38 protein-coding genes and 1 pseudogene are annotated in these 52,029 nt (G+C 69.7%); 17 read left to right on the top strand and 22 right to left on the bottom strand.

All coding sequences use genetic code 11. The features are described from left to right. From QHF85_RS42400 to QHF85_RS42390, 3 genes and pseudogenes are all read right to left on the bottom strand, one after another. A pseudogene (locus QHF85_RS42400) lies at nucleotides 1–216 on the bottom strand (hypothetical protein); the annotation flags it as partial. A gap of 38 nt (nucleotides 217–254) precedes the next feature. Further along, nucleotides 255–1,004, bottom strand: a complete 750-nt coding sequence (locus QHF85_RS42395) for a hypothetical protein (protein WP_281333164.1) — start codon at nucleotides 1,002–1,004, stop codon at nucleotides 255–257. Between the two features lie 96 nt (nucleotides 1,005–1,100). After that, nucleotides 1,101–2,564, bottom strand: a complete 1,464-nt coding sequence (locus tag QHF85_RS42390; protein WP_281333163.1) for an aspartate aminotransferase family protein — start codon at nucleotides 2,562–2,564, stop codon at nucleotides 1,101–1,103. Between the two features lie 88 nt (nucleotides 2,565–2,652). Here QHF85_RS42390 and QHF85_RS42385 point away from each other — a divergent pair, with 88 nt between their 5' ends. Further along, nucleotides 2,653–3,282 (top strand): phenylalanine--tRNA ligase beta subunit-related protein, encoded by a 630-nt coding sequence (locus tag QHF85_RS42385; protein WP_281333162.1) that lies wholly within the window; start codon nucleotides 2,653–2,655, stop codon nucleotides 3,280–3,282. Here QHF85_RS42385 and QHF85_RS42380 read toward each other — a convergent pair whose 3' ends face one another. Further along, on the bottom strand, nucleotides 3,283–4,530 hold the full coding sequence (locus QHF85_RS42380) for a hypothetical protein (RefSeq protein ID WP_281333161.1): 1,248 nt from the start codon (nucleotides 4,528–4,530) through the stop codon (nucleotides 3,283–3,285). 906 nt (nucleotides 4,531–5,436) lie between these two features. Between QHF85_RS42380 and QHF85_RS42375 the strand changes: the two genes are divergently transcribed. After that, nucleotides 5,437–6,093, top strand: coding sequence for a hypothetical protein (locus QHF85_RS42375; RefSeq protein WP_281333160.1), 657 nt, complete (start codon nucleotides 5,437–5,439; stop codon nucleotides 6,091–6,093). Between the two features lie 9 nt (nucleotides 6,094–6,102). Here the strand turns inward: QHF85_RS42375 and QHF85_RS42370 are convergent, their stop codons facing one another. From QHF85_RS42370 to QHF85_RS42360, 3 genes are read right to left on the bottom strand one after another with little or no spacing between them, the layout of a single operon-like run. Next, nucleotides 6,103–7,338: a PEGA domain-containing protein gene (locus QHF85_RS42370; RefSeq protein WP_281333159.1), complete on the bottom strand. Its 1,236-nt coding sequence runs from the start codon at nucleotides 7,336–7,338 to the stop codon at nucleotides 6,103–6,105. Further along, on the bottom strand, nucleotides 7,335–10,112 hold the full coding sequence (locus QHF85_RS42365) for a VCBS repeat-containing protein (protein WP_281333158.1): 2,778 nt from the start codon (nucleotides 10,110–10,112) through the stop codon (nucleotides 7,335–7,337). Before QHF85_RS42365 ends, QHF85_RS42370 begins: the two co-directional genes overlap by 4 nt. After that, nucleotides 10,093–11,784, bottom strand: coding sequence for a serine/threonine-protein kinase (locus QHF85_RS42360; RefSeq protein ID WP_281333157.1), 1,692 nt, complete (start codon nucleotides 11,782–11,784; stop codon nucleotides 10,093–10,095). Before QHF85_RS42360 ends, QHF85_RS42365 begins: the two co-directional genes overlap by 20 nt. Before the next feature lie 106 nt (nucleotides 11,785–11,890). Between QHF85_RS42360 and QHF85_RS42355 the strand changes: the two genes are divergently transcribed. The 4 genes from QHF85_RS42355 to QHF85_RS42340 all read left to right on the top strand — a co-directional run bounded on the left by QHF85_RS42355 (nucleotide 11,891) and on the right by QHF85_RS42340 (nucleotide 16,826). Continuing rightward, nucleotides 11,891–13,111 (top strand): methyltransferase, encoded by a 1,221-nt coding sequence (locus QHF85_RS42355; RefSeq protein ID WP_281333156.1) that lies wholly within the window; start codon nucleotides 11,891–11,893, stop codon nucleotides 13,109–13,111. 97 nt (nucleotides 13,112–13,208) lie between these two features. Next, on the top strand, nucleotides 13,209–13,811 hold the full coding sequence (locus QHF85_RS42350; protein WP_281333155.1) for a CoA pyrophosphatase: 603 nt from the start codon (nucleotides 13,209–13,211) through the stop codon (nucleotides 13,809–13,811). Nucleotides 13,812–13,885: 74 nt separating this feature from the next. Further along, nucleotides 13,886–15,331 (top strand): hypothetical protein, encoded by a 1,446-nt coding sequence (locus QHF85_RS42345; RefSeq protein ID WP_281333154.1) that lies wholly within the window; start codon nucleotides 13,886–13,888, stop codon nucleotides 15,329–15,331. Nucleotides 15,332–15,362: 31 nt separating this feature from the next. After that, nucleotides 15,363–16,826, top strand: coding sequence for a hypothetical protein (locus QHF85_RS42340; RefSeq protein ID WP_281333153.1), 1,464 nt, complete (start codon nucleotides 15,363–15,365; stop codon nucleotides 16,824–16,826). 19 nt (nucleotides 16,827–16,845) lie between these two features. On the opposite strand, the gene QHF85_RS42335 is transcribed toward QHF85_RS42340, so the two are convergent. Beyond that, complete coding sequence (locus tag QHF85_RS42335) at nucleotides 16,846–17,628, bottom strand: SDR family NAD(P)-dependent oxidoreductase (RefSeq protein WP_281333152.1); 783 nt, start codon at nucleotides 17,626–17,628, stop codon at nucleotides 16,846–16,848. A 141-nt stretch (nucleotides 17,629–17,769) separates the two neighbouring features. Here QHF85_RS42335 and QHF85_RS42330 point away from each other — a divergent pair, with 141 nt between their 5' ends. Then, the gene (locus tag QHF85_RS42330) at nucleotides 17,770–19,413 is read left to right on the top strand and encodes an AMP-binding protein (protein ID WP_281333151.1); all 1,644 of its coding nucleotides are present in this window, start codon (nucleotides 17,770–17,772) and stop codon (nucleotides 19,411–19,413) included. 10 nt (nucleotides 19,414–19,423) lie between these two features. On the opposite strand, the gene QHF85_RS42325 is transcribed toward QHF85_RS42330, so the two are convergent. The 3 genes from QHF85_RS42325 to QHF85_RS42315 all read right to left on the bottom strand — a co-directional run bounded on the left by QHF85_RS42325 (nucleotide 19,424) and on the right by QHF85_RS42315 (nucleotide 22,655). Beyond that, on the bottom strand, nucleotides 19,424–21,319 hold the full coding sequence (locus tag QHF85_RS42325) for a serine/threonine-protein kinase (protein ID WP_281333150.1): 1,896 nt from the start codon (nucleotides 21,317–21,319) through the stop codon (nucleotides 19,424–19,426). A 79-nt stretch (nucleotides 21,320–21,398) separates the two neighbouring features. Further along, nucleotides 21,399–22,082 (bottom strand): thioredoxin family protein, encoded by a 684-nt coding sequence (locus tag QHF85_RS42320; protein ID WP_281333149.1) that lies wholly within the window; start codon nucleotides 22,080–22,082, stop codon nucleotides 21,399–21,401. A 114-nt stretch (nucleotides 22,083–22,196) separates the two neighbouring features. Beyond that, nucleotides 22,197–22,655, bottom strand: coding sequence for a hypothetical protein (locus QHF85_RS42315; RefSeq protein ID WP_281333148.1), 459 nt, complete (start codon nucleotides 22,653–22,655; stop codon nucleotides 22,197–22,199). A 250-nt stretch (nucleotides 22,656–22,905) separates the two neighbouring features. On the opposite strand from QHF85_RS42315, the gene QHF85_RS42310 reads away from it, so the two are divergent. Next, nucleotides 22,906–23,472, top strand: a complete 567-nt coding sequence (locus QHF85_RS42310; protein ID WP_281333147.1) for a hypothetical protein — start codon at nucleotides 22,906–22,908, stop codon at nucleotides 23,470–23,472. On the opposite strand, the gene QHF85_RS42305 is transcribed toward QHF85_RS42310, so the two are convergent. From QHF85_RS42305 to QHF85_RS42295, 3 genes are read right to left on the bottom strand one after another with little or no spacing between them, the layout of a single operon-like run. Next, on the bottom strand, nucleotides 23,473–25,134 hold the full coding sequence (locus QHF85_RS42305; protein ID WP_281333146.1) for a sensor histidine kinase: 1,662 nt from the start codon (nucleotides 25,132–25,134) through the stop codon (nucleotides 23,473–23,475). Between the two features lie 20 nt (nucleotides 25,135–25,154). Then, entirely contained in the window at nucleotides 25,155–26,330 is a 1,176-nt protein-coding gene (locus tag QHF85_RS42300; protein ID WP_281333145.1) for a zinc-dependent alcohol dehydrogenase, read from the bottom strand. Between the two features lie 35 nt (nucleotides 26,331–26,365). Continuing rightward, nucleotides 26,366–27,145, bottom strand: a complete 780-nt coding sequence (locus tag QHF85_RS42295) for a YgaP-like transmembrane domain (protein ID WP_281333144.1) — start codon at nucleotides 27,143–27,145, stop codon at nucleotides 26,366–26,368. 182 nt (nucleotides 27,146–27,327) lie between these two features. Here QHF85_RS42295 and QHF85_RS42290 point away from each other — a divergent pair, with 182 nt between their 5' ends. The 4 genes from QHF85_RS42290 (at nucleotide 27,328) to QHF85_RS42275 (ending at nucleotide 34,220) form a co-directional block, all read left to right on the top strand. Continuing rightward, on the top strand, nucleotides 27,328–27,951 hold the full coding sequence (locus tag QHF85_RS42290) for a hypothetical protein (protein ID WP_281333143.1): 624 nt from the start codon (nucleotides 27,328–27,330) through the stop codon (nucleotides 27,949–27,951). Between the two features lie 208 nt (nucleotides 27,952–28,159). After that, nucleotides 28,160–29,143 carry a lysylphosphatidylglycerol synthase domain-containing protein gene (locus QHF85_RS42285; RefSeq protein ID WP_281333142.1) on the top strand — a complete coding sequence of 328 codons (984 nt, stop codon included), beginning with the start codon at nucleotides 28,160–28,162 and terminating at the stop codon, nucleotides 29,141–29,143. 145 nt (nucleotides 29,144–29,288) lie between these two features. Further along, nucleotides 29,289–30,200: a hypothetical protein gene (locus QHF85_RS42280; protein WP_281333141.1), complete on the top strand. Its 912-nt coding sequence runs from the start codon at nucleotides 29,289–29,291 to the stop codon at nucleotides 30,198–30,200. 177 nt (nucleotides 30,201–30,377) lie between these two features. After that, on the top strand, nucleotides 30,378–34,220 hold the full coding sequence (locus QHF85_RS42275) for a serine/threonine-protein kinase (RefSeq protein WP_281333140.1): 3,843 nt from the start codon (nucleotides 30,378–30,380) through the stop codon (nucleotides 34,218–34,220). Here QHF85_RS42275 and QHF85_RS42270 read toward each other — a convergent pair whose 3' ends face one another. Further along, complete coding sequence (locus tag QHF85_RS42270) at nucleotides 34,221–34,919, bottom strand: TetR/AcrR family transcriptional regulator (protein WP_281333139.1); 699 nt, start codon at nucleotides 34,917–34,919, stop codon at nucleotides 34,221–34,223. Nucleotides 34,920–35,066: 147 nt separating this feature from the next. Here QHF85_RS42270 and QHF85_RS42265 point away from each other — a divergent pair, with 147 nt between their 5' ends. Beyond that, entirely contained in the window at nucleotides 35,067–36,548 is a 1,482-nt protein-coding gene (locus tag QHF85_RS42265) for an NAD(P)/FAD-dependent oxidoreductase (protein WP_281333138.1), read from the top strand. Nucleotides 36,549–36,617: 69 nt separating this feature from the next. After that, nucleotides 36,618–37,421 (top strand): SDR family NAD(P)-dependent oxidoreductase, encoded by an 804-nt coding sequence (locus QHF85_RS42260; protein WP_281333137.1) that lies wholly within the window; start codon nucleotides 36,618–36,620, stop codon nucleotides 37,419–37,421. 144 nt (nucleotides 37,422–37,565) lie between these two features. Here QHF85_RS42260 and QHF85_RS42255 read toward each other — a convergent pair whose 3' ends face one another. The 6 genes from QHF85_RS42255 to QHF85_RS42230 form a co-directional block, all read right to left on the bottom strand. Further along, nucleotides 37,566–38,870 (bottom strand): sigma-70 family RNA polymerase sigma factor, encoded by a 1,305-nt coding sequence (locus tag QHF85_RS42255; RefSeq protein WP_281333136.1) that lies wholly within the window; start codon nucleotides 38,868–38,870, stop codon nucleotides 37,566–37,568. Nucleotides 38,871–39,037: 167 nt separating this feature from the next. Then, on the bottom strand, nucleotides 39,038–39,622 hold the full coding sequence (locus tag QHF85_RS42250) for a hypothetical protein (protein ID WP_281333135.1): 585 nt from the start codon (nucleotides 39,620–39,622) through the stop codon (nucleotides 39,038–39,040). A gap of 81 nt (nucleotides 39,623–39,703) precedes the next feature. After that, entirely contained in the window at nucleotides 39,704–40,519 is an 816-nt protein-coding gene (locus tag QHF85_RS42245) for a LamG domain-containing protein (protein ID WP_281333134.1), read from the bottom strand. 231 nt (nucleotides 40,520–40,750) lie between these two features. Continuing rightward, nucleotides 40,751–42,037, bottom strand: coding sequence for an AarF/ABC1/UbiB kinase family protein (locus tag QHF85_RS42240; RefSeq protein ID WP_281333133.1), 1,287 nt, complete (start codon nucleotides 42,035–42,037; stop codon nucleotides 40,751–40,753). 34 nt (nucleotides 42,038–42,071) lie between these two features. After that, nucleotides 42,072–42,668 (bottom strand): TIGR00730 family Rossman fold protein, encoded by a 597-nt coding sequence (locus QHF85_RS42235; protein ID WP_281333132.1) that lies wholly within the window; start codon nucleotides 42,666–42,668, stop codon nucleotides 42,072–42,074. A gap of 82 nt (nucleotides 42,669–42,750) precedes the next feature. Continuing rightward, nucleotides 42,751–44,097, bottom strand: coding sequence for a pectin acetylesterase-family hydrolase (locus tag QHF85_RS42230; protein ID WP_281333131.1), 1,347 nt, complete (start codon nucleotides 44,095–44,097; stop codon nucleotides 42,751–42,753). A 175-nt stretch (nucleotides 44,098–44,272) separates the two neighbouring features. Here QHF85_RS42230 and QHF85_RS42225 point away from each other — a divergent pair, with 175 nt between their 5' ends. From QHF85_RS42225 to QHF85_RS42215, 3 genes are all read left to right on the top strand, one after another. After that, nucleotides 44,273–45,979 carry a hypothetical protein gene (locus QHF85_RS42225; protein WP_281333130.1) on the top strand — a complete coding sequence of 569 codons (1,707 nt, stop codon included), beginning with the start codon at nucleotides 44,273–44,275 and terminating at the stop codon, nucleotides 45,977–45,979. Further along, complete coding sequence (locus tag QHF85_RS42220; RefSeq protein ID WP_281333129.1) at nucleotides 45,976–48,084, top strand: SWIM zinc finger family protein; 2,109 nt, start codon at nucleotides 45,976–45,978, stop codon at nucleotides 48,082–48,084. Before QHF85_RS42225 ends, QHF85_RS42220 begins: the two co-directional genes overlap by 4 nt. 355 nt (nucleotides 48,085–48,439) lie before the next feature. After that, nucleotides 48,440–50,158 carry a reverse transcriptase domain-containing protein gene (locus tag QHF85_RS42215; protein WP_281333128.1) on the top strand — a complete coding sequence of 573 codons (1,719 nt, stop codon included), beginning with the start codon at nucleotides 48,440–48,442 and terminating at the stop codon, nucleotides 50,156–50,158. A gap of 406 nt (nucleotides 50,159–50,564) precedes the next feature. Here the strand turns inward: QHF85_RS42215 and QHF85_RS42210 are convergent. Beyond that, nucleotides 50,565–52,029 (bottom strand): L,D-transpeptidase (locus QHF85_RS42210; protein WP_281333127.1); only part of this gene is annotated, 1,465 nt, incomplete at its 5' end.

Genomic DNA, 52,029 nt, shown 5'->3' with positions numbered 1-52,029 from the left:
GCCGCCTGCGCCGCCCGCTCCGCCCGCGCCGCCTGCGCCGCCTGCGCCGCCCACGCCCCCGGCGCCGCCCATGCCGCCGCCGGCGCTCGACGAGCTCGTCGGAGTCCCGTCGGGAGCGCCGGTCAGGCCGTCGAACGACGAGGTCAGGTAACAAGCGGGGGCGAGGAGGACGCCGGACGCGGCGAGCACGAAGGCGAGCAAATTCTTCGAGGCCATGTCCGAGGATACCCCGGATCCCGGTCCGACATCCACGCCTAGGGCTTGCGAGGAAGCGCGTTCGCCTCGAGCCACGTGAACGCCTCGCCGAACACGCGCTCGGCGTCGCCCATCTGCCCGTGCTTGGCGCCCGGCATTTCGAGGTACGTGGCAGGAATGCCGGCTGACTGTAGCTCCGTCGCGGCCTGCTTCATGCGCGTCGTCACGTCATATTCGCCGCTCACCATGACCGCGCCGCGCACGTGCCGGAGCCGCGCCGCCGAGGGCTCCGTGGGCGCGCCGATCAAGACGAGCCGCGAATACCGCTGAGGCCATTGCTCGGCGAGCCGCTCGCCGAGATACGCGCCCTGCGAGTGGCCCACCAGCACGAGGTCGTCCGCCACGCCGCCGCTCACCTCGAACGCGGCCCGGATGCGAGCGTCGAGTTTGTCGAGGTCAAACGAATGCCTGCGCAGGACGCCGGCGTCGTCGCAGGGCGTGTCGCCCCGGATCGCGAGGATGCCGCCGTGCTCGTTCGCCGCGAACTGGAAGGCCTGCACGTCCCCGACGCCAGCCGAGCACATCCCGTGCAGGAAGAGCATCTTCGGATTCGCGCCGTCCGGGCCGGGCACGGCGAATCCGGGCAGATCGTCGGGGATGTTCAGCGTGTAGACCTCGACCGGGAGCGCGAGGCGCCTCTGCGTGGCGAGGGGGCGAATCGCGGCGTGGGCCTGTTCGTCCCGGCCGCACCCCGAGGCGGCGGCGGCGAGCCACGCGAGGAGCCCGAGACGGCGGAGCGTCGGCTGCATGCTCGCTCCGTGGGGAAAGCGCCCCCTCGCCGCAATCGGGGAACCACGGGTTTCACGGGCGGATCGCTTTTCGGTGTTTCCAGCCGCGACGGGGGATCAGCGTCCGTCCACGCGGGTCTGGAAGAGGCCGTTCATGTATTCGACGAGCAGCCGCTCGCGCAGCGGGGGCGGCAGGTGGTCGAGGACCTCGCTCACCGCGGCCATACGATCGGGCAAATTCGCGCCGGCCACGCCCGTCGCCGCCATGGCCTCGCGCAGGATGCCGCCGAGCACCGCGGGATCGAGCTTCGTGAGGTCGAGCGACGCGAGCGCGCCGCGCAGCGCCGAGAGATCCCCGCCGGGCGGCGGGAGCGTCCGGGCGATCGCCACGCATTCGCGGAGGTCGCGGAGCAGCTCGTCGGCGAGCCCGAGCGCCTTCGGGTTGAGTGAGAGGTGAATGTTTGCTTTCGACGAACCAAAGCCGAGCTGCGGCTGGACGAACCAGCCGCGGGCCTTCATCTCGTCGATGACGTGAAAGACGCTGACCTCGTCGGAGGTGAACGCGACGAGGTTCATCTCGGGCCGCGCGAGGAGGCGGAGGCCCGGGATCTCCTCGATCCCGTCCGCGATCTTGCGCGTCGCGGCCAGCATGCTCCGCGCGATTTCGAGGTAGCCCGCGTCGCCGAAGTGGTGGAGCACGGCCCAGCAGGCCGCGAGCGGCCCGGCCGATTTCGTGCTCTGCACGGTCGAGTTGACCACGGTGTAGCCCGTCCAGCCCGCGCAGGCATAGAACTGGTGGCGCCGGAGATCCTTCGTCTTGTGGAGGATCACGGACGCGCCCTTCGCGGCGAAGGCGTACTTGTGAAAGTCCATGGAGATGCTGGTGACGCCCGGCACCTGGAAATCGAAATCGGGGACGGGCGCGCCGAGTCGCCGGAAGTACGGCAGGAGAAACCCGCCGATGCACGCGTCGACATGCAAAAGGAGGTTCTTTTCGAGCGCGAGCGCGCCGAGCTCGCGGATCGGATCCACGACGCCGTGCGCGTAGGAGACGGCCGATCCGACGAGCAGGACCGTGCTCGGGCCGATGGCCTCGCGCATGGCCGCGACGTCGGCCTTGAACGTCGCGCGATCGACGGGCACCGTGACGAGCTTCACGTCGAGGTAATGGGCGGCCTTGTGAAACGCGGCGTGCGCCGTCTCGGGGACGAGGATCTCGGGCTCGCGAATGCCGCGCGCCTCGCGGGCGTGATCACGCGCCGTCTTCACCGCGAGCAGGATGCTCTCGGTGCCGCCGCTCGTGAACGAGCCCGCGACCTCGTCGTCGCCGCCGAGGTGCGCGGCGGCCATGGAGACGACGTCGTTTTCGAGCACGAGCGTGCTCGGAAAGACCGTGGGATCGAGCGCGTTTTCGCCGAGGTACATGGTGTACGCGCGGTGAATGACCGCCTCGGCCTCGGGCCCGGCGTCGTAGACGTACGCGAAGGTGCGGCCGTCGCGCCAGGGCATGTCGTGGGCGCGGAATGCGGAGAGGTGTTCGAACAGCTCGTCCCTTCCGAGACCCTTCGCGGGAATCCTCATCGTGCCTCCTCGGTCGTTTTCAGCGCCATGAGGCACGCGGCGGCCCCCTCGTGTCAAGCGGGCCGCGCCGGGCTAGGATGCGCCTCCCATGCTGACGATCGATCCGCACCCGCTGCTCGAGGCCGCCGCTTTCACGACCACGTTTCCCGCGCCGCTCGGCGAGATCGCGGTGCCCGCGAGCGTCCGCGCGCTGCTCACGCCGGGCGCGACGGCGCCGCTCTCGGCCGACGAGGCGGTCCGTTCAGCCGTTCGTGATCTCCTGCGGCACGGCGGGTACAAGCCGACGGGCCGGGGAAAACCATCGTCCGAGTACCTCGTCCGCGCGGTGACCGAGGGCGCGCTCGGATCGATCAACGCGGCCGTCGACACGTGCAACGCCGTCTCGCTGCACAGCGGCCTGCCCATCAGCGTGATCGACCTCGACCGCGCGACGCCGCCGCTCCGCCTCGGGATCGCGAAGCCGGGCGAGAAATACGTCTTCAATGCCTCGGGGCAGGAGATCGATCTCGCCGGGCTGCTTTGCCTGTTCGACGCGGAGGGGCCGTCGGCGAACGGGGTGAAGGACGCGCAGCGCACGAAGACACACGCGGGGACGCGGCGCACGTTCAGCGTCCTCTGGGGTACGCGCGCGCTCCCGGGCCGCGCGCGGGAGGCCGCGCAATGGTATCGACGATTGCTGGAGGAGGCGGGGGCGACCGTGGACGTCGTGGCGGAGTGATCAGCGAGGCGTCTCGCTGGCCGGGATCCAGAATCCGCCGCTTTCGTCGGGCAAGGCGAACACCGATTTCGGCAGCACGTTCGTCCAGCCGGCGATCGTCTCCAGCACGAGGAGCTCGGCCCCTGCTTCGATCACGCCGATCGGCCGCTCTTTTTCGTCGCGCCGGGAGCGGATCGGGATGTCCTTCGAGGCGCGGGCGACGCGGGGCGGCGGATCCATGACGAGCTGGGCGCCCGCGACGCTCGTCTCGGGGGGAATGTATTGATCCCACCTCTCGCCCTTGGGTAAGGCGGTGAGATCGGAGGCGCGCATCCACCCGTCGATCGCGAGATCGGCGCGGAGCTTTCCGTGGACGAACCCTCCGCTCGTCTCGGTGCTCCAGAAGAGCTTGACGTCGGCGACGTTCATGCGGAGGGTGTAGACGACGTTGCCGGCGGGGCCGTCGAGGATGTCGATGTTTTGATCCTTGGCGAGGTAGCCGCGCCCATTGCCGGGCACCTCCACGGGCACGGGCGTGCCGCGCTGCAAGGCGAGCGCGTCGCAAGGCGCGCTGACGGTGGCGTTCTGGCCATTCGTGCCGAAAATGGGCATCTCGACCGTGACGAACCCGAGCTTCGCCCCGGTGATCTTGAGCTTCTGCGCGGTCGCGATCCACACGTTGCCCGAGACGATGGGGATGTCGCGGCCGCTCCAGACCGGAAGGGCGTTCGTCGCGACGTACCCTTCGAGGCGGAAGGAAGGCTCATTCGCGCGCGTGACGATCTTCGAGCGCTGAATGGCCGGATCCGGCGGGACCTCGCTCATCGACATCGGGACGTAGCCGCCCTGGAAGCTCGCAATGACCCGGCCGCCCTGGGGCGCGTCGTAAAGCAAGGTGCCCTTCGCGAGCGGGGACGTGCCTTTGATGACGCAGCTCGGCCCCGTGACGCCAATCGTCGCGGGAGGCGGCGGAGGCGGGGGCGGCGGAGGCGGAGGCGGGGGCGGCGGCGGGGGCGGGGGCGGCGGCGGAGGCGGCGGAGGCGGCGGCGGCTTGTTCGCCGTCGGCTTCGTCGTGGGCTCCGACGTGGCCTTCGTGGTGCCCTCGGGCCGCGCATCCTCGAAGGTGCCATCGGTCGGCTGCCATTGCCCCGTCCGCGGCTCGGTCGGGGTGCAAGCGACGGAGAGGCCGAGCGTGACGCAGGCCGCGGCGAGGACGGCGGCGGCGACCGACGAGCGCGCGAGACCCGGGCGGCGAGGGCAGGGAACCATGGGGCGTACCTATAACACGTTCCGGGCGGAGCTTGCGTATCTCCAGCCGCTCCGCGCCGGGGCGTCCGTCCGCGGCAGGCGTTGGCGCCTCGCTGGGGCTTTGCCCCAGGCCCCACCGGGGCTGTCCGCCCCTGGACGCGGGGCCTGCGCAAGCGCTGGACTCGTGGTCGATGAACTGCGCAATGCGCAGTTCATCGAACGGGCCGAGGCAAGACCACGAACGACCCTGTCAACCAAGACAGCAGCGCTGACGTTTCAATCAGCAACGCGGTACCACCGGCCTGTGGGAAGAACTGCGCATTGCGCAGTTCTTCGCCCTGCGGTCCAGCGCTTGCCGTACCAAGAGGGGGCGGACAGCTTGAAAAACTTTCCCTGCATCGACTGCGCTTCGCGCAGTTCTTCCCCCCTGAGATCCAGGGCTTGCCCTGCAAAGAGGGGGCGGACAGCTTGAAAAACTTTCCCCGCATCGACTGCGCTTCGCGCAGTTCTTCCCCCCTGAGATCCAGGGCTTGCCCTGCAAAGAGGGGGCGGACAGCTTAAAAAACTTTCCCTGCATCGACTGCGCTTCGCGCAGTTCTTCCCCCTGAGATCCAGGGCTTGCCCTGCAAAGAGGGGGCGGACAGCTTAAAAAACTTTCCCCGCATCGACTGCGCTTCGCGCAGTCGATGCCCAGAGGTCCAGGGCTGGCCCTGGTTCGGGTCGAGGGGCGAATAGCCCCCGCGGGGTCCGGGGCAGCGCCCCGGCGCGGCGGCTCATTCGCCTTCCTCCCGCCCCCACCTGAAGGACGGGCGCAGCCCGGGACGATCCGGCTCGCGTCCGTCGGAGAACAGCCACGCGGACCGCCACGTGCTTGACGCCTCGGGCTGGCCGCCTTTAGTTTGGCCAATGAGGTTCCTCCTGCGATCATTGGGTCTCCTCCTGGGTTTCGCCTCGCTCACGTCGGCCACGGCCGCCTCGGCGCGTCCATTCCGGGTGAACGACATCCCGAACGGCAGCAAATACGGCTGCTTGAACTGCCACGGCGACACGAAGGCCAGCTACAATACGGATTTCGGCAGCGACGCGCGCCTGCATCTCGTGGGGGCGGTGCCGGTGCAGCAGCAAAATGTGGACTGGGGGCCGCTCTGCCCCCTCGATTCGGATCAGGACGGCTGGACGAACGGGCAAGAGCTCGGCGACCCCAATTGCACCTGGACGAAGGGCGACGCGGATCCGAAGGGGTTCGTGTACAACCCGGGAAACTTCGATCTCCATCCGCCGCCCGTCTGCGGGAGCGGCAAGCTCGAAGCCGGCGAGGCGTGCGACGGCAAGCTCTTCCTCGTGAGTGATTGCGAGGAGGCGGGGGCGGGCGAAGGTACGCTCGCGTGCACGAAGGATTGCAAGCTCGATTATTCGAAATGCAGCGAGCCGCCCGGCTCCATGCCCGACTTCGGCGGGGACGGGACCGCGGCCCAGCCCGCGAATTGCGCCGCGGCGCCGGGATCGACCGGGAGCCTCGACGGAATGGGCGCGGTGATCGGGCTGGTCGTCGCGGCGGCGGTGATGCGGCGGAGACGGCGGTAGGCGGGCGAATCAGAATCGCGCGCCGAACGAGAGGCCGAGGGCGCCGGGGCCGACGGTGGGCACGACGGCGATCTCGCGCAGGCGCGAGGGGGCCGGGCCTTTGGGCTTCTTGTCGTCCTTCTTGCGCGGGGGGGCGAGCCGGGGTTCGTCGAAGTAATACAACAAGAAGGCGAGGGCCCCCATGCCCGCGGCCACGTTGAGAGATACGGTCGCGACGTTGCGAAACGTCGTTTGCGCGTCCCGATAATCGAGGTAGTCTCCGAGCTCGTCCTTGGTGATCCAGCCATTGCGGCGCCGGTCGTTGATTTTGACCGCCTCTTCGCCGGCCCTCGCGGCGAGGAAGGCCATGACGCCGCCGCCGACGATGCTGGTCGCGGCCCCGCCGATGAGGACGAACGAGGTGATTCGCTGCCGCGTGCGGTCCAGCGTGGCCTTCACGTCCTCCGACTTGCCGCGCCCGAGGTCGAGCTCCGTGGTGAACGTGTTGAAGCCGTTCAGGCTCACGCTGAGGGTCCGGACGCCCGCCTCGATCTGGAGCGGCGCCTGGAGAGGCAAGGCGCCCTTGGGCAAACCGTCCACCGTGACCGAGGCGCCCGCCGGGCCCGTGATCGAGATGAGGGCCGGCATTTCACGCAAGGGCACGTCGAGCGCCGTCATCTGGCCTTGCTTGGCAGGGACCTCGCGCTCCTCGGGGAAATACCCGGGCGCCTGCACCAGGACCTTGTGTTTGCCCGGCGTGACGTCGATGGCCTCGAGCGGCCGCGGCGGGCCGCCGTCGATCGAGATTGTCGCCTCCTCGACCTGCGTCGTGATGGAGATCTGGGTCGAGGGCGCCTCTTCGGGCGCGGGCGTGCTCTGCACCTCGGCGGGGAGGCGCGAGAGGATCGCCTCGATGTCCTTGATGGCCGCGTCGGCCTCGCCGCGGCGCTTGCCCGTCGTGTCCGTGGCCAGATACCGGCGATAATAATCGACGGCCTGGCGCAGGTTCTGCGGTTTGCCGTCGTTGCCGTATTGCTTGCGGTAGGCCTGCGCGATGGAGAAGAGGAGGCCGGGGCGCGTCGTCAGCGCGTGGGCCTGCTCGAAGGCGCGGACGGCGTTCGCGTAATTGCCCTTCTCGTACTCGCGCGCGCCGGTCTCGAAATAGGCGCGTGCCTCGGGGGAATCGACGTCGGAAGGGCCTGCGACCGAGGGCGTCGCCCCCGCGGAGAGCGCGAGCGCCACGAGCGCTGCGAAGAAACGCCTCATCGGGCGGCCTCCTTGCCGAGGAAGAGGAGCAGCCTCGGGCCCTCGGCGACGAGCAGATCGTCGACGCCGTCGCTGTTCGCGTCGATCGCGAGCAAGGCCTGGCCGCTCGGGAACGGGGGGAAAGGATCGTCCGCCGGGAGGTTGAACAGGCGGCGCCCCGCCGCGTCCTTGCTCAGGTAGAGCACGTAGAGCCCTCGCTGCGTGAGGATGACGAGCTCTTTGGCCGCGTCCCCCTGGATGTTCGGGAATGCGATATCGACGATCCCCTCGATTTCCTCGCTGGAGGTATTGTTGTCCTCGGACGTGTCGGGCTGTTCGAGGAGCGTCTGGGGGATCTCGACGATGGTCCGTCGCTGCTCGTCGAGCGTCTCGGTGTCCGGGCCGTCGTTCCAGTAGATGGCGACCGCGCTCCGGGGCCGCGCCTCGTCGTCCGGGCCCACCGTGTTCACCAGGAGGACGACGTCGCGCCGCCCATTGCCATCGACATCGACGACGACCGCCGGCGCGCCGAACGGATCGGGGTTTGGCAGGACGAGGTCTTCGGTCACGCTCGGTATCTCGTAGAGCTTGGGAGAATCCTCGAAGCCCGTCTTCGGGTCGTAATCGGCGACCCAGAGGCCGCGACCCCCGGTCGAAGCCTTGAGGAAGACCCCGAGTGCGTCGTGATCCTCGCTGTAATTCACCGGCGCGAGCAGCATGTTGCCCTTGTCCGTGTCGAGCGAGTCGAGGACACGCAGGGACGAGCCGTCCTGATGGCACCCCGCGAGCCAGACCTCGCTGTTCGTCCCTGCCACGATGGTCGCCCGGGGCCCGGATGCGGGTTCTCCCGGGCCCCCTTGCGCGTCGCAGGCTTCGACGCCGAAGTGGGACACGACGATCTGCGTGGGCCCCAGGGCCGTGGTCGGCGCCGTGTCTTCCGGCGCGCCCGCCGACGTGCCCTTGATGGTCAGCGGCGCGAGGAGCCGTCGCCCGACGTTGCCTTCGACGATCGTGAAATGCTTGTCCGGCACGCTCGGCGGGGCCGGCATGCCCGGCATGTTCTGCATGCCCGACCCGGCCGAGGAGAGGACCACGAGATCGTCGAGCAAATCGGGGGCGCCGACGGCGTTTTTCCCTTTCAGGCGGCCCGCGGCGATGTGCTCGAGGTCCGGAAAAACGCCGAGGGAGAGGGGGGCGTCGGGCGCGGCGAGCGGGCGGCCGAAGAGGATGAGGAGCTCGCTCGCAGGCGTGGCCGTTGGTTCGCCGGCCGGAGGCGGCGGAGCATACCGGAGCACGACGTCGTCCACGGAATCTCCGTCGAAATCGCCGAGGGCGAGCTCGCCGACGAACTCTTCCACGGGGATGGTGAACGTGTTGAGCTCGCCCCCTTCGACGGTGCTCCAGACGTCGAGGAGCGTCTGCCCCGCGCGCGCCGCGAGGACGTCCGGGAGCCCGTTGCCATTGAAATCGCCGATGACGACGTGCGCCCAGGTCGCGCCGAATGCATCGCAGCTCTTCGAGGTCCCCGTGGAGTACGGATTGTAGAGGATGCCGCGCGCGTCGACGACGTCGAGCGCTCCATTGCCGTCGAGGTCACCGACCGCGAGTGGTGGCCCGGCGAGGACGCGGCCTCCGCAATTGCTCGCCTCCACGACGAGCGGCGAAAGGGGGCCATCGCCCGGGTCCACGGCCTCCGTGAACGTGCCACTGCCGTCATTCGCGAGGAGGTGGAGACGTTCATCGTCCACCTGGTCCGCGGTCCCGATGAGCAGGTCGTCGTCGCCGTCGGCGTCCGCGTTCGCGAAGAACGCTCCCGCCCAGGCGGAGCCGCCGAGGGGCAGCGGTATCGAGGTGTGCGTCGGATCTTCCGCGAGCTTGCCGGATGCGCCGCAGGAAAGGAGGACCACCTGCGCGGGCGTCGATGCGAGCTCGAAGGCGACGACAGGGCATTTCGAGCCGCTCTTCGTGTTTTCCGACACGGCGACGGCGCCGACCAGGGCCCCCGGAAAAACCAGCTCCTGCATCCCGCCGACCTTCTTGGGGACGGGCGTGGCGTTGCCGTCGACGGCAATCGTCTCCAGGTGGGTTTGTCCCTCCTTCGTGACGAACACGAGCAGCGTGTTTTCTTGGTCGATTCGGCCGATCGGGACGAGCCGCGTGGTTTCGCCCCCCAGGTTGCCCGTAGGATAACTCCTCGGCTGCAGCGTGCGGCTATCCTGACCCGACAGGACGCCGAGCGCGTCGCCGAGGTTCAGGACGAGATCCGAGGTGCCGTCCCCGTCGATATCGCCGATCCCGGGCAAACGACGCTCGTTTGGCACCGTGATCGATCGGTCGATGAGGCCGTTCGTCTCGAAAAACAAGATGTCGAGCGAGCTGTCGCCGAGGGCCACGGCGTCCTGCCGGCCGTCACCGTCGAAATCGCCGGACATCAAGCGCCGCACGCCGCCGCCCGCGATCGAGAGCGGCGGCGCCGACAGGCTGCCGGGCTTGCGGCACGTGCCGTCGAGCCCGCAGCCGAAGCCGGCCGGGCACACCACGGTCGGATCGTCGGCGAGGTTGCAGATGTAGCGGCACGTGGCGCCGCAGAGGTTCTTGGGCTCGGTCGCGACCGCGTCGGCGCTCAGGACCAGGTTTCCGTCGCAATCCTCGCCCTGTTCGAGGACGCGGTTGCCGCAGACGTTCTCGTCGACGTTTTCGAGGCTCTGGCAGCTCGAGACCGCCACGGCCCCGAGGAACGCCGCGAGGCCGACGAGCGCCGCGCGACGCCGGAAGCTAGTACTCGAGTTCCCCACGATTCTTCACCGTCTTCGCCGTCCCGCTCGTCCGCGGCTGGGAGGTCGCTTTTTCCTTCTCCAGCGTGATCGGGATCAGGATGCTGTGATTGGGCTCGACGGAGACCGTTTTCGATTGATGGCCCTTCGCCGAGAAGGTGAGCTCGACCGGCGCATCCCCACGCGGGATCTTGAGGGGGCCGGGCGCGACGCCGAGCTTGCGCTCGCCGAGGTGCACCTCGACGTTCTCCGGCGTCGCTTGCACACGGAGCTCGATTTCGAGCGTCTCGTCCGGCACGACCGTGGGCTCGGGCGCGGCCGTTTTCTCCGGAGCGAGCGCGGGGAGCGTCGGCGTCGGCGGCGGAGGCGGCGGGTGCGCGGCCACGGCGTCCGGCCCGCCCCGCGAGGCATAAAGCGTCGCCACGACGATCCCCGCGACGAAGAGGGCCGCGCCGAGGGCGACGAAGAGGACGCTCGAGCGGCGGCTCGGCATGGCGTCCGGCGTCGACCGGAGCGTGGCCTTCGGCTGTTCGCCCGAGGGAGAGCTCGTCGTTGCCGGCGCCGCGTCCGGCTGCATCATCGTCGTCGCCTGCCCGAAGACGGCTTGCTGCGCGGGCGTCAGGCCCGCCGGCGTGTCGACGCGCGGGAGTTTTTCGCTGGAGCGCGTGGCGACGGAGGGCACCTCGATCCCGGCCGCGCGCGCGGCGTCCACGACCGCGTCGATCGCGGCCGTCACCGAGGCCGGGCGCTCGGCCGGATCCTTCGCGAGCATCCGGAGCACGGGCGCGTCGAGGGCCGATCCGAGGTCCGGACAAACCGACGACATCGCCGGCGGGGGCGACTGGACCTGCTGCATGAGCACGTCCATCACGTCGTCGCCGAGGAACGGCGGCTGGCCCGTGAGCACGGCGTGGGTCATCACGCCGAACGAATAGATGTCCGTCCGGTGATCGACCTGCTTGCCGCGGCATTGCTCGGGCGACATGTAGAGCGGCGTGCCCATGGGCGTGCCGGTGCGCGTCTTGTGGCTCTGCGATTCGCCGAGGAGCTTGGCGATGCCGAAATCGAGCAGCTTCGGGAAGACCGAGCGGTCCTCGTCGAAGACCAGGTAGACGTTCTCCGGCTTGAGATCGCGGTGCGCGATGCCGGCCGCGTGCGCGGCGTCGAGGGCGCGGGCGATCTGCCGCAGGATGGGCAATGCCTCGGAGGGGCGGAGCCGGCCGCGTTCGCGCAGGTATGCTTCGAGGGTCATGCCCTCGAGCAGCTCCATGATGTAATACTGCCGCCCGTCTTCGAGCTTGCCGAACGAGAAGATGTCGATGATGCCGCGGTGGCGGATCTGGTTGACCGCGCGGGCCTCGGCGACGAACCGCGAGACCATCACCGGGTTGTGCGAGTATTGCGGGTTCAGGACCTTGATCGCCGCGGATTTGCCGATGACCGGGTGGACCGCGGCGTACACCGCGCCGAACCCGCCCTCGCCGATCTTGCGCTCGATGCGGTATTCCCCGACGGCCCGGCCGGGCTCGAGCTCGAGCGCTGCGGCCTGGGGGTCTGGGGGCGAAGCTTGGCCTGCCCAAGCGGAGCCCCCAGCGCCAGACACCGCGTCGTCCGGAACGAGAGTCGTGCCGTCGGAGGGGCAGGCGGCGAGGTCGCCCGAGTAGGTGGCAAGGCAAGTAGGACAGGTGGCCATGCGGCGCTCGGCGGCAGCCTACACCACGCCGGGGCGCGAGTAGAAGCCCGAAGGCACGAAACGTACACCTTGACAGGAGGCATGTGGGGACGTTCGCTTCGCCGGCATGGAAGCGGCGCCCCGGTTCGTCTCGGAGAGCCTCGCGCGGGCGCTCGCGCTCGTCGTGCCGGCGCTCGACATCCTGCGCGGGAGGCCGGAATCCAGGGAGCCGCCCGACTTTTGCGAGGTGCGTGGCTACACGGCGTTTCTCGGCGCTCTCTCCGACGACGAGCTCGCCCGCTGCGAGGCCGAGGGGCTCGCGGCGCGCTTGCCCGCGCTCGCGGGGGCGCCGCCGTCGCTCGTGGAGCTCGGGCGCGCGGCGCTCGACGTGTCGGCGCTGCCCGAGCGGCTCGCCGCGACGCCGGGGACGCGGCTCGATCGGCCCCGTTCGGTCTCGGAGCGCAAGACGCGGCAGCTCGAAGCGCTGCTCGACGCGGTCGAGCCCATGGCGCGGAGGGCGCGTCGAATCGTGGACATCGGCGCGGGGCGAGGGCACTTCACGCGCCTCGCGGCCGAGATGTTCGACCGCGACGCGGTGGGGATCGAGCGCGAGCCGCGGCGCGTGGAGGCGGCTTCGCTGCTCGGTCGAGGCACGCGCGCGCGGTTCGTCGTGCTCGACGCGCTCCGCGATCCGATCGTGCTCTCGCCCGACGATCTCGCGGTGGGGCTGCACGCGTGTGGCTCGCTCGGCGATCGGTTGGTGCTCGAAGCATCGAGGGCGCCGTGCGACGTGGCGCTCGTGTCGTGTTGTCTGCAAAAGATCGATGGGCCGGCGCGCGAGCCGCTCTCGGCCGCGGCGCGGGCGGCGGGGCTCGTGCTCCCGCGCGAGGCGCTCGGGCTTTCGAACCTGACGACGCGGCTCGTGGGCGTGGAGGCGGACCTCGCGGAGATGCTCTCCGCGCGGGAACACCGGCACGCGCTCGGTCGGCTCTTGCGGGCGCGGGGCGTCGCGATCGCGCCGGGCGAGGAGATGCGAGGCATCAACCGGCGGCGGGCGCGCGAAGGGCTCGCCGCGCTCGCGGCGCGGGCGCTCGCGCTCCGCGGGCTCGCGCCGGCGACCGAGGCGGAGATCCGGGAGCACGAGGCGCAAGGGGCGAGCGAGTTCGGCCGGATCCGCCGATGGACGCTGCCGCGCGCGATGCTCGCGCGACCGCTCGAGATCGCGGTCGTGCTCGACCGCGCGGCGGCGCTCGAAGAGCGAGGGTATACGGCGCGGGTCGCGGAGGTGTTCGAGGCGGAGGCGACGCCGAGAAACCTCGCGATTCTCGGGGAGGCGCCGCGGGGATAGAAAACGTGTTTTCCCGAGGGCAAACGGGGGCTCGAAGCGTCCCGCCCCCTCCCTTGACGCCACCCGCGCGCGCCGCTAGCCCTGGGAGGGAAGCGCCGTGTCCACCTCGTACGATCTCGCCGCCATCGCCGCTCGTCTTGCCGTCCTCGATCTCGTGTCCGAGGCCGCCACGACGGAGCGACAAGCGGCCGTCGCGGCGATCCTGCGCGCGCCGCGGGACGGGCATGAAGCCGAGGTCCTCCTGATTCGCCGCTCCGAGCGCCAGGGAGATCCGTGGTCGGGGCAGATGGCGTTTCCGGGGGGGCGACGGGAGCCGGCGGATCCGAGCCTCTATTACACGGCCTTGCGCGAGACGGAGGAGGAAATCGGGCTCGATCTCGCCCAGCACGGCCGCTTTTTGGCGCGGCTCGCGGACATCCCCGCCGTGGCGCGGGCGCGGCGCGTCGGAATGACCATCACGCCGTTCGTGTTCGCCCTCGACGAGCGTGATCCGCCGCCGTTTTCGTTGAGCGCCGAGGTGGCCGAGGTGGTATGGGCTCCGATCGGCCCGATGGCGCGCGGCCAGGTCGCGGCGCGGTATGCCTATCATCACGAGGGAAACGTGCTCGACATGCCGGCCTTCGACGTCGAGGAGCGAATCGTGTGGGGATTGACGTACCGTATGCTCGAAATGCTCTTCGAGGCCCTCCACGAGCGCTGAGCCCGACGGGGCTTGACACGCGGCTGCCATTCTGATGCCGTACGCGCCTTCCTTTTCAGGCGAGGTGATGCGTCATGAGGGCATTGCGCGGAGGGTTCGTCGGGGCCATCTTGGTCGGCGTCGTGCACGTCGCGGCAGGCTGCGGCGGGCCGGACGATCCTGACGGCGCGGGCGGGGGAGGGAGCGGCGGAGGCGGCGGATCCGGCGGCGATCCCATCACGTGCTCGTTCGAGGTGGCCTCGCACGACGTGGGATGCCCCGCCGGGAGCTGCCCGATCACGGCCGACGTGGAGGTGCGCTGCACCGAGCGCGAATTCGGCGCGGCCGGCGTGCGCGTCGCGCCGGGGCCTACGGGCACGTTCCTCGGCACGTCGAGCCACGAAGGGACCTATCTCTTCGAGATCACGCCCTCGGGAGGCAGCCGCTTCGACGCATTCCCGATGCGGCTCGACGCAAGCGCGATGGTGCTCGCGCAGGGGCCGACCGGCGAGGTGTATGCCGTCGGCGACGAGACGACGATCGACGGGAGCACGTCGCCGGTCGGATACCCGAACGGCCTCGCGCTCGTGCGGCCGGAGGGGAGCGGGTTCGTCAAGGAGATGGTCGCCGACAGGGACGATCGTTACGTGCCGGTCTACGATTTCGAGATCGATCCGGCGGGCGCCGCGCACGTGTGGTACGCGAGTGAGCCGCCGAGCGGGATCTCGGTCGCGACGCGCTCCGTGGACGGGAGCTTCTCCTCCGCGGCCGCGCAGATCGTCGGCGACGGGAGTCGATTCACGATCGACGCCTCGGGCGCGCCCGTCTCGCTCGGGTTCATCCCCAACGGCTCCTTTTACGATCTCGCGTACGGCGATCCGCCGGACGTGCTGAGCGGCCTCTCCGTATCCTCGCCGGCCGCGAAATACCGCGTGACGCAGGCCCCTGCGAGCGTGCTTGGCGGGGCCGTCGTACCGTTCGTCGCCGTCATTCAGCACGACATCGGCCTGCACGTGGTGTGGCCCTCGGGCCAGGCGTCCGACGAGATCGAGGTCGCGGACACGAACGTCCCGTTTTATGTTTGTCCTGTCAGCACCGATTACGATCCGCAGAACGGGACCTGCCCGGCCCCTTGCCACGAGACCGCGACCGGCATCGAGAATGGGGCCTTCGCGGTCACGCGGACCGCGGACGGCACGGTCTGGCTCGCCTGGATCGTGAGCCACCTCGATTACACGCGCGTCTACCAGAAGCAATGCTTCGACGACGAGACGATGTGCATCTGCGGCGGCGTGGCCGAGGACGTGAAGACGACGAACGAGCTCGTGATAGCGCGATACCAGACCGGACAGGTCCTCGTCGATCCCCTGATCACGCTTCCGATCGACACGCCGTCGACCTACAACCTCTACTCGGACCTGTGGACGGACGTGCGGCTCCTCGACATGCGGGCGTTCGGCGACACGGTCGCCGTGGGCGTGCGGCTCGAAGACGAAACGGGGATCAAGGTGCGCGTGCTGCGAATCCTGAACACGCCCTGAGGACGCTCCTTTTCCTGGGAGGTAACTTGGCATGATGCGAGCGTATGCGCTGTTTGTCGGCGGATTGTCGATTGCGCTTTTGTGTGTCGCCGGGGGGTGCGACGATTCGGTCGAGGGGCGTGTGGTGGCTGGATCCGGCGGCGCCGGCGCGTCGGGTGGACCTGGCGGCCAGGGCGGCGAGGGCGGTCAGGGCGCCGGACCCGTGACCTGCTCGTTCGAGGTCGCCTCGCACGAGGACGCTTGCCCCGGCGCGAGCTGCCCGATCGTCGCCGATGTCGAGGTGCGTTGCACGGAAGGCATGTTGCTCGGCTCGGCCGGAATCCGCGTCGTCCCGGCGCCCGCGGGGACGTACCTCGCCACGTCCAGCGTCATGGCCACGCATTTCTTCGAGATCCGCGCGGACGGCGGGCGCCCGGTCGACGGGTTCCCGCTAAAGTTCATCGGGCACGCGCCCCTGCTGCTCGCGCAGGACACGGACGGCGCGGTGCTCGCCGTCGCCGACCAGAGGGTCGGCGGTCCGAATGCGGAGAGCCTCATGCTCGTGCGAACGCCGGGCGTGGGTTTCACGATGGAGGCCATCACGACGCGTGAGGTCGGAACCCTTTCCCCCCTCGATTTCGAGGTGAATGCGAGCGGCGTGCGCCACGTGTGGAACGAGAACGCGCCGCTGTCCAAGGACAACTCTCTCTGGACATCGCCCCCGAACGGCATGTGGTCGGAGTCGAACGTCGGCACGAGGGATCGATTCACGCTGGACGCGTCGGGCGCGCCCGTCTGGATCGGACGACACGTCACGGACGCAGGTATCGCGCTGCAATACGGGGATCCGCCGAAGGACCTCGGCACGCCGAAGCCCTACGATCCGAACGGGCTCGGCAATCCATTGCCCTACCGGGTGACGCACGGCTCGCCCATGGCCCTCGATCCGGCCGCGCCGCCGATCGTCGCCGTCCTCCAGCACGACGAGGGGCTGCGCGTCGTGTGGCCGGACGGCGACTCGTTCGGCGAGATCCTCGTGCCGGAGACGGCCGTCCCGTCGTACGTTTGTCCGCCCGCGAGCGAGCTCCCCGGCAACCCCCCGTGCGCGCCCGATTGTCACGAGACGGCGACGGGGATCGAGCACGAGGCGTTTGCCGTGACACGCACGCAGGACGGGGCCGCGTGGCTCGCGTGGGTCGTGCATTCCCTCGATTACGTGCACGTGTACGCGGAGACGTGCTTCGAGGGGAACCTTTGTTTTTGCGACGATGGCCCGCCGACGGACGTCAAGACGAAAAGCGAGCTCGTGCTGGCGCGCGTCGCGCCCGGCGCGAGCCAGGTCGAGAAGGTGCTGACGCTCCCGATCGATCGCGTCTCGGCGTTCAACTACAACGTGGACTTCCGGGGGGAAGCGCGCCTCGTGGACGTGCGGGCCTTCGGGAGCGAGATCGCCGTGGGTTTGCGCCTGGAGGACGACAAGGGCGCCAAGCTGCGGGTGCTCCGGATCAAACCCTGAATTCCGCGCCGCGCCCCGATCAGGCCGTATACCCGCCGTCGACCACGATCTCGGCGCCCGTCACGTACGAGCTCTCGTCCGAAGCGCACATCAAAATGGACGCCGCCACCTCCCGCGGCGTCGCGAAGCGCTCGAACGGCGAGGTCTTCGCGACCGCTGCGTAGGCATCCCGCACGTCGCCGAGCTCTTTCACGAGCGCCTGGAAAAACGGCTGCTTCTCCCACATCGGCGTCTCCACGCCCCCGGGCAGCACGGCGTTCACCCGGATCCGGTGCGGCGCCCCTTCGAGCGCCGCCACCTTCGTCAGCATCACCACGGCGGCCTTGCTCGCGCAATACGCGCCCGCGCCCGCGACCGCTTTTTTGCCCGAGGCGCTCGCCACGTTGACGATGCTGCCCCCGCCCCCGCCGCGCATCACCCGCAGCCCCCGCTGCGTGCCCAGAAAGACGCTGTCGAGGTTCACCGAGACGACCCGCCGGAAATCGGCGAGCGTGCTCTCGGCGAGCGGACTGCTCGACGCGACGCCCGCATTGTTCACCAGGACATCGATCCTGCCCCAGCCCGCGAGCACGCGCTCCATGACCGACTCCCAGTCCGCCTCGTCCGTCGCGTCGAGCTCCAGGGCGAGCGCCTGGCCGCCGCGCGTCGCGATGCGCGTGGCCGCCGCCTCCGCCGCGGCGACATCGATATCGGTGACGACCACGCGCGCGCCCTCCTCCGCGAAGAGCTCCGCCGTCGCCTGCCCGATGCCCGACCCTGCGCCCGTCACGAGCGCCACCTTGCCTGCGATGCGTCCTTGCATGGTGCCCCGAGCCATCATCCGCGGCCCCGTGCGCCTCGTCAACCGTCGAGCATCCTCGAAACCCTCAGGATATGCCCGGGACGTCCGTCTCCGTTCATTTCATCTCCCGGGCGCCGCGGCGTCGTGCCACGATGGCGCGCCATGACCGCCGCTCTCTCCTACACCCACGGCACGAGCGCGACGCCGCTGCTCGGCGAAACCATTGGGGAAAACCTGCGCCGCACCGTGTCGCGACATCCGGACCGCGAGGCGCTCGTAGTTCGCTCGCAGGGCGTGCGCTTGACGTACGGCGAGCTCTGGGAGGCGACGACGCGGGTCGCGCGGGGCCTCATCGCGTTCGGCGTGAAGCGGGGCGATCGCGTGGGGCTCTGGTCGCCGAACCGATTCGAATGGGTGGTCCTCCAGTACGCCGCGGCGCGCGTGGGCGCGATTCTCGTGAACGTCAATCCCGCGTACAAGACCGCGGAGCTCGAATACGCATTGCGGAAATCGGGCGTGTCCGTGCTGTTCGCGGCGCGGAGGTTCCGGACCACGAGCTACGTGGAGATGATCGCCGAGGTCCGCCCGCGCCTCGCGGAGATGAGGCTCGTCCTGATCCTCGACGACGACTGGAAGATGATCGTGGAGGCGGGCGGGCACGTGAGCGACGACGCGCTCGCCGAGCGCGAGGCCGAGCTCTCCTTCGACGACCCGATCAACATCCAGTACACCTCGGGCACGACGGGTTTTCCCAAGGGCGCGACGCTCTCGCACCACAACGTGCTGAACAACGGTTTTTTCGTGGGCGAGGCCCTCGGCTACGGCCCGGACGATCGGGTCTGCATTCCCGTGCCGTTTTACCATTGCTTCGGCATGGTGATGGGCAACCTCGCGTGCACGTCGCACGGGTCGACGATGGTGATCCCGGGCGAGGCGTTCGATCCGCTCGCGGTGCTGGAGACGGTCGAGGCCGAGAGGTGCACGTCGCTCTACGGCGTGCCGACGATGTTCATCGCGGAGCTCGATCACCCGCGGTTCAAGGAGTTCGACCTGCGCTCGCTGCGCACGGGGATCATGGCGGGATCGCCGTGCCCCGTGGAGGTCATGCGGCGCGTGGTCGCAGAGATGCACATGCGGGAGGTCACGATCTGTTACGGAATGACCGAGACCTCGCCCGTCTCCACGCAAAGCGCGATGGACGATCCAGAGGACAAACGCGTCGGCACCGTGGGCCGCGTGCATCCGCACGTGGAGGTCAAGATCGTCGAGCCGAAGACGGGCACGGTCCTTCCGCGCGGCAAATCCGGCGAGCTCTGCACGCGCGGCTACAGCGTGATGCTCGGGTACTGGGGCGACGAGGAGGCGACGCGCGTGTCGATCGACGCGGGCCGGTGGATGCATACCGGCGACCTCGCGACGATCGACGAAGGCGGATACGTGAACATCGTCGGCCGCATCAAGGACATGATCATCCGCGGCGGGGAGAACGTGTATCCGCGCGAGATCGAGGAGTATTTGCACCTCCACCCGCGCGTGAGCGAGGCGCAGGTGATCGGGGTGCCGAGCACGAAATACGGCGAGGAGATCATGGCCTGGGTCCGGCCGAAGCCGGGGGACGCGCTGACGGAGGCCGAGCTCGTCGAGTTTTGCAAAGGCAGGATCGCGACCTTCAAGATCCCCCGCTACTGGAAGATCGTCGACGAATTCCCCATGACCGTGACGGGGAAGGTGCAGAAGTTCCGGATGCGCGAGGTGGCCGTGAGCGAGCTCGGGCTCGAGCTCGTGTCGCGAATCGAGACCGCCTGAGCCGCGGAGATCAGTTCCCGAGCTTCGCCCGAAGCGTGCCGATCGCGTCCTTGAGCTCCGCGTCCTCACGATAACAACACGGATCGCGCTTGGCCGAGCAGGGGACGTCCTTGACGATCAAGAGCTCGTCGAGGGCGCGCCCGTCGCCCTCTTCTGCCGCGCGCGCGAAGAGCGCTCGCTTGTCGGGACAAGCGGCCTTGCGCAGCTCGTACGCGACGCGCAGGGCGGGCGTGGCGCGGTCCAGGATCCCGGGCTTCGCGAGGATGTCCTGCGCGCGGCGGCTCGCCTTCGTGCCGCCGCGGGTGCGCACCACGTGGAAGAGGACGTCGAGGCCGCCCGTGCCGAGCTCGTTTTCGAGCGCGCCGAAGACCTGATCCGACTCGGTGAAGCTCGTCTCGAAGCCAATCCCGGCGACGACCGCGACCACGTCGCCGCGCAGCTCGTTGCCAGTCAGGCGCGAGGGATCGAGCTTGGCGAGCGCGAGGAATGCCTTCGCCCCCGGCCGCCATTCCTTGCGGGACGCCGCCCGCCGGAGCCGCTCGGCCCATTCCGTGGCGTCCGCGCCGTCGATGTCGGTCGGCACGCTCGCCGGGACCGCCGCCGGGCTCGTCCGCGTCGGCTCGGCGCTCGTCGTGGGGCCCGCGGCTTCCTTGGTGTCGGACGATCCTCCGCGGAGGAGGACCACGACGAGGAGGAGCCCCGCGACCGCCGAGAGGCCCGAGGCGATCAGAATGAGCGAGCGCTTCGGGAGCTTGGCGGCGGGCGAGGCGGCCGTCTTCACGGGCGCGGCCTCGGGGGCCTGCTCCGGCGCCTTTTTGATGTCGCTCTCGAGCGCCTTTTCGAGCGCCTTTTCCAGGTCCTTTTCGGGCGCCGCGGCCGCCTCGTCGAGCGCCGCGAGCACCTCGCTCGCCGAGGCGAACCGGCGATCCGGCTCCCGCGCGAGCAGCCGCATCACGACGGCCTCGATCCGCGGCGGCACCTGGATCGCGGGCGCGCGCTCGCGCATCGGCGGCGCCTCCTCGCTGCGGATCTTCTTCAGGTGCAGCCCCGGGTCGTTCTCCTCGAACGGGCGTTTGCCCGTGAGCATCTCGTACATCACGACGCCGAGCGCATACAGATCCGAGCGCGCGTCGACGCCCTCCATGCCGCGCGCCGCCTCGGGCGCCATGTACGCGAACGTCCCCATGACCATGCCCACGCCCGTCAGCGCCGGGCTCGGCTTCGCGTTCCGCCCCTGATCCGAGAGCAGCTCGACGCGCACCTTGGCGAGGCCAAAATCGAGCAGCTTCACCGTCCCTTTGGCGTCGACGAGGATGTTTTGTGGCTTGACGTCGCGGTGCACGATGCTCTTTTCGTGCACGGCCCCGAGGGCCATTGCGAGCTGCCGGCCGATGGAGAGCGCGCGATCGAGGGGCATGGGACCCTGCTCGATGAGGTCCTTCAGCGGCGTCCCCTCGACGAACTCCAGGATCAAGAACTGCGAGCCGTCCTCGAGCTTGCCGAAATCGGTGGCCGCGACGACGTTCGGGTGGCTCACGTGCGCGCCCGCGATGGCCTCGCGCTCGAATCGCACGGCGAGCTCGACCATGCGGGCCATGTCCGGCCGGAGGACCTTGATGGCGACGCGCTTGCGCAGGTGGACCTGCTCGCCGCGGTAGACCGCCCCCATGCCGCCGTGCCCGATGAGCTCGTGCACGACATACCGATCCGAGAGGACCTTCCCCACGAGCGACGCGAGCTCGTCCTGGAGGAGCGAGCCTCCCCCGCGCTCTTCCAGCGCCGAGCTCGAGATCAGCATGGCGCTCGGCTCGCCGCCCGGGGCCGCCGCCGGCTGCGCGCGCGGCACCGTGACGAGGTCGTCGAGGACCGAAGGGGAAGGCCCGTCCGGCGGCGTGGGATTCGACATGCGCCGAGACTACCCGAGGTCGTGCGGTCCAGACAATGGACGGGCAAGGGGTCGGCGGCCGCACGAGGCCGAGATGATTTCAGGATCCGTACTTGACGCTACAGCCGTAGGCGCGGGTGTCGGGCGTGCGCACGGGTTTGCCGGCGGCGAGGTCTTCGAGGGCCGCTTCGACGTGGTTCACGAGCTTGCCGTCCTTCGGCGACTCGCCCTCGCCGTCGGGCGAGTTGTCGATGGCGCCGCGGTAGACGAGCGTGCCCTGCGCGTCGATCACGAACATGTGGGGGGTGTTCGTCGCGCCGTACAGGTGCCCCACCTTGCCCGTCTCGTCGGCGAGCACGGGGTTTTCCATGCCAAACGATTTTCGCCCCTCGGCGACACGCGTTGGCCCGTGGCCCTGCTTGCCCGGCGCGGACGAGTTGATGCCGAGCCAGACGACGCCCTTCTCGACCGCGCGCTTCGAAAACCCCTTGAGCGAGCCCTTCGTGTGGGAGGCCTTGACGAACGGGCACTCGGGGTTGAACCACTCGAGGACCACGGTCTTGCCGCGGTAATCGGCGAGGTGGTGCGTCTTGCCTTCGTAGTCGGTGAGCGTGAAATCGGGGGCGGGCTTGCCGACCTCGGCGCCCGCAGCCGGTTTGTCCGAGGCCGCCACAGCGGCGGGGGCTTTTCCTTCGGGCGCCTTCGCCTCCGGCGCCGGGGCAGGCGCTTCCTTGTTGCAGGCGAGGAGGAGGAGCGGAAGGAGCAGGAGGTGACGTGCGGTCATGCGCGGCATCTTTCCACGGTCGCGCGGGGCGGCAAGGAACGTTTCCGTGCTCGGCGGGATCGCCGGCCCGAGGGCAGCGCGTGGGCGTGATGGCAGGGAAAGACGCGGAGCGCTTCAGGTGCCGGTCGGCAGGAGATCCCCCGGCCGCCGCACGGAGTCCGCCGGGCGATGCGCCTCGAGCCACGCGCGGGCCTCGGCCTCGGTCGCGGTGAACGTCACGGGGAACGAGAAGCGGCTCGGCAGGATGTGGGCGCCCGCGGTGAGGACCATCGACATCGCGACGCGGGTGGGGAACGAGGCGCCGAAAATGGCGCCGGCGCGGACCGGAATCCGCTCCGTGGAGCCCCGCAGGAAGACCTGCCGCACGCGCTCGCCCGAGCTCGCGTACCGCGCGACGTCGAGCATCGAGAGCAGGGGGCCGTGCTTCCGGCCGAGCTCGTAGATCCTGCCGATGATCGCCTCGGCCTCTTCGACGGAGAGCGGGCCATCGAGCACGGTGCAGATCCGGTCCGGGGCCTCGAAACGGATGCGGTGCGACCCGAACGGCTCCTCGAATGACGACGATGTTTTCATGACGCACCCCTCCGCGGCACGATCGATTCCGCGATCCTCTTTGCAACGACCGATCCAGCCCCCTTCGCCCGCCATGAATCGAATCCTTTCATGGAGTTGAGGCCTCGGCCTTCGCGCGCCCGCCGTTGCACCCGGGAAAGGGGCCCCGACGGCCCTTGCGAGGATGCAATCTTGCGATGATGCGCCGCGTCGTCATGGTCGAAGGAAACCGGATGACAGGCGCGGGGAGTCCGGCTTAGAGATTCTTCCCATGCGAACGATCTCTTGGTTGGGCTTGGTCTTTCTGTGCCTCGTCGGATCGGCTTGCGGGGCGAAGGTCGTCGTGGATGCGCCCAGCGAGGGCGCGGGCGGCGGCGGCGGGGGCTCGGGGCCCTCGACGTGCACGTCCGGCGAGGTGGAGACGTGTTATGGGGGCCCCCCGGGCACGGCGGGCGTCGGGATCTGCAAGGAGGGCAGCCGCGTCTGCCAGGCGAGCGGCACGTTCGGGGAGTGCGTGGCCGACCTGCTACCGTCCTCGGAGATCTGCGGCAATGGCGTCGACGAGGATTGCAACGGGATCGCGGACGACCCTGCGTCCTGCAATGGCGATTGCGTGGGATGCGCCCAGTACGTCTCCGATGGGAATCCCTCCGCCGTCCTTTGTCCGAGCTCGAAGCCAGTCTATGACACGCTCTTCGCTTGCCTCTGCGCCGGGAAATGCGCCGTCTCCTGCAGCGCGAGCTACTGTGTCGGCTCCGACCCCGGGCAGTCGTGCATCGACTGCGCGGTCGCCGGCGACGGGTGCGGCAATGAGTTCAACGCTTGCGCGGTCGACTGATCACGCGGCCATCTGCGCGCGTTCGTCCGGCCGTCTCGGCAATTCGACGGTGAACGTCGCGCCGCTGCCGGGCTCGCTCGCCACGCGGATCGTGCCGCCGAGCGCGTCGAGGATGTGCTTGACGATCCAGAGACCCAGGCCAAACCCGCCATAGTGCTGGTTCGAGACCGCGCGCTCGAATCGATCGAAGATGCGCGCCTGGTGCTCGGGGGCGATGCCGATCCCGCGATCCCGCACGACGAGCCGCGCCGTCGTCTCGTCGCCCTCCACCACGAGGTCGATCGGTTTGCCGGCACCATATTTGATCGCATTCGCGAGGAGGTTCGTCACGATCTGGTCGAGCCGCGCCCGGTCCCAGCGGCCCGGCAAGGGCGCCTGGGCGCGGACGTCGATCCTGCATCCGGCCCGCGCGGCCTCGTAGCCGAGCCGGAGCGCGACGTCACGCGCGACGGCCGAGAGGTCCACCTCCGTGAGCTCGACCCGGAGGCGGCCGGCCGTGATGCTGGAGATGTCGAGCAGGTCCGTGACGAGCGCGCCGAGGCGCTCGACCTGCCGGCGCACGATCTCGAGGCGCGGGAGCAGCTTCTCGGGGGGAATGGAGGCCGGGTCCTTTCGCAGGGCGCGCAGGATCTGGCTGACCTGGAGCCCGATCGGCGTGAGCGGCGTCTTCAGCTCGTGCGAGGCGATCGAGAGGAATTCGTCGCGCAATCGGATCGCGTCCTGCGCCTCCTGGTAGAGCCGCGCGCGCTGGGCCTCGGCGCGGCGTTTGTCGGTGACGTCGATTCCCGTGCCGATGACGTGCTCGAGGCGGCCGCGGTCGTCGACGAGGGCGGTGCTCGACCAGGCGATGCAGTGCCTCGCGCCGTCCTTCCCGACCCAGTGATTCTCGTACCCGTCCGCGTGCTCCTGCGCGTCGACGATGCGCAGGAAGACCTCCTTCACGGCCTCGCGCTCCTCCGGGGCGAGCAGGCGTTCCCAGAAGGCCGCGCCGGCGACCTCGTCGAAGGCATATTTGGTGAGCCGCTCGCAGGCCCGGTTCCAGCGCACGATGCGGCCTTCCCTGTCGAAGACCACGACGAGCGCGCCGATCGTGTCGAGGATGGCGGCGGTGAAATCGCGCTCGTGGCGCAGCGCGTCCTGCGCGGCCCGCCGCTCGGTCACGTCCGTCGCGAGGGTGATGAAATGGTCCGGCTCGCCCGTGGGTCTTCGGACGAGCGAGACGGCGATTTCGACCCAGACGAGCCTTCCATCCTTGCGGATGTATTGCTTCTCCATCGAATAGGTGGGGATCTCGCCCGCGGCCAGCCTGCCCGCGAGCGCGACGTCCGCCTCGACATCGGCCGGGTGCGTGACGGCCTGAAAGGTGAGTTTTTGGAGCTCCTCGATGGAATATCCGAGGAGGTCACAATAGCGCTGGTTCAGGTGCAGCCAGTGCCCGTCGAGGTCGACGTGCGCCATGCCCACGGCGGCCTGATCGAAGGTCGCGCGGAAGCGCGCCTCGCTCCGCGCGAGCGCCCTGCGGGAGCGGAGGAGGCGAGCGGCCACCATCGCGCAGACGAAGAAGGCGGCCGCGGCCGCGACGCCGAGGGAGACGAGCGCCGTCCTGTGTGCGGCGCTCGTGCTCAGGAGCGCCGGCTCGAACCGAAGGGCCAGAACGAACATCTCGCTCCATCGGCGCGCGCTCACGCTTCGGGTGTGAAAACGACGCGCATGCAACCGTCTCGTTTCTCCTTGAACGTGTCGTAGGCCATTTGCCCGTTCGCGAGAAGGGAGCGGTGGGTGATGAGGTAACTCGGGTCGAGCTCGCCTTTCCGGATGTGCTCGAGCAGGCGCGGGATGTACCGCTGGCCGTGCTGCTGGCCCATCTTGAGGGTGAGCCCCTTGTTCATCGCGGCGCCCATGGGGAATTTGTCCACGAATCCCCCGTAGACGCCCATGATGGAGACGGTGCCGCCCTTGCGGCACGCGAGGATGGCCTGGCGCAGGACCGTCGGCCGGTCGGTCTCCAGGCGGACGGCCTGCTTGACCCGGTCATAGGCGTAATCCACGCCCGTGCCGTGCGCCTCCATGCCGACGCAATCGATGCACGCGTCGGGGCCGCGGCCGCCGGTCATCTCGCGGAGCGCCTCGCGCACGTCGACCTGCTCGTAATCGAGGATCTCCGCGCCCGCCCGGTCTCGCGCCATGGCGAGCCGCTCGGGGAAGCGGTCGATCGCGATGACCCGCTCGGCGCCGAGCAGGTAGGCGCTCTGGATGGCCATTTGCCCGACGCCGCCGCATCCCCAGACGGCGATGACGTCGCCGCGCTGGATGTTGCAGAGGTCGGCGCCCATGTACCCCGTGGGCAGGGCGTCCGAGGCGAAGAGGACGCGCTCGTCGGGCAGGCCCTCGGGCACCTCGAACGCATTCGTGTCGGCGAACGGCACCCGCACGTACGTCGCGTGGCTGCCCGCGAAGCCGCCGAAGGCGTGCGAGTAGCCGTAGATGCCCGCGGTGGGGTAGCCGAAGAGTTTGTCGAGGACCTCGGGCTTCGGATTCGTGTTGTCGCAGAGCGAGTACTGCTCGGTCTGGCAGAAGAAGCAATGGCCGCAGCCGATGATCGAGCCCACGACGACGCGCATGCCGGGGCGAAGCTTCTTCACCTCGGTCGCGACCTCGACGACCTCGCCGATGAACTCGTGGCCGAGGATGTCCCCCTGCCGCATCGTGGGCACGTACCCGTCGAGCAAGTGCAGATCCGAGCCGCACACGCTCGACATGGTGACGCGCAGAATGGCGTCGTGCGGGCCGAGGATCTCGGGATCGGGGACGGTCTCGACGCCGACGCGATTCACGCCTTGATAACAGAGCGCCTGCATGGTCGTTCTCCCTTCGTCGTGTGTTCGTCTCGGCGTCACGCCGCGCGTGTCACGGGGATGAGGCGGCCGGAGGGTTGTCCCTCGGTCGTCACGATTTCGCCGGCTTCGAGCAGCATCTTGAGGCGGCGCAGGCCGGCGCGGGCCCATCGATCCGGGTCTTCGCCCGCCACCGCGGCGAGGGCGCGGAGCAAGAGGCCGCGCGTCTTCGAGAGGTCGAGCACGAGCCGGATCTCCGTCCCTCGACCGCCGGGGGCGTTGCCGAGGAGAATGGCGAGCCGCTCCGGGGGGCCCTCCGCGTGGCTGAGCACGAGGGCCTGGGCCTCGTGGTCCAGATCGATATGGGCCTCCCACGAGGAGCGCTCCCCATTCATGGCCGTCCATACCCGGATGCGCCCCGCGCCGAGATCCTCCACCCGCTCGACGTGCGGCGCGAAATGGGGGACGTGCGCCGGATCGCGGAGGAACGCATAGACCTCGTTCGCCGGGCGGGCGACGGTGACGGTGCGCTCGATCCGCGTGAGTTTTTCAGTGTCGAGCACAGGCATGTGCGTGGGCTTCGGGGCCTTGCGGGAGCTCAGGCCGAACGCCGCATACGCGGGGCAATGGCCGCGGACGCCGCGCGTGGCGAGCGCGCCGCCGACCGCGCCCGCCAGGAGGCCGAGCGCGCCCCTCCGCCAGACGCCCCAGGCGACGAGGCCACCGCCGAGCGCCGTGGAGACGACGCGCTCGCTCGGGCCCACGTTCAGCGGGTTCGTCCTCCGCGCGCGCGCGGGAATGCCGTGGATGTCGTCGAGCCTGGGTGTCTTCGATTGCATGCGCGCTCCTCTTGGGCGTCGGGCCCAAGGCGGAGAATGCAAGGAAGAGACCTCCCCCCGGCCGGGCGTGTTCGGCGAAGGGAGCGGGAGCTCGGATCGGGACTTGCAGCGAAATGGGGGCGGCGTCCTCGGCGGAAATCGAGGGCGAGAGGAGCTCTGCAATGAACGACGGGAGGAGCGCGATGCGCAGATCTTTTCGTTTGGTGAGCGTGGCCGGCCTCTTCGCGGCGCTCGCCGTGGCGGGGTGCCAGGAGCGCGACCGCGGCGGTCAGGCCGGAGCCGAGGTGCGGAAGGGCCACGAAGGGGCGGCGGTCCAGCAGCCGGGGACGACGCCTCCCGCCGCGGGGCAGCAGCAAGCGCAGCAGCCCGGCGCGCAGGCGGAGCCCATTCGTGATTTGACGATCGTGCTCGTGACGCCCGAGCGCCCGACGCTCTTCAATCGGCAGTTCGACCTCGTCGGGGCGCAGGTGCAGCGGGTCTCGAACGACCGGGTCTTCTGGATCGGCCCGAGCGCCGATCGCGTCGTGCCGGCGTACCTGGACGACCAGGCCCGGAGCGCGCTGCAGCAGGCCCAGCACAAGCTGCAGAAGGGGGACCAGATCGCGCTCGTGGGCCAGATCCGGGAGGCGCCGAGCGCACAGCTCTTGCAACAGCAATGGGGCCTGTCCACCCAGGACGCCCAGGAGCTGAACAACATGCAGGCGTATCTGTATGTGACGCGTATCCTGCTCGGCGCGAAGCCGGGTGTGCAGGGCGGCGAGCAGCAGGGCACGCAGGGCGGACAACCGGGCGGCCAAGGCCGCTGACGTCTCCGCCGGATCGAATTCCCATCGGGCGCGCAGCGTGGGGCCTCCCGGAACTCCACGTTGCGCGCCGTTTTCGTTTGTCGCGCCATTTCCCATTTCGCCGCGAGGACGGCGGCCTGCCGCGCTGGCACGTCCGTGGCGAGCGCTGTCGACGAGGCCGCGCAAGCGTCACGCCTGGTTTCGCGGGGGGAACGTGGAGCGACACGAAATGCTGGAGAGGACGGCCGCGGCCTCTGCGCTTCGCTGGGGCGTGCGCCTCGCATTCGCGGCGCTCGGGATCGGGGTCGTGGCCTCGCTCGTGCGGCAGGTGGGCGCGGGGACGCTGTACCTGATCCTGCGCGGCGCGGCGCCATGGCTGCCGCTCGTCGTGGCGCTCGAAGCGGCGCGCGTCGGGGCGGACGCGCTCGCGACGTACGCGGCGTACGGCCCGACGGCGAGCAAGCTCCTGCCCGTCCGGGTCCTCGCGCGCGCGTCGCTCGTGGCGCGGGCCGTCTCGTCGATCGCGCCCGCCGGGCGGACGGCCGCCGAGGCCACGAAGGCGGCCTTGCTCGCGCCTTGGGCGGGTGCGGCGGCGGCGACGGCGGCGGCCGCGACGGGGCAAGCCATGACCCTCGTGAGCGGCGGGATCGTCTCGGTGCCTTGCGCGGCCGCGGCCTATGTGATTTCGGGCGCCTCGCCGATCACGATGGCGCTCGTCGTCCACGCCGCCCTGCTCGTCGCGGTGGGGACGGGAATCCGCGTGGCGATGCGCGCGCCGTGGCTCGGGGCGCTCGCCGGGCGTTTGTCACGGCGAGCCGGGGAGCGCCTCGATGCCGTGAAGGCGCGGGCCTGCGAGACGAGCCTCCTGCCGCCCGGGCCGATCGCCGCGATGCTCCTCGGCCGGGCGATCCAGGTCGCGCAATACGCCATCCTGGCCCGCGCCGTGGGCGCCGCGACGGGCGTTTCGCGCGCGCTCGTGGCCGAAGGGGCGAGCATGGTCGCGCTCGCCCTGGGCGCGTTCGTCCCGGCGCAGGTGGGCGTGAGCGAGGGCGCGTTCGCGTGGAGCGCCGACGTGATCGGGGCGACGCTCCCGCAGGCCCTCGCCATCGCGCTGCTCGCGCACGCGCTCGAGGCGTTTTTCGTGGCGGTGGGCGCGGTCGTGCCACTCGTATGGAGAGCGCCGGCGCCGCCGAACGAGCGGCCCGAGCATTGAATCAAAAGATGGAATCTCTTCGCGATGACGTCCAGGCCGTTCTTGCGGCGGGGGTGGGGGGCGTGCAAAGGTTGCCCGCCGCATGCCGTTCGTTCCGCTCGTTTTCTCGCCCCGGAGGGCGCGCCGCCATCCCCGACTCGCTTCCGTGTCCGTCCTTTTCATGGCCCTCGCCGGCGTCGAGCTCGGCAGCGGGCATGCGCGTGATCTGCGCGAGGCGTGGATGGATCCCGTCTACGCGGCCGTCGGCACGCCGCCCGCGCCGCTCGCGTCGGGCGATCGCGACGGCGACGGGCTCTCGGACGAGCGCGAATCCGAGCTCGCCCATGCGTTCGCCCCCATTGTCCTGCTCGACCGCGAGGATTCTGCGCTCCCGGCGTCGGTGCCGTGGGTCATGGAAAGGTCCGATTTCGTGGAAGGCGCCGCGCGCGTGCGCCGCGCGCGCAGGGCGTTCGACGACGACGTGCGCAAAGGGAGCGAGCGCCCCGAGGACTGGGTGACCTACGTCGACGTCTATCCGCGGGCGAGCGGAGGGATTCACGTCGAATACTGGTTTTATTACCCGTACAACGACGGCCCGCTCTTTTTCCAGCACGAGAGCGACTGGGAGCACATGACGGTGCGCCTCGACGAGGCGGGCCGTCCGCTCGGCGCTTACCTCGCGCGGCACGAGGACAACAATCCTGGTCCCTATTTCGCCTGGTCCAGGCTCCGCAAGGAGGGGGAGCACCCCGTCGTCCTGTCCGCGCGCGGGACCCACGGGACGTACGCCGATCGCTCGGATCTCGCGTGGTTCGAATCGGCCGCCTCGTCGTGCGACGATCTCGCCGCGTGCGCCGATCGGCCCTGGCGGACGTGGGAGGGCGGCGGGCTGTCGCGGCTCGACGACGTGCCCGAGAGCGCGCTCGCGGGGCGAGCGTTCCGCTTCGACGGGCGATGGGGCGCGGCCGGTTTGTTGCCGGGCACGAGCGCGCCGCGCGGGCCGATGTTCCAGTCGGGGCATTGCGCGGGCGGATTCGCGATGTGCCGCAAGCCGATTGAAATGGCGAGCTTGCCCTGACCGTCCCGGTCGCGCGGCGCGCCTCCCGACGGGAAATCCCCCGAATGGCGCGGAGGCACGCTCCCGAGGGCGGCCGCCTCGGTGCCGCGAGAACGAATCGAATGTAGAGAATCCCTCGTTCATGCGGCCGGCGAGCGAGCTTGTATACGCAGGTGCTCCAGGGTATCCTGAATCCCAATGCGATCCGGTGAGGTGCTGGAGGATCGGTTCGTGCTCGGGAGGCGGGCCGGATCCGGAGGGATGGGGACGGTGTGGCGCGCCGTCGACCGGATCACGGGTGAGCCCGTGGCGCTCAAGGTCCTGCGGGACCCCGAAGGAGAGTCGACCCCGCGTTTCCTGAAGGAGGCGCGTATCCTCGCGGCGTTCGAGCACCCGCACGTCGTGCGCTACGTGGCGCACGGCATTGCCGCGTCGGGCGAGCCTTGGCTCGCGATGGAATGGCTCGAAGGCGAGAGCCTGCTCGCGCGGCTCGAGCGGGGCGCGCTTTCGATCGAGGAGAGTTTGTCCCTCGCCCGGCACGTCGCCGAGGCGCTCGGCGCGGCGCACGCGCGGCGAATCGTCCACCGGGACGTCAAGCCGAGCAACCTGTTCCTCGTGGGCGGCGCGGCCGATCGCGTGAAGATCGTCGATTTCGGCATCGCGCAGAGCGGCGCGACGAACGCGCTCACCCGGACGGGCTCGATCTTGGGGACGCCGGGGTACATGGCGCCGGAGCAGGCGCGCGGCGATCGCGAGGCTGACGCGCGGGCGGACGTGTTCGCCCTCGGCTGCGTCCTGTTCGAGTGTTTGTCGGGGAAACCCGCGTTCCAGGGCGCGCACCCGATGGCCCTGCTCGCGAAGCTCCTGCTCGAAGATCCGCCCCGCCTGCGGGATCTGCGCCCCGACGCGCCGGAGCTGCTCGTCGTGCTCGTCCATCGTTTGCTGTCCAAGGATCCGGAGGTGCGCCCCGAGGACGGCGCGGCGGTGCGCCTCTTGCTCGATCGCATCGACGCGACGGCGAGGCCGCCCGTCTCGAGCGGCGAGATCTCGCGGGCGTCGCTCACGGGCACCGAGCGGCGGCTCGTCTCGATCGTGGCGGTCTCGCCGCCGATCGATCGCGATAGCCCGCGGGACCTCGTGGCGGCGGTGCGGCGCGTGGCGATGCCGCTCGGCGCGCGCGTGGAGGAGCTCTCTTCGGGCGCGGTCGTGGCCGTGCTGCTCGGCGAGGGCAGCGTGGTGGATCAGGCGGCGAACGCGGCGCGCTGCGCGGGCTGGGTGAAGATCGCGGCGCCCGAGGCGGCGGTCGTCCTGGTGACGGGGCGCGGCGAGTCGACGAACCGCCTGCCCGTGGGCGAGGCGCTCGAACGCGCGGCGGCGCTGCTCGACGAGGCGCTCTCGGAGAAGCAGGAGGGCGCGCCCGTCCGGATCGACGACAACACGCGCGCGTTGCTCGACGCGCGCTTCGATCTGGTCGAGCAGGAGGGGCGGATCGCGCTGCGCGGCGAGCGCCGGACGGGGCAGGAGAGCCGCACCTTGCTCGGCCGGCCGAGCCCGTTCGTGGGCCGCGAGCGCGAGCTCCGGAACGTCCTCGACCTCGTGGACGAGAGCTTCGACGAGCGGCGCCCCTCGGCCGTGCTCGTGACGGCGCCGCCGGGGATGGGCAAATCGCGCCTCCGGCAGGAGGTCCTGCGGGTCGTCAAGGAGCGCCACACGAACGTCGCCTGCACCATCGCGCGGCCCGACGCGATCGGCGCCGGCTCGGCCTTCTCGTTGCTCTCGGGCGCGCTGCGCGACATCTTGCAGATCTCGGCGGGCGAGCCGATCGAGGCCCAGCGGCGCAAGATCGAGCTGCTCGCGTTGGTCCTCGCGGACGAGGCGGAGCAGCGCACGATCATGGAGTTCCTCGGCGAGCTCGCGGGCGCGCCGTTCCCCGACGAAGGCAGCCCACGCCTGCGCGCGGCGCGGCAGAACCCGCAGCTCATGGCCGACCAGATCGAGGCCGCCTACCGCGCGATCACGGCGGCCATCGGGGCGAGCCGGCCGATCCTCGTGGTGCTCGAGGATCTTCACTGGGGCGACGCGCCGTCGCTCAAGATCCTCGATTCCGCGCTGCGTGATCTCTCCGATGTGCCGTTCGTCGTGCTCGCGTTCGCGCGGCCCGCGGTGCACGAGGTCTTCCCGCGCCTCTGGGCGGGGCGGAACGTGCAGGAGATCCGGCTCGGACCGCTGCCGCGGCGCGCGGCGACGGAGCTCGTCTCGGCCGTGCTCGGCGGCGATGTCGCGGCGAGCCGCGGCGCGGCGCTCGTGGAGCGCGCGGAAGGAAATGCGTTTTTCCTGGAGGAGCTCATTCGCGCGGTCGCCGACGGTCGAGGCGGAGAGCTGCCGGACACGGTGCTCGGCATGGTGGAGGCGCGCCTCTCCGCGCTCGCGCCCGAGTCGCGCCGGATGCTCCGAGCCGCGAGCATTTTCGGCGAGGTTTTCTGGGAGAGCGGCCTCGGTGAGCTGCTCGGCGACGGCCAGCCGCTCGCCGCGTCGCTCTCGGATCTCTGCGCGCGCGAGCTCGTCACGCGGCGGATGCATTCGAGGTTTGCCGGACAGGAAGAGTATGCGTTCCGTCACGCGATCATCCGCGAGGGCGCGTACGCGATGCTCACCGATCAGGACCGGCACCTCGGCCACAGGCTCGCCGGGGCTTGGCTGAAGCGCGCCGGCGAGCCCGACGCGCTCGTCCTCGCCGAGCATTTCCAGCGCGGCCGCGACCCCGAGAGCGCCTCCGCGCATTACCTCCGCGCCGGCAGCCAATCGTTCGACCGCGACGATTTCTCCGGCGCGCTCCTCTGCGCGCAGCGCGGGATCGCGTGTGACGCCTCGGGCGAGGTCCTCGGCCACCTGCAAACGCTCTCTGCGATGGCGCATTGCTGGCGCTCGGAGCTCGACGCTGCGCACCGGGCGAGCGTCTCGGCCCTGCCGCTCATCGCGCGCGGCGACCGCTGGGCGTGTTTGCTCCTCTTCCACGGCACGTGGGCCTCGCTCGTCGTGGGCGCGGAGGAGGACTTTCTCCGCATGGCAGGACGCTTCGTCCACTTCGATCCCGAGCCCGACGCGCGCCGCGATTACCTGCTCTGGGCCCCGCTCGCCGCCTCTTTGCTCACGTCCTACGGGCGCCGCGAGCTCTGCCGGGCCCTGCTCGACCGCGCCGAGCGGCTCGCCGCGTCGATGCCCGCGCTCGACCTCGACGTCGTGGGCTCGCTGGCGATCGGGCAGAGCGACGAGCTCCGCGCCTTCGAACGCGCGCCGTTCCGCCAGCTCGAGCTCACGCGGAGGGCCGTCTCCGCGTTCGAGGCCATCGGCGACGCGCGCAACCACATCACGGCGCTGAACCGGCTCGGCCAGGCCCTCGGCGAGATCGGCGAGCGCGAGGCCGGCGAGCGCGCGCTGCGATCCGCCGTCGATCTCGCGCGCCGCATTCGTGGACCTTTCGCGCTCCTGCAATCGGAGCTCCACCTCGCGGCGCTGCTCGTCGGCGCCGACGAGGCGGCGAAATGGGCCGAAGCGGAGGCCATCGCCGAGCGCGTGCTCTCGGCCTCGGGCGTGAGCGACGGGTATCGCGGCTGGGCGCGCGGCCTCCGGGCGCAGATCCTGCTCCACCGCGGCGCTTACGAGGACGCCGCCCGCGAGGCGCGCGCGGCCCTCGCCCTTTGCGAGCGGGTCCCTCTGCGCAAGCTCTGGATCACCACGCTCCTCGTGCGCTCCCTCGTCCTCCTGCGAAAGGGGAACGAGGCGCGCGCGCTCGCCCGGGAGATCGGCGCGGCGCTCGGCCGCGGCGGCGGCGGGTACGTCGAGATCGAGGCGCGGCTCGTGATGGCCGAGGCGTGCGCCGAGGAGGGCGAGATGGAGGAAGCGTCGCGGGCCCTCTCGGACGTGATGCGCACGATCGAGGCGCGCGCCGAGGAGATCCCGGACGAGGCGCTGCGCTCGCATTACCTCCACGACGTGCCCGAGAACGTGCGCGCGCGCTCGCTCATGGCCGCCTGGCTCTGATCAGCGCGCCTTCTTGGTCGTCTTTTTTTTCGGCGGGGCGGGCTCGTTCGTCGGGGAAAACTCCGTCGCGGCGCGCAGCACGTCGAAGAGCAGCGCTTTCGCGAGCGCGACGATCTGCTCGACTGGCACGCTCCTTCGCGCCACCCAATCGATCGAGGCGGCCTCGACGAAGCCGATCCAGCCGCGCATCGCGGTGTGGACGAGCGGGCCCGTGGCTTCGGGGGGCAGGCCCGCGACGATGCGGCCGAGGAACGTCGTGCGCGTCTCCTCCAGCACCGCCGCGACCTCCGGATCCGAGCCGATACCGCCGCGCATGAGGGCGACGTACGCGGGCCCGTGGCGCTCCACGTACGCGAGGTACGTCCGGAGGGCACATTCGATTTCTTGCTCGGGCGAGGCGTCCGGCGTCGTGCGGAGGGTCTGGTCGAGCAGCTCCTTCGACGCCGCGCGCAGGGCCGCCACGTAATAGTCGCGTTTCGTCGGGAAGTAATGATAAAGGAGCCCCTTCGAGACGCCGGCGGCGCGCGCGATGTCGTCGATCGAGACTTCGTCGTAGGAGCGCTCGCTGAAGATCGACAGGCCGAGCGCGAGGAGCTGGGCGCGGCGCTCGTCGACCTCGAGCCGCGCGCGCGCGGCCGGCTCTTTCTCCGCGTCCGCCGCGGGCCGCGCCGCCGGCCTCGACCTTGCTCGGCTCGTCATGAGGCGAGCCTATACTCCCGGCGCCCGGGATCTTCAATCGTCGCGCGGGCGGCCGCGCCGTGGTGGGCCAGCGTCCATCATTCCTGTTGACTTCCGTTCAACAGCCGCTATCTTCGGTCCGTCCTACTGAACCGGAGTCAACAAGCCATGCCGTACGCGCGCGTTTCGGACTCGGTCACCCCCATCGTCATCATCGGTAGCGGCTTCGCGGGCCTGGCCATGGCGATCCGGCTGAAGCAGGCCGGCATGCACGATTTCGTTCTCTTCGAGCAGGCGGGGCGCGTCGGCGGGACCTGGCGCGACAACCATTACCCCGGCGCGGCGTGCGACGTCGAATCGCACCTCTACTCGTTCTCGTTCGAGCCGAACCCACGCTGGACGCGCATGTTCGCGCCGCAGGCCGAGATCCTCTCCTACCTCGAATCCTGCGCGCGGAAATACGGCTTGCTCCCCCACATCCGCCTGAACACCGAGGTCCGAAGGGCCACGTTCGACGAGCGCGCCGGGACCTGGCGGGTCGAGACGAGCGACGGCTGCACGACGACGACGCGCGTGGTCGTCTCGGCCTGCGGCGGCCTGAGCCGCCCCGCGCTCCCCGACATCCCCGGCCTCGGCGCGTTCGGCGGGAAAACCTTTCATTCGGCGCGCTGGGACGAACACGCGGATCTCGAAGGCAAGGCGGTGGCGGTCATCGGCACCGGGGCGAGCGCGATCCAGATCGTGCCGGCCATCGCGCCGAAGGTCCGGCGTCTCCACCTCTTCCAGCGCACGCCGCCGTGGATCCTGCCGAAATACGACCGGCCGATCACGCCCGGCGAGCGCGAATGGTTCGCCCGCGTGCCGCTCCTCCAGCGGCTCGCCCGCCTCCGTCAATACTGGCAGCACGAGCTCTTCGCGCTCGGGTTCGTCGCCGAGCCGCGCATCATGAAGCTCGCGGAGCGGCTGGCGCGGGCATACCTCGAGAAAAGCGTGCCGGATCCGGTTTTGCGGGAGAAACTCACGCCACGGTACACGATGGGCTGCAAGCGGGTCCTGCTCTCGAACGATTATTACCCGGCGCTGCTCCGGCCGAACGTCGAGCTCGTCACCGATTCCATCGAGGCGATCGAGGTCGATGGCGTGCGGACGAGCGATGGGGCGCGGCGCGTGGTCGATACGCTCATCCTCGCGACCGGGTTCCAGGCGGCGGAGGCCGTCGCGCCGTTCGAGATTCGCGGGCGCGCCGGGCGCGATTTGAACGACGCGTGGCGCGACGGGCCCGAGGCGTATCTCGGGACGACGATCGCGGGGTTTCCCAATTTCTTCCTGATCGTCGGGCCGAACGTCGGCCTCGGCCACAGCTCGATGGTGTTCATGATCGAGTCGCAGGCCGCCTACGTCATGAGCTGCATCGAGGCGATGCGGGCGCGGCGTTGGAAGTTCGTCGACGTGCGGCCGGAGGCGCAGGCCGAGGAGAACCGGAAGCTCCAGGCGCGGTTTCCCCGCACCGTCTGGTCGACCGGGTGCGTGAGCTGGTATCAGACCCGGAGCGGCAAGAACACGACGCTCTGGCCCGGATTCACGTTCGAGTATCGCCTGAAGACGCGGCGCTTCGACCCCGCGCCCTACGAGGTGGTCCCGATGGCGTGAGCGCCATTGACGGAGCGGCGCGCGTCGGGCTTTCATGCGGCCACGAGATCACGAGACGAGGAGAACTTCATGGGACTTCGATCATCGGGATGCAGCGTCATCACCGGGGCAGGGGGCGGCTTCGGCCGCGCGCTCGCGCTCGAGCTCGCGGCGCGCGGAAGGCGGCTCGTGCTCTCCGACATCAACGCCGGCGCGGCGGAGGAGACGGCCCGCCTCGCCCGCGCCCGCGGCGCCGCGTCGGCCACGGCGTTCGGCTGCGACGTGACGAAGGTCGAGGAGGTGGAGGCGCTCGCGAGCACGTGCGAGGGCCCCATCGACCTCCTGGTCAACAACGCCGGTGTCAGCAGCGGCGGGCTCGTCGGGGACCTCTCGCTCGCGGATTGGCGCTGGACGATCGAGGTCGATCTCTTCGGCGTGATCCACGGCTGCCACGTCTTCGTCCCGCGCATGAAAAAGCAAGGGTCCGGCCACATCCTCAATGTCGCCTCCGCCGCCGGCCTCTTGTGCGCGCCGCGCATGGCGGCCTACAACGCGGCGAAGGCGGGCGTCATCGCGATTTCCGAGACCCTCGCCGTGGAGCTCGACGGCACGGGCGTGGGCGTGACCGTCCTCTGTCCGACGTTTTTCAAGACGGACATCGTGAATTCGGGGCGCTTCGCGGATCAGGAGACGCGCAGCATGGCGGACAAACTCATGGCGAGCGGTCGCCCGGTCGAGGAGGTGGTCCTCGCGGCGCTCACGGCCGTGGAGCGCGACGAGCTTTATGCGTTGCCGATGGCCGACGCGCGGTGGCTCTGGAGGGTCAAGCGCGCGCTGCCGGGCTCGTTCCGCAAGCTCATCAGCTTCGGCGTCAATCTGCGGTCGAAGCGCTGACGCTCGAGCGCGCGGGGGCGGCTCGGCGACGCTCGCCGGAGGAGCGCCGATCATCCATGGGTGCAAAAGGAAGCGAGCGTCGGGCGTATCCGCCGGGGCCAGCGTCCATCGATGGATCCCGCCATCGATGGACGAGCAAGGCCCTCAGCGCAAGCCTTCGAGATAAGAGCCGAGCCCCCGCTCCTCGGACCAGGTGCGGAGTTTTTCCAGCGCCTTCGATTCAATCTGCCGGATCCGCTCGCGGCTCAGCGAAAACGAGCGTCCGATCTGCTCCAGGGTATGATCGTCCTCGCCCGTCAGCCCATACCGGAGCTTCAGGACCTCACGCTCACGCGGCGTGAGCGTCTCCAGCATCGCGCTCGCGGCCTCGCGCATGCGGCTCCGCACGAGCGCCTCGTCGGGCGCGTCCGTCTCGCTCGCCAGGGTGTCGCCGAAGCGGAAATCGCCCTCCTCGCCCATGGGCGCGTCGAGGCTGACCGGGCTGAGCGAGAGCGCACGGACCGCCTGGACCTTGTCGAGCGGCACGCCCGAGCTCTCCGCGATCTCCTCCTGCGAGGGCACTCGTGCGTTCTTCTGCGAGAGCGCCCGCTCCGCGCCGAGGACCCGGCGCCGGCTCGCCGTGAGGTGCACCGGCATGCGCACGTCCTTGCCCTGGTAGAGCAAGGCCCGCTCGATCGATTGCCGGATCCACCACGCCGCATAGGTGCCGAACCGATAGCCGCGCGAATAATCGAACTTGTCGGCGGCGCGGATGAGGCCGAGGTTGCCCTCCTGCACGAGGTCGAGCAAGGGGACGCCTCGGTTTCCGTAATGGCGCGCCGTCGCGACCACGAGGCGCAGGTTCGCCCGGACGAGCTCGCTCTTCTCGTGCGCCGCGCGCGCCCGCGCCTTCGCGGAGCGATCCCGCGCCTCCTCGATACGCGCCTGCTCCTCGTCGGAGGTCGCCTTCGCGCGCGCCGCGAGCGCCTGATCGAGCCGCTCGACGAGCGTCGGGTCGACCCGGAGCACGTCGAATGCATCCGCCAGATCCGCGGGCAGCGCGTCGTCGCCCGGCCCTTCGGCGAGCGCGCGCGTTCGTTCGAGCGCCTCGACGAGGCGGCTCGCGACGTCCGCCGCGTCCGGGGCCTCTCCATTGAGGAGGAGATCCCGCGGGTTCGTCTGGCCAGACCTGATTTCCTCCGCGATCGCGGCGAGCGCGTGCACGATCGCCGGCGAGCGGACGAGCGCGGAGAGCGCGTCGCGCTCGGCGTCCACGATACGACGCCCGAGCTCGGCCTCGGCTTCGCGCGTGAGCGGCTGGCTCGCTTCGAGCCCACGGAGGTAGAGATCGGTCGCGTCCTGGATCGGAGCTACAGCGCGAGGCGCCGGGGGCGTGGGGCCCTTGCGCGTGCGTGGATGACGCTTGCGTGCGGGCTCCTTCGCGGGTCCCGCGATCCTCAGTTTGTTCAATGTGGTCTCCAGACCCGCGTCCAGCCCGGCGTGAAGACGCGGCGGAGGGTGATGCTCGCCGGGATTGCGGAACGTAAGCATCTTTCGCGCCTCCGAAAGGGGGGCGCACAAAAGAATTCGGGCGAGGGAGCTACCCCAGGCGTCGAATACGAAGAATTGGCGTGCGCTCAGCCTGTCAGGAGCATGGCCACCATCGCGGCCGAGGCGGTCTCGCCCCATGTGGCGAACGTCTCGGGGACCCGGACGCTCACGAGCTCCATCGAACCCCCACAACGTAGCGACCCTTCGTAAATGTGCCCGCGCCGCGCGAGATCGAATCCGCAGAGGCCGACGGTCCCCGTGATGGCCTCGGGCCCGATCCAGAGATCGGTGATGCGGCCGCGAAGCAGCCCCTCGACGTGCAGGCGCTTCTCCATGCGCGTCATGCGGAGCCGCAGGGGCTCGGCGCCCCAGAGCCCCTCCACCTCGGCGCCGCGGACGGAGGCGCTCAGCGTCTTGCCGAGCACGAGGCCGCGCAGCGCCTTCGCGTCGTCCTCGGCGTAGAGGCCGACGTTCACGACCGGCCCGATCGCCGTCCCCTCGCCGATCGTCGCGTGGACGACGTGCCCGCCCGAGCCCTGCAAGAAGAAGTCGTTCGGCCTCCACGGCTCGTCGTAGAGCGCCTCCTGGGAGGGCATGTCCGGTTCCTCGTAGCCGCAGGAGGCCGGTGCGAGGAGGGCGAGCGCGAGGAAAGGAACGGGGAGCCTGGGCATCACGGACCTCGGCGGAGTATGGGGCCGTCGCAGGGGGGGCGGCAAGGAGGCTGTGGACGAGCCCGCCGCCCGAGGACGAGACTAGCAGCCCTGCTGCCCGGCGGCCTTGCAGATGTCGGCGGCGGACCGGGCGACGTTCCAGATCCGGACGTTGTCGAGGCGCCCGTCCAGCGAGTCGTTGTCCGGCGCGTTCGAGCCGACCGCGTTCGAGCCGCTGCCAGCCACCGGCGCCATGGCGTCGACCTCCTCGACCTGCGTGCCATTCACGTACAGCCGCAGCTTCCCGCCGCCGAACACGCAGGCCGCGTGGGTCCAGGTATCGAGCGGCATGTTCTGCATGTTGGCGATGGCGCCTCCACGCGTACACTGGAGATCTCCTTGCCCATAAATGAAAAAGCCGTAGCGCCCGTCGCTGTCGAAGAGCCCCATGCGAGTGCCTGGATGACTTCGCTGGTAGTACCAGAGCTCCACGGTGTATTCGGTCACGTCCCAGTGCGGCGCGTCGTCGATGAAGACCTGGCTACCTGCCTTCAGATCCGCCGCTTGACCGTCGACGCCGGCCTTGAAGGTCACGTTGGTCGGGGTGACGGTATTGGTTTTTCCGGACTCGTCCTTCGCGTCCCCCTCGAAGCGGAAGCAGGCGAGGAGCGAGGCGTCCGTCGGATCGCAGAACGGGGGTTCGGGCATGCCGCCGCTCCCGCCCGCGCCCGTGGCGCCGCCCATGCCGACGGAGCCTCCCGAACCACCCGCGCCGCCCACGCCGTCCGTTCCCCCGGTGCCGGCTCCCCCGGCTCCCACGGTGGGGCCGTTTCCGGCCGCGCCGCTGCTGCTTGCGCCGCCCGCCCCATCGGCGCCGCCCGTGCTTCCGGCCGCGGCCCCGTCGCTCCCTTCCGCCATGGGGATCGATCCGTACGAATCGAGGCCGCAGGATACGCCGAACGCCAGTGCCACGAGACCCGCGTAGGAAAGCCTGGGAGCGCGCATAAAGTACTTTCTATCAGGTTCGTCAAGACGCGCGCAAGCCTCCGACGCCGCGATCCGTTCTTGTACGGAGCCTCTCACGGTGCCGCGTGCGCCTGAAAAACGCGCGGGCGGTTTCGCTTGTACGGACGAAATCGAGGGAGAACGTCAGACGAGGCCGGCGTCTCGCAGGAACGCCTCTTCCACGGCGGCGTAATCGAGCGTCACGTCGAGGCGCGCGAGGACCGAATAGAAGCCGAACTGCAGCCGGTTCATGAAGAGCATGCCGGGCGGGAGCTGTACGAAATTGCCGTCCTTCTTGAACAGGACCTCGTTCTTCATCTCGCGGATGCCGTCGACCAGGCTCGCCGCGTAGGCCCGCGTGATCCGGAACGGCGAGCCGAAGATCGGCTCGAAGCAGCGGCGCGAATACGCGACCGCCATGCGCTCGTAGATCCCGCCCTCCGTGAGGAGGATCTTCGTGGCGATCTCGCCGAACGCGCTCTCGTCCCTGCGGAGCGCCGCGAGGTGGAGGTCTCGCGCGAGCGTCAGGCGCTCGCCCACGATGGGCTGCACGCAGCCGAAATCGAGGAAGATGATCGAGCCGTCGTCCTGGAACAGGTAATTGCCAGGGTGCGGGTCGGCGTTGAACATGCCGCCGACGAGGTTGCCTTTGAAGACGAAGCGCCAGAGCGTGTCGGCATAACGCTCCCGGATGACTACGTCCGCTTCGCAGGCCTCTTCCAGGGTTTTTCCGCGCACGAGCTCGCTCGTGAGCACGCGCTTGCCCGAACGCGCGGCGACGACCTCGGGAATGCGGATCGCCGGGTCGCCCCGGTGCATCGCCGAGAATGCCCGCTGCCGCTCGGCTTCGAGCTCGTAATCGAGCTCCTCCGTGAAGCGCGTCCGGAGCTCGGCGAGGACGGCCTTCGGATCCAGGCGCTTCGGCCCGAGCACGGCGACCATGCCGCCGAGGGCGTCGGCATTCTCGAGGTCGCTCTCCACGGCCTTCTCGATGCCGGGGTGCTGCACCTTCACGGCGACCTCGCGCCCGTCGTCGAGCCGCGCGCGGTGGACCTGGCCAATCGAGGCGCTCGCGAACGGCTGCTCGTCCCATTCGACGAAGAGTTTGTCGATCGGCGCGCCGAGATCCTCCTCGACGCGCGCGCGTATCGCCGCGGGGGACGAGGTCGGCGCGGCCGTGCGGAGCTTGCGCATGGCGGTCTCGTAGGCCTCGCGTTGCGCCTCGGGGACCATGCCGTCCACATAACTCGCCATCTGGCCGGCCTTGGCGGCGAGTCCGCGGAGCGTGCCGAGCATCTCCGCCGCCTTGTTTGCGGCGGTGTCGGCGGCCGACGTCCCGCGGATCAGGCTCGCGCCCGTGCGCGCCCCGACCGCGGCGAGCCGCGCGAGCCTTCCCAGGCGTCCTTCCGGGATCTTTCGTTCGTCGGTCATCGGGGCGGAGGTGTGGGGAGCGGGCGGGCGTGGTTCAAGGTTTGTCGATCCACCGACCGATATCGGGGACCTGGAGCTTCGAGAGGCGGTCGAGCAGCGCGTCCATCGTATCGGCCGACGCGCAGAGCGGGCGGTGAATGGGGCGGATGAAGCCCTCGGTCATCGCGTGATCGAGGAACGCGACGATGTGGTCGTAGTAGCCGCGCACATTGAGCAGGCCGACCGGCTTCTTGTGGTAGTTGAGCTGCGACCAGGTGACGACCTCGAAGACCTCTTCCAGCGTGCCCCAGCCGCCGGGGAGGGCGATGAAGGCGTCGGCCATGGAGGCCATCAGGGTCTTGCGGGCGTGCATGCTGTCGACGACGAAGAGCTCCGTGAGGCCCTCGTGTGCGAGCTCGCGGGCCTTGAGCTTCTCGGGGATCACGCCGTAGACCCTGCCGCCCTTCATGAGCGCCCCCTCCGCGACGGCGCCCATCATGCCGACGCGGCCGCCGCCGTACACGAGCTCGATGCCGCGCTCGGCGAGGAAGCCGCCGGCCGCGCGGGCGGCGTCGAGGTAATGGGTCCCGACGCCGCCGGTCGAACCGCAGTAGACCGCGACACGGCGGAAATGGGTGCGCGAGCTGTTCATGCCGCGGAACATAGTCCAGGGCGCCGGCCCAGGCACCCGGAAAATTCGGTAAGAGCGGAAAGCTTTTCCGCCTGTCGTTTCGTTACGGCGAGATGTGGGTGGCGGGCGCGCCGTCGACGATGCCCTTCACCCAGCCGCTCATGGCCGTACCGTCGACGGTCGTGTTGTAATAACCATTGCCGCCGAGGTAGGTGTGGGTCGTGGCGCTCACGAAATAGGTGCTCCACGCGGGCGATTGCTTGAGGAAGCTTTCGCGGATCTCTTCGAGCCCCGCCGTGTATTCGGCGCCGGTGAGCGACGTCGGGAAGAGGCCGTCGATGTTCTGACAGTTGTTCTTCCCGTAGCCGTAAAACTGCGAGATCGTGTTGTCCTTGTCCGACGAGATGAGCCCGAGCGAGGCGTCGGGGTATTTCTGCCCGAGGAGCTTCCAGGCATTGGCGAGGCCGCCGCCGTTCGGGAGCGAGCATTCGACGCAGTCGGCGGGCAGCGTGGCCTCGAAGTTGTAGAGCTCGCGCCAGCGCTGCTGGAGGCAGGGCGACATGTACGTGTCGCTCATCGGGGGGCCGGAATCGTCGATCAGGGCGACGGGCGTGGGGCAGAACGCCTGCGCCACGCGGTCGTAATTGTAGAACGCGCCGAACCCGCCCGCGCTCACGCCGGTGAGCAGGACCTCGGTCGCGTTCTTGAACGTGGGGATGATGCGCTTCAGGTAATGGCCGATGTTCGCGTACCCGACGAACTGCTGGCTCTTCGGGGAGAGGTTGCCCGGCACGTCGGAGTCCGGGGCATTGCCGGCGTGCACGTCGCCCGTGCAATACGGGACGTAGACGAAGCTCCAGTCCTTCACGGAGTTCGCGGCGTTCGACGTGCTGAAGATGCCGTTGGTCCCGCCACCGTTCTTCCAGTTGTCGAAGTTGTTCTGGCCATAGGAGCTCGGGTTCAGGTTGCACGTCGTGCCGTTGAAGCACGCGCCGCCGCCCTCGAAGAAAATGACGAGCTTCGTCGATTCCGGGTTGATGCGGACGCCGAAGCCGGTGGAGCTGCCGCTCCGGCATTTCGCCTCGGGGACGGGCACCCACGTCCATTTCCCGGCCTCCGCCTCCACGGGCGCGCCGTCGAACGGCCCCTCGGGCGCACACGCCGCCCCGTTGCCGCCAGAGCCGCCCGCGCCAGAGCCGCCCGCGCCGGCGCCGCCCATTCCGCCGGCGCCGCCGCCCGCGCCGCCCATTCCGCCACCGTCACCGCCCGTACCACCCATTCCGCCGGCGCTCGCGCCGCCGTCGCCGCCGGCGCCGCCCACGGACGTGCCGCTGGAGCTCGACGTGGGGTTGTTGAAGAGGTCCGTATCGCCGCCGCCGCATCCGGTCGCGGCGAGGAGCGAGACGAGGGGAATGGCGAGGGTACAAGGCGAGAATCGAAGCGCTCTCATGGAGACACCGTAAAGGATCGGCCGTGCGCGCTCAACGCGGATGTGGACGAACCGCTCGGGGTGGAAGATTGGAAGCGGGGGTGGAAAGGGTCCGGGGGGCGGCGGGGGCGTGGAGGCGCAAAGGCGGTGCCCCTTGACCTCGCGCGCCCGATTTGCCTATCGTCTCGGCCTTCGCATGGCGAACGCGCGAACGCGGGCCGGATCGAACCTCCTCCTCGATGAATACTGGGAGGCGGGCGACGATCGTTACGTCGACGAGGTCCTCTCGCTCACGGCCGGCAAGAAGCTCAAATCCCTCGCCGATCGGTGGCTCAAGGACAGCCGTCCCTTCGCGCGCCGCACGCTGCTCGCGTACATCGGCGATGGCTGCGACAGGCCGCACCACCGGCCGCTCGTGAAGGGCCTCTTCAAGCTCGCCGAGAAGGCGCGCGACGAGGAGCTCGTCGGCCACTTCATGGTCGCCTTCGACAGGCTCGTGGAGCGCAAGCTCGTGGAGAAGTCGCGCTACGACTGGTCGAGCCGGCAGTCGCAGAAGGTGCGCGTCCTCGTGGGCACGGGCAAACACCCGACCCGCTTCTGGGGCCGCGACGATACGGCGCCGCACTTTTCGAAGGCCACGCGCAACTACCTGCGCCGCCGCGTGCTGCGCTACTTCCGCGACGTCGGGCGCAAGGATCCGGCCCAGTACGGCAAAGCGATCCGCAAGGCGCTCGTGCTCTACCGCGACGATCACCTGGACAAACCCGAGCGCTTGCTCGACGCGTGGAGCTTGCTCCACGTGCTGTACCACGGCTCGGCCGTGCTCGATCGGCACGCGGACGGCATCCGCGTGGCGAAGGGACGATCGCTCGCGGAGCTCGAGCCCGCGCCGCTCTGGCCCGAGGCGTGGAAGGGCTGCTTCGAGGACGTGCTCGCGCTCGTGACGACCGCGAAGAGCCGCACGGTGCGCGTGTTCGCGGTGGAGATCCTCAAGGCGGGGTACACGCGCGAGCTCGGCACGCTCACGATGGCGCGCCTGCGCCCGCTCATCGCGAGCCCGCACGAGGAAGTGCAGATCTTCGCGGCCGATCTCCTGCGCACGGCCGAGGGCATTTCGAGCCTCACCGTGGCCGAGTGGCTGGAGCTGCTCCAGATCGATAACCCCACGGCGCTCGGCTTCCTCTGCGAGGCCATCAAGAAGCACGTCGCGCCCGCGCGGATCACGCTCGATCAGTGCGTGGACCTCGCGTGCTCGCCCGTCGCGCCCGTCGCCGAGCTCGGTCTCGACTGGGCCATGACGAAGAAGACGGCCGGGGTGAAGACGATCGAGGCGATCTTGCGCCTCGCGCAGGCGCGCGCGCCGCGGGTGCGGGAGGCCGCGGGGAAGTGGGTCGTGTCGATCCTTTCGACCTCCAAGGATGCGCGCATGACGCACGTCCGGGATCTCGTGGACGCGCGGTACGAGGACGTGCGCCGCGAGGCCCTCCAGCTCTTCGAGCGCGATGTGCGCTTCAAGGACGATCCGGCGCTCTGGTCGGCGCTCTCCGAGAGCCCGTACGACGACGTGCGCGCGTTCTTGCTCGCGCACCTCGTGCAGCGCGAGAAGGCGCTCGGCCCGGCGACGCTCGAGCGGATCTGGGCGACGACGATCCTCGCCGTGCACCGCGGTTCGAAGCAGAAGCGCACGGCGCTCTCGCAGATCGCGGCGCGCATCGTGGCGCAGCCAGGCGAGGCGGAGCCGCTCGTGGGGCTCCTCGGGTATGCGTTGCGCAGCGTGCGGCCCCCGGAGCGGCGCGCGGCGCTCGCGGCCGTCTCGCGCGCGGCTTTCGAGGCCCCCGCGCTCCGCAGCGCGATCGGGCGCAAGTTGCCGGAGCTTTCGCTCTTCCAGGAGGAGAGGGCGTGAACGTCGATCTCCGATATCTGGGCAAGAGCGGTGTGCTCGGGGCGGCGCAAAGCCTGCTCGTGCGTTTTTCCCCGAACCTCGCGCGGCCGAAGACCTTCTTCGACGCCGAGCTCAAGGACGCGATCCGCTTCCGCGAGGCCATGAGCGCGCTGCACGACGTGGTCGTCGGCGACCTCAAGTTCCGGAAGAAGGACAAGACCGCGTACCAGGCGTGGAAGAAGGCCGAGGAGGAGCGCGAGGCCCAGATCAAGGCGCAGCTCTTCGATCAAGCGAAGCGCACCGAGATGGCGCGGCTCGCGAAGGAGCCGATTCCGCCGAACCTCGATCGCGATTTCCGCAAGATGCATCGCCTCTACTGGGACGCGCGCGTCAAGTGGGCGAATGAGCTCGCGCGGAACGATCCCGAGCTCTTCCGCCACCTCGTGCCTTGTGATCCGGTCGTGACCGTCGCGCCCGACGTGGTCTTCTTCGAGTGCTTCTCCAAGGACGAGTCGAGCTACGGCTGTTTGTCCGTGGACCGCGACTCGTTCGTGGGCTCGCAGGAGGCGGGGCTCGGCACGACGAACGTCGATTACTCGATCGCGCTCTACGAGCATTTCCAGACGCTGCGCAGCTACAGGAAGACGCGGCTCTCCGTGGATCCGGCCGGCTTCGACGTGAAGGTCGAGGGCATGGCGGACTATCGCGAGGAGAAGATCGATCTGCCGCCGTCGTGGCTGCGCGGATTCGGCCAGATCCAGGCCTCGACGTGCCTGCCGAGCCGCCGCGTGGATCTGCCCGTCGAGGTCGTGTACGCGATCCTCGCGCACCTGAAGCGCCACCGCGAGAAGAGCGGGCCGCGCAGCATCCGGTTCGTGCTCACGCCGGGCAAGCCGCCGAAGATCATCCTCGATCCGTGGGGGATCGAGATCCAATCGCGTGGGCCGGTCTACGACGGCGGGCTCGAGATCGGTGGGAACGGCGCGGGCGGGAAGCTCGGCCCGTATCGTTCGGCGCCCGCGGGCCGCGAGATCACCGAAGAGGTGAAGATCTGGGGCCGGCGGCGGCTCTTCGCGCTCGCGCGCGTCCTGCCGCTCACGGAGCGCGTCGAGGTGCGGCTGCTCGGCTCGGGTTTGCCGAGCATCTGGATCGCGCACATGGGCGACATGCGGCTCGTGCTCGCGCTCAGCGGTTGGACCACCAACGACTGGACGAGCGGCTCGGGGCTCGACCTGCTCGCGGGCGCGTGGGAGCCGGATGCGCGCACGATGTTGCAGGCGGATCGGTTCCTCCAGAACGAGCAACGCGCGACGCTGCCGGCGATCGCCGCGGCGACGGGCGCGTCCGAGGAGAGCCTCGTCCCCGCGCTGCACCAGCTCGCGAAGCGCGGGCAGCTCATCTACGACCACGCCGATCGCGTGTATCGTTATCGGCAGGTGATGCCTGCCGTGCTCAGCGAGGCGTTCATCGGGCCGGAGCATCCGGAGCTCGTCGAGGGCCGCGCGATGGCGCGCAGCAACGCCGTGACGATCGATCGCGACGAGCTTCTTTCGGATGGCCGGCGCGCGGTCGTTGGCAAGGCGAAGGGCACGGGCTGCGAGGCGATCTTCGACGAGGACCTCGCGATCAAGAAGGCGAAGTGCTCGTGCTCGTACTTCTACAAGAGCGGCCTCCGGGCCGGGCCTTGCCGGCATTTGCTCGCGCTCAAGATGGTGCTGTCGAGCCGCGCTCTGCCGCAGGCGCCGAAGCCCGAGCCTGCGCCCGAGCCGCCGAAGGCGTCGAAGTGGTCGTCGGGCGAGAGTTTCCCGATTCCGCGCGCGATCCTCGATGACATCCGCAAGGTCGCGAACCGGAAGAACACGACGGTGTCGCGGGTGCTCGAGGAGGCGTGGGACGTGGCAATGCCGCGGATCCAAGCGGAGCGATCGTGGACCACGGCGCTCGCGCTCGCGGACGTCACGCTCGCGCGTTCGCTCGCCACGCGTGTGCCGGCGGACGCCGTGGAGGAGCGGCTCGCGCTGCCGCCCGACGTGCTTGCGGAGGTGAAGCGCGTCGCGGATCGGTTCCGCGCCGAGCGCGCATCCGTCCTCTGTCTGGCCTGGCTTCTTGGTAGGAAGTCGTTGTAGGAATGGTCTTGTCGTCTCGTTCGACGCGCTCGCGTCCAGCCTTGCAAGGAGGTCCGTCCGCCCGAGCCCACCATGCTGCGGCGTTCCGCCGTGGCGGAGTTCGTTCCCCCATGCGTCCCCGCGCCCGATGTTCTTTTGGCCCTAAAGCCCCCTACCAGCATCCACTCAGCGGACCCTTGGGTCTGGATGCCGGTAGGGGGCCTAGGGCCTCGGTGATCGGACGTGGTCCTAGGCGAGTAGTCGGGCGGACGGGCTTCCTTGGAGGGCTGGACGGCGCGTCGAACGGTGCATCAAGGATCGCTCGCCCGAGCTCTCGGGCGACGCGTGTCGCAACCTCGATCTAGCGGGAGTTGCCGTGGGCTTCTGGGACAAAGTCAAGTCCTTCATTGGCACCGGCAAACCCGGCGAGGGTGAGCCCGGGAAAAACGAGCAGGGCGACAAACCGCAGGCCGGCTCGGCCGCGACGTCGTCCACACCGTCGAAGGCGACGACGACGAGCAGCGCGGGCGGAAAGGCCCCGGCGGTCGCGACGTTCACCACGACAAACCCTGCGCCCGCGGCCGCGACGCCTGCCAAGAAGAAGGAAAAACCGAAGCCGAAGGACCCGTACGACACGTCGGGGATCCTCGGTTTGTCGGCGGACGAGATGCGCAAACGCGCGCTCAAGATCAACCCGTACCAGACGGCGTGGATCGGGCGCGTGGACACGATCCCGCCGCAGAGCGACGAGCGCACGGCGCTGATCGATCGGGGCCTCATCCTGCGAGGCCTGCTCACGGAGCAGCAGATCGAGGAGATCCACCGCGTCGGTGATCTCTGGCTGAAGCACCACGAGGCCGCGAGCATGGCGACCGTCGTGGCTCGCAAGAAAGCCGACGAGGCGATCGAGGAGCTGCGCCGCCAGAAGGCCGAGCGCAAGGCGGAGAAGAAGCGCCTCGCGGCCGAGCGCAAGAAGAAGCACGCGGAAGCCGTCGCCAAGCGTCGCGCCGAGGACATCATCTTCCTCGGGCGCGGCGTATCCGGCAGCCTCGGCGATCGGCGCGCGAACGTCGAGGCGCTGCAAAAGCAGGGGTTGCCGCTCCTGTCGACGCCCGCAGAGGTCGCGAAGGCGCTCGGTCTGCCGATCCCGCGCCTGCGCTGGCTCTGCTACCACAACGACGCCGTCGAGAAGCCGCATTACGTGTACTTCGAGGTGCCGAAGCGCTCGGGGGGGACGCGGTTGCTCTCGGCGCCACACGAGGCGCTCTCGAAGGCGCAGCAATGGATCCTCCAGAACGTGCTCGCGAAGCTCTCGGTCGAGGGCGAGGCGCACGGGTTCGTGAAGGGTCGCTCGACGGTGACGAACGCACGGGCGCACCTCGGCCGCGGGACCGTGGTGAACCTCGATCTCTCGGACTTCTTCCCGACGATCAAGTTCGGCCGCGTGCGCGGGCTCTTCGAGTCGGTCGGATACTCGCCGGCAGTGGCCACGATCTTCGCGCTGCTCTGCACAGAGTCGCCGCGCCGGAAGGTCATCTACGACGGAACGACGTACTGGGTGGCCGTGGGCGAGCGTGGTTTGCCGCAAGGCGCATGCACGAGCCCCGCGATCTCGAACCTGGTCGCGCGCAAGCTCGATCGGCGCCTGACGGGCATGACGCGCAAGATGGGCTGGACGTACACGCGATACGCAGACGATCTCACGTTCTCCGCGGCGAACGAGCTCATGGACGATGGCAAAGGCGGCCAGAAGAAGGGCCGGCGTGACCTCGGAATTCTGCTCGCGCGGGTTCGGCACATCGTGCAAGAGGAGGGCTTCGCCATCAACCCGAAGAAGGGTCGGGTGCAGCACGCAGGCGGGCGGCAAGAGGTCACGGGCATCGTCGTGAACGACAAACTCGGGATGCCACGCGAGGAGGTCCGCAAGCTCCGCGCAATCCTGCACGCCGCGAAGAAGACCGGGCTCGCCGCGCAAAACCGCGAGAACATCCCCCATTTCGAGGCGTATCTGCAGGGGAAGATCGCCTACCTGAACATGGTCGACCCAGAGCGAGCGATGCAACTCGCGAAGGCGTTCCTCGAAATTCCGCGCTGAGGGCGTTGCCGCCGGGGCTCTGCCCCGGGCCCCGCGGGGGCTGTCCGCCCCTCGACCCGGACCAGGGCCAGCCCTGGACCTCTGGGCATCGACTGCGCGAAGCGCAGTCGATGCGGGGGAAATTTTTAAAGCTGTCCGCCCCCCTCTTTGCAGGGCCAGCCCTGGACCTTTCGTGGAAGAACTGCGCTGCGCGCAGTTCTTCCACCAGGCCGTTGGTGGTACCGCCTCGCCGGTTGAACCAGCAGCGCTGCTGTCTGGGTTGGCAGGGTCGTCGCTGGTCTTGACCCGTCTGTTCGATGAACTGCGCATCGCGCAGTTCATCGACCCCGAGTCCAGCGCTTGCGCTGGTCCGGGTCGAGGGGCGGACAGCCCCTCGTGGGGTCCGGGGTGAAACCCCGGCGCGACGCTACCGCCGGATCCGCACGATCGTGCTTTGGCCGAACTCTTTTACGGCGCGCATGCCGTGCCAGCCTTCGGGGACGTTGGGGTCGGTCCAGTCGAAGACCCATTTGGCGTCGATCGGCGCGAGGTTCACGCAGCCGCCGCTTTTTGGCTCGCCCCAGGCGTCGTGCCAGTAGGCGCCGTGCAGCGCGTGTGGGCCGCTGAAGTTCAGGACCCAGTTCACCTCGGAATGTACGAGGTTCTCGTCGGAGCTCGACACCATCGTCGCCGTGCGGAACTTGCCGTCGACGCGGAAGAGGCCGACGGGCGTGGAGGCGGTCTTCAGTGGTTCGATGCCTGGGTAGGGGACGCCGCCGCGGCCTGGGGAGATGAGCGTCGCGTAGACCGGGCGCAGGCCTTCGTAGGCGACGAGGGTGCCGTTCAGGACGCGCACGTCGACCCATTTGCTCTTCGTCGGGTCCTTGTCTGCGAGCCAGGGGGCCTCGGTCACGGCCTCGACGATCTGCGCGTCCTCGGCGAGGACGTAGATGCCGGCTTCCTTGGTCTCGACGAATGCCTTGCCGTCCTCGTTGATTCGCGTGCCGGTCAGCCCGATCCAGCCGAGTCGCGGGAACGTCTCGTCGGTCTTCGCGAGCTTGCCGTCTTCGCCGCGCTTCCATTTGGGGCGCGGTTTCTGGCGGAAGAAGGCGAGTGGGAGCTGCACGTCGTCGCCGAGGGAGATGCCGTGGAACGTCGAGCGTGGGTAGAGCTTGATGCGATCTTTCGGGATGATCGCCTGGTCTGCCGTCAGCACGAACGTGCGGCCGCCGGACTCGAAGGCGCGCACGAAGGCGATCGTCGAGCCGAGCTGGACGAACTTTCGGTTTTCTCGGACGAGTGGGCCAAAGGGCAGGAGCTCGGGCGGGCCTTCGCCGGAGGGGGCGAGGTCGACGCCGACGAGGGCCTTGTCGACGGCGGCGATCGCGGCGGGGTCGCCTGCGGCGGCGCGTGCTTTTTCGACGTTGGCCTCGTGTTTTTCGAGGTCCCATTCCGCCTCGCGTTGCTCGGCGCGCGTGGGGATGTGGTCATAACGCGGAGCGCCAATGGATTCGCCGTACTGGTAGGGCCAGGGCGAGCTCACGTCGGCTGCGTCGCGCCGCAGGATGACGATCGCTGGGTCTTTGGGGTCGATCGTCGCGGTCGCGCCGGCGCAGACGTAGCCGCGCGGCTCGACGGCGTACCAGGCGTCGCAGCCGGCATAACCTGGGATCCGCGCGGCCTCGACGCTGCCGCCTTTGAGCGGCACGGAGCTGCCGAGGGCGAGGTATCCGATCCAGGCGCGGCTTGCTCCGGGCTCGGGGTGGATCCAGGCAAAACGCCCTTTCGACCAGATGCGCGGCGGGGCGGGCGCTGCGGGCGCTGCGGGCGCGGGCGCGGGCGTGGGAAGGGCGGCGGAGGCGGGCGTGGGGGGCGCGGCGGCGGGGGGCGGC

This window comes from Polyangium sp. 6x1, assembly GCF_029946515.1.
Lineage (GTDB): Bacteria > Myxococcota_A > Polyangia > Polyangiales > Polyangiaceae > Polyangium.
The sequence above is the reverse complement of the archived record's forward strand: the minus strand, read 5'-3'. Positions and strand labels throughout refer to the sequence as shown.

Coding starts and splice junctions, on each gene's coding strand:
- QHF85_RS42355 (WP_281333156.1), top strand. CDS start 11,891: ATGGAAGCGGCGCCCCGGTTCGTCTCGGAGAGCCTCGCGCGGGCGCTC.
- QHF85_RS42380 (WP_281333161.1), bottom strand. CDS start 4,530: ATGGTTCCCTGCCCTCGCCGCCCGGGTCTCGCGCGCTCGTCGGTCGCC.
- QHF85_RS42385 (WP_281333162.1), top strand. CDS start 2,653: ATGCTGACGATCGATCCGCACCCGCTGCTCGAGGCCGCCGCTTTCACG.
- QHF85_RS42270 (WP_281333139.1), bottom strand. CDS start 34,919: ATGACGAGCCGAGCAAGGTCGAGGCCGGCGGCGCGGCCCGCGGCGGAC.
- QHF85_RS42250 (WP_281333135.1), bottom strand. CDS start 39,622: ATGCCCAGGCTCCCCGTTCCTTTCCTCGCGCTCGCCCTCCTCGCACCG.
- QHF85_RS42305 (WP_281333146.1), bottom strand. CDS start 25,134: ATGTTCGTTCTGGCCCTTCGGTTCGAGCCGGCGCTCCTGAGCACGAGC.
- QHF85_RS42295 (WP_281333144.1), bottom strand. CDS start 27,145: ATGCAATCGAAGACACCCAGGCTCGACGACATCCACGGCATTCCCGCG.
- QHF85_RS42300 (WP_281333145.1), bottom strand. CDS start 26,330: ATGCAGGCGCTCTGTTATCAAGGCGTGAATCGCGTCGGCGTCGAGACC.
- QHF85_RS42325 (WP_281333150.1), bottom strand. CDS start 21,319: ATGTCGAATCCCACGCCGCCGGACGGGCCTTCCCCTTCGGTCCTCGAC.
- QHF85_RS42245 (WP_281333134.1), bottom strand. CDS start 40,519: ATGGCGGAAGGGAGCGACGGGGCCGCGGCCGGAAGCACGGGCGGCGCC.
- QHF85_RS42330 (WP_281333151.1), top strand. CDS start 17,770: ATGACCGCCGCTCTCTCCTACACCCACGGCACGAGCGCGACGCCGCTG.
- QHF85_RS42345 (WP_281333154.1), top strand. CDS start 13,886: ATGAGGGCATTGCGCGGAGGGTTCGTCGGGGCCATCTTGGTCGGCGTC.
- QHF85_RS42230 (WP_281333131.1), bottom strand. CDS start 44,097: ATGAGAGCGCTTCGATTCTCGCCTTGTACCCTCGCCATTCCCCTCGTC.
- QHF85_RS42240 (WP_281333133.1), bottom strand. CDS start 42,037: ATGACCGACGAACGAAAGATCCCGGAAGGACGCCTGGGAAGGCTCGCG.
- QHF85_RS42265 (WP_281333138.1), top strand. CDS start 35,067: ATGCCGTACGCGCGCGTTTCGGACTCGGTCACCCCCATCGTCATCATC.
- QHF85_RS42370 (WP_281333159.1), bottom strand. CDS start 7,338: ATGAGGCGTTTCTTCGCAGCGCTCGTGGCGCTCGCGCTCTCCGCGGGG.
- QHF85_RS42320 (WP_281333149.1), bottom strand. CDS start 22,082: ATGACCGCACGTCACCTCCTGCTCCTTCCGCTCCTCCTCCTCGCCTGC.
- QHF85_RS42390 (WP_281333163.1), bottom strand. CDS start 2,564: ATGAGGATTCCCGCGAAGGGTCTCGGAAGGGACGAGCTGTTCGAACAC.
- QHF85_RS42335 (WP_281333152.1), bottom strand. CDS start 17,628: ATGCAAGGACGCATCGCAGGCAAGGTGGCGCTCGTGACGGGCGCAGGG.
- QHF85_RS42290 (WP_281333143.1), top strand. CDS start 27,328: ATGCGCAGATCTTTTCGTTTGGTGAGCGTGGCCGGCCTCTTCGCGGCG.
- QHF85_RS42235 (WP_281333132.1), bottom strand. CDS start 42,668: ATGAACAGCTCGCGCACCCATTTCCGCCGTGTCGCGGTCTACTGCGGT.
- QHF85_RS42285 (WP_281333142.1), top strand. CDS start 28,160: ATGCTGGAGAGGACGGCCGCGGCCTCTGCGCTTCGCTGGGGCGTGCGC.
- QHF85_RS42315 (WP_281333148.1), bottom strand. CDS start 22,655: ATGAAAACATCGTCGTCATTCGAGGAGCCGTTCGGGTCGCACCGCATC.
- QHF85_RS42360 (WP_281333157.1), bottom strand. CDS start 11,784: ATGGCCACCTGTCCTACTTGCCTTGCCACCTACTCGGGCGACCTCGCC.
- QHF85_RS42275 (WP_281333140.1), top strand. CDS start 30,378: ATGCGATCCGGTGAGGTGCTGGAGGATCGGTTCGTGCTCGGGAGGCGG.
- QHF85_RS42310 (WP_281333147.1), top strand. CDS start 22,906: ATGCGAACGATCTCTTGGTTGGGCTTGGTCTTTCTGTGCCTCGTCGGA.
- QHF85_RS42395 (WP_281333164.1), bottom strand. CDS start 1,004: ATGCAGCCGACGCTCCGCCGTCTCGGGCTCCTCGCGTGGCTCGCCGCC.
- QHF85_RS42260 (WP_281333137.1), top strand. CDS start 36,618: ATGGGACTTCGATCATCGGGATGCAGCGTCATCACCGGGGCAGGGGGC.
- QHF85_RS42340 (WP_281333153.1), top strand. CDS start 15,363: ATGATGCGAGCGTATGCGCTGTTTGTCGGCGGATTGTCGATTGCGCTT.
- QHF85_RS42225 (WP_281333130.1), top strand. CDS start 44,273: ATGGCGAACGCGCGAACGCGGGCCGGATCGAACCTCCTCCTCGATGAA.